The following is a 57478-nucleotide window of genomic DNA, read 5'->3' as shown; positions in this document are numbered from 1 at the left end:
GACCGGTGACGGCGCGGTCGAGCGGATCGGCCGGGGCATCGCCGCCTCGCCCGGCGCCGCCGTCGGCGCGGCCGTCTTCGACTCCGCCACCGCCGTGGCCCGCGCCCGCGCCGGGGAGAAGGTCATCCTGGTGCGCCGCGAGACCAACCCCGACGACCTCGACGGGATGATCGCCGCCGAGGGCATCCTCACCTCCCGCGGCGGCAAGACCTCGCACGCCGCCGTAGTCGCCCGCGGCATGGGCAAGACCTGCGTGTGCGGCGCCGAGGAACTCCAGGTCGACCTCAGGCAGCGCCGTATGACCGCCCCCGGCGGCCTGGTCGTCGAAGAGGGCGACATCATCTCCATCGACGGCTCCACCGGCAGCGTCCACCGCGGCGAGGTGCCCGTCGTGCCCTCCCCGGTCGTGGAGTACTTCGAGGGCCGCACCCGGCCCGACGAGCAGGCCGACGAGCTGGTCCGGGCCGTGCACCGGATCATGGCCCTGGCCGACGGCGAGCGCCGCCTGCGGGTGCGGGCCAACGCCGACAACGCCGAGGACGCCGCCCGCGCCCGCCGCTTCGGCGCCCAGGGCATCGGCCTGTGCCGCACCGAGCACATGTTCCTCGGTGAGCGCCGCGAACTGGTCGAGCGCCTGGTCCTGGCCGAGACCGACGAGGAGTGCGAGGCCGCGCTGGCCGCGCTGCTGCCGCTGCAGAGGGGCGACTTCACCGAGCTGTTCGAGGCCATGGACGGCCTGCCGGTGACGGTACGGCTGCTGGACCCGCCGCTCCACGAGTTCCTGCCCGACCTCACCGAGCTGTCGGTGCGGGTCGCGCTCGCCGAGGCCCGCGGCGAGGTCGACGAGGACGACCGGCGGCTGCTGGGGGCCGTCCGCCGGCTGCACGAGCAGAACCCGATGCTGGGCCTGCGCGGCGTGCGCCTGGGGCTGGTCATCCCCGGCCTGTTCACCATGCAGGTGCGGGCCATCGCCGAGGCCGCCGCCGACCGGGCCGCCGCCGGCGGCGACCCCCGCGCGGAGATCATGATCCCGCTGGTGGGCACCGTCCAGGAGCTGGAGTGCGTCCGCGAGGAGGCCGAGAAGGTCATCACCGAGGTCCAGCAGGCCCGCGGCGTGGATCTGAAGCTGCTGATCGGCACCATGATCGAGCTGCCGCGCGCGGCGGTGACGGCCGGCCAGATCGCCGAGTGCGCCGACTTCTTCTCCTTCGGCACCAACGACCTCACCCAGACCACCTGGGGCTTCAGCCGGGACGACGTGGAGGCGAGCTTCTTCACCGCCTACCTGGAGAAGGGCGTCTTCGGGGTCTCGCCGTTCGAGACCATCGACAGGGACGGCGTCGGCGCGCTGGTGCGAGGCGCGGCCGAGGCCGGCCGGGCCGCCCGCCCCGACCTCAAGCTGGGCGTGTGCGGAGAGCACGGCGGCGACCCGGAGTCGGTCCACTTCTTCCACGGGATCGGTCTGGACTACGTCTCCTGCTCCCCGTTCCGCATCCCCGTCGCCCGCCTGGAGGCGGGCCGCGCGGCGGCCATGGAGAGCGGGGAGGGCAGCGACAGCCGCTGACCCGCGAACAGAGACCACCTGACACCGGGACCGTCCCGCCGGCCGACCCTCACCGGCGGGAACGGCGGTCCCGGCGCACAAAGGGAAGGGCGGCGCCTGTGCGGAGGCGCCGCCCTTCCGCGTCCGCGCCGCGTGGCGGCTACTGCCGGACGAGTCCGGCCGGGTCGATCTCGACGGTGAAGGGGGCGTCCAAGCGGGTGGTCGTGCCCGCGAGAGCCGTGGTCCGCTCCGTGTACCGGCCGCCCTCCAGCTCGTGGACGACGAGCATCGGGGCCGGGTCGAACTCCAGGCGCCAGAAGTGCGGGATGGCGGCCTCGGCGTAGAGCATCGGCTTGAACTTGCGGTCCACGGTGCGGTTGCCGGGGGAGACCAGCTCGACCACGAGCTGCACGGCCTCGGCGTCCACGCTGACCCCGTCCTCGACGGTGGCACCGGCGTCCGCGACCACCAGATCGGGTACCACCAGGCCGGAGGGGAGGATGACGTTGACGGCCTCCAGGACCTCCACCGGAGCACCGACGGCCCGGGCGGCCGTGTCCAGCGCGACATGCAGGCGGAACGATGCCCGCTGGTGGCGGATACCGGGTGCGGGGGACATTACGAGGGACTCCCCCAGCAGCTCGTAACGGGTCCTGCGGTCTTCGGGCAAGGCCAGGACGTCGGCGATGGTCCAGGGCCCGGTGTGGTCGGTGGCAACGCTCATTCCCTCTCACCTCCTCGCCCGGCCGGCGGTCTCGGTGTGGCCCCGACGGACGGTATGTGGCCAGCATACGGCCCTCCCTCCCGCCGGCACCCGCTCTCACCCCCCGAGAGACTTCCCGCACATACGTACCCCGGTGCCGGGCCGGATCCGCGCGGACCCGGTGGACGTACCGGGGTCAAAGGCGTCAACACCTGAACGCTCACCGGTTGTTCAAGATTGTTTCTGTCGAACATCTTGACGCTCGGTCAGAGGAAACCTACGTTGCCGGGATCTGAGAGCGCTCTCAGAAATCTCCGAGCACACCCCCCCACAGGAGCCGTTCATGAGATTCCGCAGACGTCCCGCCGCGCTGCTGGCGGCGGTGGCGGCCACGGCGGCCGTCGCCACCGGCCTCGGCGCCGTCGGGGCGGACACCGCCACGGCCGCCACCGTCCCCGTCGGCCAGGGCGGCTACAGCGACACCCGCCCCGCCGGCGCCGCCGGACCGGAGAACAACGCCGGGGCACCGGTGAAGCCCAAGGTCACCGCGGCCGTGGCGGACAGGCCGGTGCCCACCAACGACTGGTGGTCCTCGCTGGCCTTCCAGCGCTACCCCGACAACCCGTACTCCGAGAACATGTACGGCCACCCCCTGACCTACCGGGCCGTCTCCGGCGGCCTGGAGGTCGGCCACCCCGCCTCGCACGCCGTCGTGGGCGAGGGCCGCCAGTACGAGTTCACGCACAAGCGCGACCTGACCCTCGGCATCGCCGGCCTGAACTCCCCCGACGCCAGGGCGGACGGGTGGAGCGACTGGACCGTCACCCCCTACTGGTCCGACGGCTCCCGCACCCTGCGCGCCACCATCGGCCACGGCCTGCCGTACGTCTACGCCCAGGGCAGCGGTGGCGCCGCGCGGATCTCCGCCGCGAGCACCCCGGAGGTCTTCGCCGACGACGGCAACGTGCTCGGCATCACCATCGGCGGCCGGCACTACGCGCTGTTCGCCCCCGGCGGCAGCGACTGGACCGTCTCGGGCACCGACGTCCGCGCGGACCTCGGCGGCAAGGACTACTTCTCGCTGGCCGTCCTGCCCAGCCGGGACGCGCTGGCCACCTTCCGCAAGTACGCCTTCAGCTTCGTCACCGGCTCCAAAGTGGCCTGGGACTACGACGAGGCCGCCGGCCGGATGAAGGCCACCTACACCCTGACCACGACGGCCAAGGAGGGCGGCGAGCGCGGCACCCTCCAGGCCCTCTACCGCCACCAGTGGCTGCACACCTCCGACGCCCTGACCGGCTGGACCTACGCCTCGCCACGCGGTGAGATGAAGGTCCGCGAGGGCGCCTCCTTCACCACCTCCCAGAAGGTCACCGGTGTACTGCCCGGCCTGCCGGTGCCGGACGCCGTGGACGAGGCCAGACTCAAGGGCTACATCGAGGAGGTCGTGAACGCCGCCGACCCGTTCGACGGCGCCACCGACACCTACTGGACGGGCAAGCAGCTCGGCAAGCTCGCCCAGCTGGTGCCGATCGCCGACCAGATCGGCGAGGCGGGCCTGCGCGACAGGCTGCTCGGCCTGATCAAGGGCCGGCTCCAGGAGTGGTTCACCGTCGGCGGGGCCTCGGAGTTCTCCTACGACCGCGACTGGCGCACCCTCATCGGCTACCCCGCCTCCTACGGCAGCGACAAGGAGCTCAACGACCACCACTTCCACTACTCGTACTACGTGATGGCAGCCGCCATCGTGGCCCAGTACGACCGGGCCTGGGCGGCGGACTCCGCCTGGGGCGGGATGGTGAAGACCCTGGTGAGGGACGCCGCCAACCCCAGCCGCACCGACGAGCTGTTCCCCTTCCTGCGCGGCTTCGACGTCTACGCCGGCCACAGCTGGGCCGCCGGGCACGCCGGCTTCGCCGCGGGCAACAACCAGGAATCGTCCTCGGAGTCGGTCAACCTCAGCGCCGCCCTGGTCCTGTGGGGCTCGGCCACCGGCGACGACTCCCTGCGCGACCTGGGCGTCTACCTGCTGACCACCGAGTCCGAGGCCATCGCCCAGTACTGGTTCGACGCCGATCAGGAGGTCTACCCCGAGGACTTCGGCCACGACGTGGTCGGCATGGTCTGGGGCAGCGGCGGCGCCTACTCCACCTGGTGGACGGCCAACCCCGAGGAGATCCACGGCATCAACGTCCTCCCCGTGACCGGCGGTTCGCTGCACCTGGCCCGCAACAAGGACGCCATCCGGCGCAGCATCGCCGAGATGGAGAAGGCCAACGGCGGCCCGGCCGTGGAGTGGCGCGACATCTTCTGGGAGTTCCAGGCACTGGCCGACCCGGCCAGGGGCAAGGCGGCCTGGGACGCGCAGCACAGCGGGTACGAGCCGGAGGCGGGCGAGACCAGGGCCCACACCTACCACTGGGTCACCACCCTGGACGCGATCGGCGCCCCCGACACCTCCGTCACCGCCGACAGCCCGACCGCCGCGGTCTTCGCCAAGGGCGGCACCCGCACCTACGTCGCCCACAACCACTCCGGCTCGGCGGTGACCGTGACGTTCTCCGACAGCGGGAAGCTGACCGTCCCGGCCCGCTCCACGGCCACCGGCACCGGCACGGCGGACCCGGGCGACCCCGGCGACCCGCAGGACCCGCCCGCCACCGGCGACACCTTCCACCTGCGCTCCGGCGGGGCGCTGAGCACCACCGAGGCCGCCACCGCGTCGGCCGACACCATCGCCTCGGCGGGCGGCGCCAACCGCGACGGCACCCCCCACCGGCCGCTGGTCTACGAGATCGGGAACGTCGACGGCACCTACGAGCCCGGCGGCACCACCGGCTTCCGCCTGAAGGTGGACGCGGGCACGGCCGTCGGACTCGGGCAGCAGGCGCGGGTCTCCTACGACCTGACCGGCGACGGCACCTTCGACCGGGTGGAGACCTACCGCTACTTCGCCACCGACCCGGTGGACGGCTGGGAGGAGTACGACGCCTCCCGCGCCGGTCTGAAGTCGGCCTCGGGCAGCCTGGGCGATCTGCGGGGCGGAACGATCCGCGTCGAGGTGTGGGGCGCGATCGGCGACGCGCCGGCGAAGCTCCGGGTCGGCTCCGGCTCGGTGCTGACCGTCCCCTTCGGCTGACCGGACCCGGCCGTGCGCGCGCCCCGCGACTTCGGGCGCGCGCACGGCGGTCCGGGCGGCATGGCGTACGGTCGGAGGGTGGCCCCGGCCGGTGAACTCCTGGGTTCGGCAAGACAGTTGACCACTGACCGCCCGACAGGAGACCACACCGTGCGTACCCGCCGTGCCAGAGCCGCCGTGCTCGCCGTCCCCCTCGCGTTGGCGCTGTCCGCCTGTTCCGGGGGTGCGGACCGGGAGGCGGGCGGCGGCCCCTCGCCCTCCCCGTCCGCGGCCTTGGAGCAGACGGCCGGGCCCGTGTCCGAGGAACTGCGCGCCATCGCCTCCGCCTCGGCGGAGGCCGAGGAGTCCGCCGCCTTCTCGCCGCGGAGGCCGAGCCCGGGGCCGAAGGCGGTCCGCGACGCGTTCGCCGGGCTCCAGGCCACGTTGAACGACTCCTGCGGCACCCCGGGGAACTGCGAGTACCTGCTCAACCGGGTCGTCGACGAACTCATCGGCCTCGACGGGGCGATGAAGGCCGACGGCAAGGGCCCCGGTCACTTCCCCGAGCCGATCGAGTGGATCGCGGCGATGCGGGAGCGGATCGGGGAGGACCGCTCCTACGAGCACCTCAAGTCCCACCAGGACCTGATCCTCGGCACCCGCGACCGGATCAACGTCTGGATGCAGGACCATCCCGACGACTACCGCTGACACCCCGCGGCCCCGCCGGGCGCGGCGGGGCCGCCGGAGGACCCCGCCGCGTCCGGCGCCCGCGCTTCAGGAGCGGAACGGACCGCGCACCTCGTAGGTGATGCCGCCCGAGCTGCTGCCGCTGGTGCCGCGCTGGCTGGAGAAGTACAGCCGGGAGCCGTCGGGGGAGAAGGCCGGGCCGGTGATCTCCGAGGAGGACTGGCCGCCGATCCGCAGGAAGGGCGCGACCACGTCGTCCGGGGTGATCACGCAGATCTCCATGTTGCCGCCGTCCTCGGCGACGAAGAGGTCGCCGGAGGACGAGGCGGTGACGTTGTCCACGCCCGTCAGCGGCGCGGTGCCGGAGACCAGGGAGTCGTCGTAGGCCAGCTCGATCGTGTCGCTCGCCGCGTTGAGCTGCCACACCCGGCCGTCGCCCTTGGTGGTGAACCAGCAGGTGCTGTCGGCGTAGTGGCAGCCCTCGCCGCCGTTGAAGTGCTTGGCGGCCGAGACCTGGTGGCGGGTGGCGGTGGAGGCGGCCGACGGGTCGGGGACGCGGGACCAGCCGATGGAGCCGGAGGTGCCCGAGCCGCCCGTCATCACCTCCAGCGTCCCCGAGGACAGGTCGCCCCAGGTGGTGGGGCGGAAGCGGTACAGGCAGCCGTCAGAGACGTCCTCGGTCAGGTAGATCACCTTGCGCACCGGGTCGGCGGCGGCGGCCTCGTGCTTGAAGCGGCCCATGGCGTCCCGGCGCACGGCGGGCTTCACGCCCCAGGGGTCGGTCTCGTAGACGTAGCCGCGGTCGACCTCCTCGCACGACAGCCAGGTGTTCCACGGGGTCTTCCCGCCCGCGCAGTTCTGCCGGGTGCCCGACAGGATGCGGTGGGCGCCGGTGATGTTCCCGGAGGAGTCGAAGCGGACGGCGCTCGCACCGCCGCCGGGGTTGATCTCGGAGTTGGAGACGTAGAGCCAGCCCCTGCCGTCCGTGTAGCAGGCGCCGCCGTCGGGGGCGTTGTGCCAGGTGTAGGAGGTGCCGGGCACCTTCTGCCCGGAGCGGGCGATCACCCGGCTGGTGAAACCCCGCGGCAGCCGGATGCCGTTGGCGTCGGCCGGCTGCAGGGCCCCGTAGGGCCCGGCGCCGGGCTGGGCGGGCGCGGCGTGGGAGGCTCCGCGCCACAGGGATCCGCCGAAGGCGGCCACCGATCCGGTGAGTACGGCTCCGCGCAGGAAGTTACGGCGTTCCATGGTCACTCCACCGAAGTCGTCTGGCCCCGCGGCCGGTCGGGCGCGGGGTCGAACGACGTGGAACGGTAGGGAGCCCAATTTGACGGAGCATGAACAAACGGTCGCGCGGGGCGGCCGGTTGCCCCAACACCGGCCGTCGCGCCGGACGCGTGGCTCAGCGCACGGCGAAGTCGTAGCGCACGCCGGTGAGCCGCTCGGAGGTCTCCCACAGCCGTGCGGAGGCGGCGTCGTCGCGGGTGCGGCGGGCGCGCGGCGACGGACCGGGCGCGCCGCGCACGCCCAGCAGGCGCGGGCCGGTGAAGGAGTCCGGGAGCACACCGGGGGCGGTGGCGGCGTACAGGGTGGGGGCCGCGCCCAGCTCCGGGGAGGAGGCGACCAGCCGGTTGAGCAGGTGCGCCCCGCGCTCCGCGACGCGGTTGCCGGCCAGCCGCGGCCCCCTGCCCTGGAGCTCGGTCGCCGAGTAACCGGGGTGGGCGGCGGCAGCCACCAGGCGGTGCTCGACGGTGCGGCGGGCCAGTTCGTGGGTGAACAGCAGGTTCGCGCTCTTGGAGCGGGCGTAGGCCGTCCACGGGTTGTACCGCACACCGCTCGCCGGGTCGTGCGGATCGACGTCCGACAGCAGGTGCATCAGGCTGGAGACGTTGACCACCCGGGCGGCGGGGGCGGCCAGCAGCCGCTCCAGCAGCAGTCCCGTCAGCGCGAAGTGGCCCAGGTGGTTCACGCCGAACTGGGTCTCGAAGCCGTCGGCGGTCCTGGAGAACGGGATCGCCATCAGCCCCGCGTTGTTGACCAGCAGGTCCAGCCGGTCGAGGGGGAGCGTCTCGGCGAAGGCGCGCACCGAGGCCAGATCGGCCAGGTCCAGCACCCGCACCTCGGCGCTCGCCCCGGGCGCCTCGGCCCGCAGCCGCTCCAGGGCCGCGTCCCCGCGCTCCCGGTCGCGGCAGGCGAGCACCACCCGAGCGCCGCGCCGGGCCAGCTCGCGCGCGGTCACGTAGCCCAGGCCGCTGTTGGCCCCGGTCACCACGGCCGTGCGCTCGTCCATGCGGGGGATGTCCCGTACCGTCCAGCCCATCGGTGTCACAGCTCCTCGCCTCGGCGCGCGCCCGGTCCCACGGTGACGGCGCGATCGTCTCCTTCGCGCGGCACAGCGTAGGCCGGACGGGACGCCGGGGCGAGGAGCGCGGCGCCCGCCGGGGGGCGGGGCGGGCGCCGGCCCGAAGGGCCCCGGAGCGGGTGCCCCGGCTCGGGGCCGGATCAGGGCTGCAGGACGCGGACCTTAGCCCCGCAGGTCATCCGGCGGTCGAAGCCGACGGTGCGCTCCGGCCCGGTCAGGGTCAGCGGCACGGTGTGGCGCACGTCGGCGCTGGAGGCGGCCAGCCGCAGCTCCACCGCCCCGGGCTCGACGACCCGCTGCCCGGGCCCCACGGTGTACGAGGCCAGGTCGGCGTGGAAGTCGAAGACGACCTCGGCCGCCTGCCCCGGCTCCAGCGTCACCCGGGCGTAGCCGACCAGCTGGACGACCGGCCGGGCCACCCGCGCCACGGGGTCGTGCAGATAGAGCTGGACGACCTCGGTGCCGGCCCGCTCGCCGGTGTTGCGCACGGTGACGCGCACCTCGGCGGAACCGTCGGTCGGCAGCGCTTCGGCGCCGGTGTCCGCGGCCTCCCAGTCGAAGGAGGTGTAGGACAGGCCGTGCCCGAAGGGGTACAGCGGAGTCGGGTCGATGTTGCTGGCGTCGCCCTTGAGGCCCAGCGGCGGCACGAGGTAGGTCCACGGCTGGCCGCCGGTGCCGCGCGGCACGCTGACCGGGAGCCGGCCGGAGGGGTTGACCCGTCCGGTGAGGACCCCGGCGACCGCCGGTCCGCCCTCCTCACCGGGGAAGAAGGCCTGCACGACTGCGGCCAGGCGGCCCTCCCACCGGCCGAGCGCGTACGGGCGGCCGGTGAGCAGCACCAGCACCACGGGCTTGTCGGTGCTCTCCAGCAGGGCGTCCAGGAACTCGGCCTGGCCGTCGGGGAGGGTCAGGTCGGCGGCGTCGCAGCCCTCACCCGAGGTACCGCGGCCGAAGAGGCCGGAGCGGTCGCCGAGCGCCGCGATGACGACGTCGGCCTCGGCGGGGGAGTCGGTCAGGACCGCTCCGGGCAGTTCGGCGCCCAGGGCGTCCAGCAGCGTGGGGATCTCCACGCCGAGGGGCAGCTCGGGATGCTCGACGCCCACGTGCCGGGGGAAGGTGTAGCAGCCCAGCATGGCGGCCTGCTCGTCCGCGTACGGGCCGACCACGGCGATGCGGGCGGTGGGGTGCAGGGGGAGGGCGCCGCCGGAGTTGTCCAGCAGGACGACGGACTCCTCGGCCAGGCGCCGGGCCAGCGCCCGCATCGCGGGCGGGTCCAGGTCCACGGTGTCCGCCGAGGCGGCGGGCGGGGCGGCCGACCAGTCGGGGTCGAGCAGGCCCAGCTCGCACTTCTGCCGCAGCACCCGCAGCGCCGCGCGGTCCACCAGCTCCTCGGGCACCTCGCCGGAGCGCACCGCCTTCAGCAGCGGCTCGCCGTAGCAGCGCAGGCCCGGCAGCTCCACGTCCACGCCCGCGGCCAGCGCCAGGGCGGCGGCGCGGGCGGGGGAGTCGGCGACGCGGTGGGCCATCTCCAGGAAGGAGACGCCGAAGTAGTCGGAGACCACCGTGCCGTCGAAACCCCACTCCTCGCGCAGCAGATCGGTGAGGAGCTCGGTGTGGGCCGCGGCCGGGACGCCGTCGAGGTCGTTGTAGGCGTGCATGACCGAGCGGGCCCCGCCCTCGCGCAGGGCCATCTCGAACGGCGGCAGGATCACGTCGGCCAGCTCGCGCGGGCCGATCGAGACGGGGCCGTGGTTGCGGGCGCCGCGGGAGGCGGAGTAGCCCGCGAAGTGCTTGAGGGTGGAGACGATGCCGGTGGACTCCAGGCCCGCCACATAGGCGGTGGCCACCGTCGCCACCAGGTAGGGGTCCTCGCCTATGGACTCCTCGGTGCGGCCCCAGCGCGGGTCGCGCACCACGTCCAGGACCGGTGAGAGCCCCTGGTGGATGCCGACCGAGCGCATGGAGTCGCCGATGGCCGCGGCCATCTCGCGCACCAGCGCCGGGTCGAAGGTGGCCCCCCAGGCCAGCGGGGTGGGGAAGACGGTGGCCTGCCAGGCGGTGAATCCGGTCAGGCACTCCTCGTGGGCGAGGGCGGGGATGCCGAAGCGGTTGGCTCCGGCGACCTTCGTCTGGAAGGCGGCCAGGGCCCGCGCGCCCTCGGCCGGCTCCACGGGGGCGGTGCCGAAGGGGCGGGTGAGCTGGCCCAGGCCGTGGGGCAGCAGGGCGTCCAGGTCGACGGTTTCGGAGACCTCGTGCTGGAGCGGGGCGACGTCCTCGCCGTCGGACTCGGAACCCGGCCAGACGCTGGAGAGCTGTGCGAGTTTCTCCTCCAGGGTCATCCGGGACAGCAGATCGGCGGCGCGCTCCTCGACGGGTCGGGAGGTGTCCTGCCAGGGGTGGTGATGCATGAGGCTCCTTGTCAGGCGTCAGCGTGTCTCGCGCGTCCCCGTGGGACTCAGCGCCCGCCGGCGCCCATGAGGCCGTTGATGAGCTGACGGCGCGCGAAGAGGTAAACGACGAAGATCGGCACGATCGACAGCACGACCGCGGCGAGCAGCGCGGGGATGTCCACCCGGAACTGGCCGACGTAGTCGTAGAGGCCGAGGGTGAGGACCCGGCTCTCGCGCGACTGGGTGAGGATCAGGGGGAAGAGGAAGTTGTTCCAGGCCTGCAGCGCCGCGTAGACGCCGACGGTGGAGATCCCGCCCCGGGACAGGGGCACGACGAGCTGGAGCAGGACGCGGGTCTGGCTCGCGCCTTCCAGGGCCATCGACTCGTACATCTCCTCCTCGATGTCGCGCATCGTGGAGGACAGGATCAGCACGCACACCGGCAGGCAGAACGCCGAGACGGGCAGGATGATCGCCAGCAGGCTGTCGTACAGCTGCATCTGGGTGATCAGCAGGTAGATGGGGATGATCACCGCCTGGGCGGGGATGGCCAGGCCCAGCAGGAAGAACTGGAAGATCCGCTGCGAGGTCCGGCTGAGGGTGCGCACCACGGTGTAGCCGATGCCAACCGAGAGCACGATGACGATCGCCGCGGTGGCGACCGTGACGACCGCGGTGTTGAACAGGTACGTGAGGAAGTCGCTCTCCAGCACCGTGCGGTAGTTGTCGAGCGTGAGGTTCGCCGGAAGGCTCAGCGCGCCCTCGTCGAAGTAGGAGTCGCGGTCCCGCAGCGTGGTGAGGACCAGGACGTACAGCGGCAGGCCGACGACGACCAGCCAGAGAACGGAGGCGACGCCCGCGGGCATGTTCCACTTGCGGAGGCGGCGCAGCCTGCCGAGCAGACCCCGGTCGTTGCGCTTCTGGGGCGCTTCGGCCCGTTCGGCGGCGGGGGAGGGCCGGTGCCCCGGCCTGGTGGCGGTCTTCACATCCCCTCCCGGGTGCTGCGCATCTTGCTGAAGCCGGTCACCCGGACCATCAGCAGGGAGATGGCGGTGGCGACGATCACCAAGGTGGTGGCGATGGCGCTGGCGTAGCCCATGTCGTACGCCTGGAAGCCGGTCTCGTACATCAGGTAGGGCACGATCGTGGTGTCCGTTCCCGGCCCGCCCTCGGTCAGGATGAGGACGGTGTCGAAGAAGGTCAGCGCGCCGACGACCATCAGCACCGAGGAGGTGATGATGGTGTTGCGCAGCTGCGGCAGGGTGATGGAGAAGAACTGCCGTACGGTGCTCGCCCCGTCGATGGAGGCGGCCTCGTAGAAGGACTTGGGGATCTGCCGGGCGCCGCCCTGGTAGAGCAGGGTGTGGAACGGGATGAACTGCCAGGCGGCGACGAAGGCGACGGCGGCGAAGGCGCCGTCACCGGTGCCGAGCAGGTTGCCGTCCTCGATCCCCAGCCACGGGCCGATGTCGGAGATCAGGCCGAAGTTGGGGTCCAGCAGCGACTTCCACAGCAGCGCCAGCGCCACCGAGGAGGCCAGCAGCGGAAGGAAGAAGATCGCGCTGAGGACGGCCCGGTTCTTCTGCCGGCCGGCCGACCACACGCCCAGCAGCAGGGCGACGGGCGTCTGGATCAGCCAGCTCACGCCGGTGAGCAGGATGCTCAGCCAGATGGCCTGCCGCATGGTGGGGTCGTCGAACAGCCGCTCCCAGTTGCCCGTTCCGCTGATCGAGGGGAAGTCGCCGAGGCCGTCCCAGTCGGTGAAGGACAGATAGCCGACCAGCACCATCGGGCCGACGGCGAACAGGACGAAGAACAGCACGCCGGGGACCGCCCAGGCAATGCCCGGGCGGCCCACGCGCGGCGACGCGGTTGGTGCTTGCTTCACTTCAGGGCCTTCATGGCGTCGACGAACTCTTCGGGGCTGATCTGCTTGTTGAAGAGCTTCTGGATGTTGGTGAGCATCGGCGAGGCCTGCTGCGCCGGCAGCGCCTGGTCCCAGGAGAGGGTGAAGTTCGGGGCGTCGCGCACCAGGTCGTACTGGAAGAGGGCGTAGTCGGGGGCGGGGTGCCCGGTGAGCATGTCCTCGGAACCGGAGTTGGTGGGCACGTCGCCGTTGTCCACCAGGGCCTTGGCGTACCAGTCCTCGGCGGCGGTCTTGACGAACTCCAGGGCCGCCTCGCGCTCGGCGCCCTTCAGCTTGGAGTTGACCGACCAGAAGTTGGTGGGGTTGCCCACCGCGTTCTTGGGGTCGCCCTTGCCCTTGGGGAGCGCGGGGAAGGTGGTCCAGCCCAGGCCCTTGTCGGCGAACTCCTTCTGGTTGGCCTGCTGGTTGGAGTACTCCCAGCTGCCCATCAGGTGCATGGCGGCCTTGCCCTTGGCGAAGAGCGTGGAGGCGCCGTCGGCGGTGTAGTTGACCGAGGCGTAGTTCTTGCCGAACGCCCCGCGGTCCACCAGGTCGCGGATGGTCTCGGCGGTCTTCAGCACGGCCGGGTCGCCCCAGGCGGAGGAGTCGCCGTCCTGGATGCGCTGGAAGACCTCGGCGCCGCCGATGCGGTCCAGCAGGTACTCGACCCACATCAGCTCGGTCCAGGCGTCGGTGCCGGCGAGCGCGAACGGGGTGACGCCCTCCTTCTTGAAGGTGTCGACCAGCTCCAGCAGGTCGTCCCAGGACTCGGGCGGCTGGACGCCGGCCTTCTCGAAGACGTCCTTGTTGTAGAAGAGGACCACCGGCTGCATGCCCCGCATCGGGACGCCGTAGATCTTGTCGTTGACCTTGCCCGCGTTGAGGATCGAGGGCAGGAACGCGTCCTTGAGCTTGTCGTCCTTCTGGATCTCGGGCGTGAGGTCGACCAGCATGTCCTTCTCGACGAAGTTGCTGATGCTGCCGCCGCCCCAGTTGAAGAAGACGTCCGGCGCGTTGGGCGTGCCCATCGCACTGCGCATCTTGTCCTGGTAGCCCTCGCCGGGCACCTCGACGAGCTCGGCCTTGACGTCGGAGGTCTTGTTGAACCGCTCGACGGCCTCGCGCTGCACCTTGGTCGAGGCGTCCTGGTAGACCCAGACCTTCAGGGTTCCGCCGGCCTTCTCCTCGCCCGGCCCACCGCTGCCGCAGGCGGTGAGTACGGAGGCGGCCAGCACCGCCGCCGTCAGCCCGGCGGCGTGGCGCCGCCCGAATCCCTTGCGGCCTCTTGCGGCCGAGCCCTGCACTGCTGTTCGCATCGCGTACCTTCCGGAAGGAATCCGAAAATTATCGGTAGTGGTGGTGGGAAAGTACGTACGCGCTCCAGCGGTGTCAACAGGTCTGACAAAAAAGAGGACCCGAGGCCCGGCAGCGTGATGCGCCCGTTATATGGAGTTGTCCGGTCCGCTGCCCGCGTCAGTCCCGCAGCGGCGCCGTGCTGGCGCGAACGACCAGCTCAGTGGCGAGTTCCACGCGCGGGGAGTCGATCTCCTCGCCCCTGGCCTGACGCAGTACGGTGCGGGCCGCGACCTTGCCCATCTCCACCAGCGGCTGACGCACCGTCGTCAGCGGCGGAGCGGACCAGCGCACTTCCGGAAGGTCGTCGAACCCGACGATGCTGACGTCCTCCGGCACCCGCATCCCGCGCCGCCGCAGCGCCTCGATCGCGCCCAGCGCCATCTGGTCGCTGGCGGCGAACAGGGCGGTGGGCGGCTCCTCCAGGTCCATCAGCCGGTTGCAGCCGGTGAAGCCGGCCTCGTGGTAGAAGTCGCCCGGCACCATCAGCCGGTCGTCCACTCCGACGCCGGCGGCCTCCAGCGCGGCGCGGTAGCCGTCCAGCCGGGCGCGGCTGCACAGCAGTCTGGGCGGCCCGGCGATGAAGCCGATGCGGCGGTGGCCCAGCTCCAGCAGGTGCTCGGTGGCGGACATGCCGCCGGCCCAGTTGGTGGCGCCCACCGTCGGCGCTTCCAGGGCCGGGGAGCCGGAGGGGTCCACCACCACCAGCGGCACGCCCAGGCGGTGCAGCTCCTCGTGGAGGACCGGTTCCAGGACCGAGGTCACCAGGATCACGCCGCCGGAGGCGCGGGCCCGCAGGTTGCGCATCCACTGCCGGGCCGAGCCCGCGCGGTCGTGGATGGCCGAGACCACCGTGCCGAAGCCGACCTCGTGCGTGGTCTCCTCCACGCCGCGGATGATCTCCACCGCCCAGGGGCTGTCGAGGTCGTTGAAGACCAGGTCGATCAGGGCCGGCCGGTCGCCGGAGGAGGCCGTGCGGCGGCGGTAGCCGTACTGCCGCAGCAGCTCCTCGACCCTGGCCCGGGTCGCGGGCGCGACGTCCGAGCGGCCGTTGACCACGCGTGAGACCGTGGGGACCGAGACCCCCGCCTCCTGGGCGATCGCCGTGATCGTGACCTTCTGCTCCACCTTGGGTGCCATCCTCTGCTCCGCGACTTTGCCGGCCGCGGCGACCGTGCCGTCCGTCATGCCGTCTCCCATGCTCTCTCCTTCACACGCGCACACCGTTGACGGGCGTTCCCATCGGCTCTACCGTTCCCGGCGCACCCTCGAAACCTTCCAACAGTCTTCCGGAAAGAGTTCCGGGGAGTCGAGAGAGGGACACCCCAGCATGAGGCAACACCGTGTAAGCACCGTACGCCGCTTAGCGCGGGCAACCGTAGCCGCCTCCGCCGCGGCCGCGGCCCTGACCTTCGGGTTCAGCGCCCCGAGCCAGGCGGCCGACCCCTCCCTGCGCGAGGTCGCCGAGTCCACCGGCCGCTTCATCGGCACGGCCGTCAACGACGGCCTGCTGAGCAACGGGACCTACAGCGACATCGTCAGCACCGAGTTCGACAGCGTCACCGCCGAGAACGCCATGAAGTGGGAGGCGGTCGAACCCCAGCGCGGCCAGTTCAACTGGGCCGGGGGCGACCGCCTGGTCCAGTTCGCCCAGGCCAACGACCAGCTCGTCTACGGCCACACCCTGGTCTGGCACAGCCAGATGCCGAGCTGGCTGCAGAACGGGTCGTTCTCCGACACCGAGCTGCGCACCATCGTGACCGACCACGTCACCACCCAGGCCGGCCGCTACAAGGGCAAGGTCCAGCGCTGGGACGTGGTCAACGAGGTGTTCAACGAGGACGGCTCGCTCCGGCAGAGCAAGTTCTACCAGCAGCTCGGCGCGTCCTACATCGCGGACTCCTTCCGGGCCGCCCGCGCCGCGGACCCGGACGCCAAGCTGTTCATCAACGACTACAACACCGAGACGGCCAACGCGAAGAGCGACGGCCTGTACCGGCTGGTCAGGGACCTGAAGGCGCAGGGCGTGCCGATCGACGGCGTCGGCTTCCAGAGCCACCTCATCGTCGGCAACGTCAACGGCCAGGCGATCCGGCAGAACCTCCAGCGCTTCGCCGACCTGGGCCTGGAGGTCGCGGTCACCGAGCTGGACATCCGGATGCGGATGCCGTCCGACAGCTCCAAGCTCCAGCAGCAGGCCCGCGACTACCGCGCGGTGGCCGACGCCTGCCTGGCGGTCTCCCGCTGCTCCGGCATCACCGTCTGGGGCGTCAGCGACCGGGACTCCTGGGTCCCGGACGTCTTCCCGGGAGAGGGCGCCGCCTGCCCCTGGGACGAGAACTACCGGCCCAAGCCGGCCTACGACGCGCTGCGCGACGCCTTCGTCGCGGCGGGCGGAGGCCCCGGCGACCCGGACGACCCGGGCGACCCCGATGACCCGGGCGACCCCGAGCCGCCCACGGGCGACTGCTCCGCCGTCTTCACCGTCTCCAACCGCTGGGACACCGGCTCGGTCGTCTCCGTGACCGTCCGCACCGGACAGGCCCTCAGCGGCTGGCGCGCGCAGTTCGACCTGCCGGCCGGGGTGAGCCTGGCCAACGGCTGGAACGGCTCCTTCTCGCAGAGCGGCCGCACCGTCACCGTCACCAACGCCGCCTACAACGGCACGGTCCCGGCCGGCGGGACGGTCTCCTTCGGCTTCCAGACCAGCGGGGGCGCCGCCCAGGACGGCACCCGCGTCAGCCTCGGCGGACAGGAGTGCGCCGCGGGCTGACACCGGCTCCCGTCCGGTGCGCCGGGCCGCCGGGGCAGGGCGGCCGGCGCGCCGGACGGGGCTGTTCGCCGGAGGGGCCCCAGAGCCGGGCCCCGGTCGCGGCCCGCCCCACACTGGCCGCGGCCGGGGTCCTTCGACGTTCCCCGGCGGTTCCCGCCGCCCCTTCGGGGCTCCTCACCGGGTGCGGACGGCGTACACCGGCACCGACACCGCCTCGTCGTCCAGGCACCGGCCCGTGGCCAGCTCGAAGCGCTGCTTGAGCAGCGGGGAGGCGACGAACGCCCGGCCGCCGGCCGAGCCCAGCAGCCCGCGCGAGAGCACCTGGGCGCCGGTGAACGGGTCGCGGTTGCCGACGGCGTACGTCCGGCCCGCCCGGTCCCGGAACACGGCGACCTGCCGGCCGTCGGGCAGCAGCGCCGCCACCCCCCGCCCCGGCACCAGATCGGACAGGCCGCACACCGCGGCCCAGCCGCCGCCGGCGCGCACCTCCACCCGCGCCCCGGCCGTGGTCGTGGCCGCGGCCGTCGTTTCGGTCGTCGCGGTGGTCACAGTGGTCACAGTGGTCATCGGGCCGTGCTCCCTTCGAGGGCTTCGAGCGTGCGGACGGGGATGTCGGGGCCGGACAGGAGCGTCAGATCGGGCCGGACCTGCTCGCGCTCGGCGACGAACCGCACCGACGGATCCGGCGCGTCGGGGGCGTTGACGAAGGACACGAAGCGCCGCAGCCGCTCGGGGTCCTCCAGCGTCGCGGCCCACTCGTCGCGGTAGTTCGCCACATGGCCGGCCATCAGCTCCTCCAGTTCGGCGCACAGCCCCAGCGAGTCGTGCACGACCACGTCGCGCACATGGTCCAGGCCGCCCTCGATCCGCTCCAGCCAGGCGGCGGTGCGCTCCAGCCGGTCGGCGGTGCGGATGTAGAACATCAGGAAGCGGTCGATCAGCCGGACCAGCTCGGCGTCCGACAGGTCCTTGGCCAGCAGGTCGGCGTGGCGCGGGGTCGCGCCGCCGTTGCCGCCCACGTACAGGTTCCAGCCGTTCGCCGTGGCGATCACCCCGAAGTCCTTGCCGCGGGCCTCGGCGCACTCGCGCTGACAGCCGGAGACCGCCCCCTTCAGCTTGTGCGGCGCGCGCAGGCCCCGGTAGCGCAGCTCCAGGTCGATGGCCATGCGCACCGAGTCCTGCACCCCGTAGCGGCACCAGGTCTGCCCCACGCACGACTTCACCGTGCGCAGCGCCTTGCCGTAGGCGTGGCCGGACTCGAAACCGGCTTCCACCAGCCGCGCCCAGATCGCCGGGAGCTGGTCCACGCGGGCGCCGAGCAGGTCGATCCGCTGAGCACCGGTGACCTTGGTGTAGAGACCGAAGTCACGGGCCACCTCGCCGATCACGATCAGCTTCTCGGGGGTGATCTCACCGCCGGGGATGCGCGGCACGACCGAGTAGGAGCCGTTGCGCTGGATGTTGGCCAGATGGTGGTCGTTGGTGTCCTGCAGCGCCGCCTGCTCGCCGTCCAGTACGTAGCCGCTGGCCCCCAGCACCGGGGCGAGCGAGGCGATGATCGAGGCGACGGCCGGCTTGCACACCTCGCAGCCCTCCCCGCCGCGGGCCTCCTCGCGGCCGTGGCCGTCCAGCAGCTCGGCGAAGGTGGACAGCCGCCGGGTGCGGACGATCTCGTACAGCTCGCCGCGGGTGTGGGCGAAGCAGCCGCACAGGCCCTTGTCGACGGTGACGCCGCCCGCCTCCAGCTCGTCGTTGACGAGAGCGGTGAGCACCTTCACACAGCTTCCGCAGCCGGTGCCCGCCTTCGTGCACTTCTTCACCTCGGGCACGGTGGTGCACGCGTGCTCGGTGACGGCCGCGCGGACGGCGCCCTTGGTGACGTTGTGGCAGCTGCACACCACCGCCTCGTCCGGCAGCGCGGACGGCCCCAGCGCCGCGGGCGCCCCGGCCCCGGCGGGAAGGACGAGCTGCTCGGGCGCCACCGGCGGGACGCTGCCGGTCAGCGGGCGCAGCGTGCCGTACGCCTCGGCGTCGCCGACCAGCACACCGCCCAGGAGGGTGCCGTCGGCGGCGACCACCAGCTTCTTGTAGACCCCCGCCCGGGAGTCGGAGTAGACGACGTCCAGACAGCCCTCGGTCTTTCCGTGCGCGTCGCCGAAGGAGGCCACGTCCACACCCAGCAGCTTGAGTTTGGTGGAGGTGTCGGCGCCGGTGAAGGACGCCCCCGCGTCCCCCGCGCCCTCCGTACCGCCCATCTCGCCGGCGATCGCGTCGGCCGCCACCCGCGCCATCTCGTAGCCCGGCGCCACCAGGCCGTACACCATGCCGTCCACGGTCCTGGCGCACTCGCCGACGGCGTACACCGCCGCGTCGGCGGTGCGGCAGCGCTCGTCCACGACGACCCCGCCGCGTTCGCCGACCGCCAGGCCGCAGTCGCGGGCCAGCTCGTCGCGGGGGCGTACGCCCGCCGAGAAGACCACCAGATCGGTGGCGATCCGCGAGCCGTCCGACAGCGCCATGCCCGTGACGGCCCCGTCCGGGCCGGCGGTGATCTCCTGACCGCCCACGCCGGTGTGGACGGTCAGGCCCATCCCCTCGACGGTGCGGCGCAGGGCGGCGCCGCCGCCCTCGTCGACCTGGAGGGCCATCAGACGCGGGTTGAACTCCACGATGTGGGTCTCAAGGCCCAGCCCGCCGAGCGCGCCGGCCGCCTCCAGGCCCAGCAGGCCGCCGCCGACGACCGTGCCCACCCGGCTCCTTCCCGCGTACTCCTCGATGGCGAGCAGATCCTCCACCGTGCGGTAGACGAAGCAGCCGGTGCTGTCGCTCCCCGGCACGGGCGGCACGAACGGGTAGGAGCCGGTGGCCAGCACCAGCGTGTCGTAACCGATCTCCAGCCCGGCGCGCGAGGTCACCGTGCGCGCCTCGCGGTCGATCGCGACCGCCGGGTCGCCCAGGCGCAGCTCGATGCCGTGCCGCTCCATGAAGCCCTCGTCCACCAGGGACAGCTCCTCGGGTGTGCGGCCGGAGAAGTACGAGGTGAGCCGCACGCGGTCGTAGGCGGGCCGGGGCTCCTCGCACAGCACGACCACCCGGGCCCGCCCGGTCACCTCCCGGCTCGCGAGCTCCTCCAGGAACCGCTGTCCGACCATCCCGTGCCCGACGAGCACGATCGTGGGGCGTGGCGTCCGTGGCATGTCTACAGGCCTCCATCGTTGGTGAGCAGGTGGAGCAGCGGGGCGGAGGGCAGCGGCTCGCCGCCCTCCCAGGCGCGGGCGAGGGCGCCGACGGTGCCGAGATCGCCCAGGAGGATCCCGCCCACCAGCCGGTCGCCGCGGACGACGACCTTGCGGTAGACGCTGCGGGTGGCGTCGGCGAGGCGGACGACGTCGTCGCCCGCACGGGGCACGGTCTCGCCGAACGCGGCGAGGTCCAGCGCGCTTCCGGGCCCGGAGGGGGGCGGGGCCAGCGTCAGCCGGGTCAGCGCCCGGGTGCCGGTGTAGGCGGGGGACCGTGCACCGGCGGCCGTCCTGTCCGCGGCCCTGTCCGCCACACGGTCCGCCAGCAGGACGCGGGCCAGCGCGTCGGCCTGCTCCTGGGCGGCGCCGGCCAGCCCGTAGACCGTCCCGGCGTGCTCGGCGCAGTCGCCGACGGCGTGGACGCGGGGATCGCCGGTGCGCAGCTCGTCGTCCACCACGATCCCCTCGCGGACCTCCAGCCCGGCCGCCCGGGCGAGCCCGGTCCGCGGGCGCACCCCGCAGGCGAGGACGACCAGTTCGGCCTCCAGCCGGTAGCCGTCGGCCAGTTCCACGCCGCGGGTCACGGCCCCCTCGCCGGCGCCCTCCCTCCCGCCGCTCCCCGCGGTCAGCAGGCCGCGGACGCGGCACTCGGTGTGGACCTCGACGCCCAGCCCCTCCAGATGCCCGCGCAGCAGCGCCGAGGCGCGGGCGTCCAGATGACGCTCCATGAGGTGCTCGCCCTGGTGGGCCAGGACGGTGCGCACCCCCCGCCCGGCCAGCGCGCGGGCGGCCGACACCCCGAGCAGGCCGCCGCCGACGACGACGGCCCGCGCCCCGGGCCGTACCTCCGCCTCCAGCGCCCGGCAGTCGGCCAGGGTGCGGAAGGGGCGTACGCCGCGGGGCGGTTCGTGCCCGCCGTCGGGGAAGAGCCCGCGCAGCGGCGGCAGCACCGGGTTGGAGCCGGTGGCCAGCACCAGGGTGTCGTACGGCAGGGAGGAGCCGTCGTCGCACCGCACCAGACGCTCGGCCCGGTCCAGCCGCACCGCCCGCACACCGCGCAGCCAGCGTGCGGCGGGCGGTGCGGGCAGACCGATCACCTCCGGCTCGTACCGCCCGGCCAGCACCCCGGCCAGCAGCACCCGGTTGTACGGCGCGTGGGGCTCCTCGCCGACGACCGTCAGATCCACGGCCGCGCCACCGGAGCCGGCGCCCCCGGAGCCGCCACCGCCGGCGGTACCGAGGGCGCCGGCGGCGGAGAGCTGCCCGGCGAGCCGGGCGGCGGCCATCCCGCCGCCGATCACCACCACACGCTTCGTCGAGGTCATGCGGAAAGCGTGCGGCGCGGCTGTTTCCCGCCCGGATCACCGCTGTTTCCCGGCGGCAACACCGCCCTCAGCGCACCCGGCCGGAGGCTGTGAGCCCCGGGCGCAGCCGTCCGTCTCCGGACGAGCCCTCAGGGCGCCAGCCGTACGGGCAGCGACGCAAGGCCCCTGGTCCACGGCGACGACGCCCAGGCCAGGCGTTCCTCGGGCACCGCCAGCCGCAGACCCGGCAGCCGCCGCCGCAGCACCTCCACGGCCGTACGCGCGATCAGCCGGGCCTGCGACTGGGCCGGGCAGGCGTGCGGTCCCGCGCCGAACGCCACATGCGCGCGGTTGCCCGTCACCGGCCGCCCGCACGCGGGCAGCACCCCGGGATCGCGGCCCGCGGCGGCCAGCCCCAGCACGAGCATGTCCCCGGCCCGCACCTCCTGCCGGCCCAGCCGGACGTCGCGCAGGGCGTAGCGGCCGGGGAGGTTCTGGGTGGGCGGGAACCGCCACAGCACCAGATCCAGCGCCTCGTCCAGGGTCAGGTGCCCGCCGTCCAGCGAGGAGCGCAGGGCCGGATCGGTCAGCAGCAGGCGCAGCGTGGTGGCGATCCAGTTCTTCGTCGTCTGGTGGGCCGCCACCACCGTCACGACCAGGTTGTGCAGCACCTCCTCCTCGCGCAGCGAGGCGGGGTGCGTCAGCAGCCAGGAGGTGATGTCGGGGCCCGGCGCGCACCGCTTCTCCCTCACCAGGGCCAGCAGGACGCGCTCCAGCCGGCGGCCGGCGTGGACGGAGTCGGCGTTGGCGGCGGCCGTGCCGGCGACGGCCTCCGCCAGCCGCCGTCCGTCCCGCTCGCCCGTGCCCAGCAGCCGGGCGACGACCCGCGCCGGCAGGCGGTGCGCGTAGTGCGGTACGAGGTCGGCCTCGTACCGCCCGGCGAAGGCGTCGATCAGCCGGTCGGCGGTGTCCCGCACCAGGCGGCCCAGCTCACCGCCGTCGACCCGGCCCAGCGCGTCGGCGACGGCCGACCGCATCCGCCGGTGCCGCCGCCCGTCGGCGAACATCAGCGCCGGACGCCAGCCGAGGAACGCCAGCAGCGGGGAGTCGGCCGGCACCCGCCCCTCGCGCAGCGGACGCCAGTGCCGCGGGTCGTGGCTGAAGTCCTGTTCGCGGCGCGCCACCCGCAGCAGCTCCTCGTAGCCCATGACCAGCCAGGCGTGCGCCCCCGGGGCCAGGGCGACGGGCGCGACCGGCCCGTGCTCCGCGCGCAGCCGCTCGTACAGGGCGGGCAGGCCGTCGCCGTCGAGGCCCGGACCGTACAGCGGGGTGTGGCGAGCGCGGCCGGGGCGGCCCGGACGGCCGGAGAGGTCAGGGCGGCCGGGGCGCTCCGGTGGCGTCTCGGCCCGGGGGCGGGGAGCAGCGGTCATGTGGTGGCTCCGGGAGAGGGGGGAGGACGGGAGGGGGAGCCGCCCGGGGTGGCCCGGGAGCGGCCCGTACCACCGGCAGACAACGCGCCGACGGCCGACGCGGTCAACCGCCTTATCCGAAAAGAGTCCTGGAATACCACTCAGGAGTGAGCCCCCGGGCGGCGGGAGGCGCGGACCGGGGGGCGCCGAGGGACCGGGTGGGCCGACCGGGCCGTGCCGCGGTTGCCGCGGCTACGGTGGGCGGGCAGGACCGCGAAGGCGGCGAGGAAGAGGAAGAGGAGCGGCGGCCATGGCGCAGACGGGCGTCCTGACGGTGCTGACCACCACCGACAGCCGGGAGAAGGCCGAGGCGCTGGCGCGCGGCGCGGTGGAGGCCCGCGTCGCCGCGTGCGCCCAGATCTCCGGCCCGGTGACCTCGGTCTACCGGTGGGAGGGCGAGGTGCGCGCCGAGCCCGAGTGGCAGGTGCTGCTGAAGACCGCGGCGGCCCGCTACGACGCCCTGGAGGCGCATCTGCGCGCGGCGCACGACTACGACACCCCCGAGATCATCGCCACCCCGGTCGTCCGCGGCGGCGCGGACTACCTGGCCTGGGTCGCCGAGGAGACGGACGGCTCCTGAGCAGGCGCGGGAGCCCTACAGGGCCAGATGCCGGCGCAGGGCGGTGTCGAGGTCGGTCAGGACGTGCGACGGCAGCACACCGACCCGGCGCAGCAGCCGCTCCACGGCCACGGAGCGCACCTGTTCGCACTGGGCTTTGGAGTCTTTGCGCAGTCCGCAGTCCGCCGCCTTGAGGAGCACCTGGAACGGGTAGACGCGTGAGGTGTTGGACGTCACGGGCACCACGGTCAGCACACCCCGGCCGGCGCGGTCCACTGAACGGTTGGCCGCGTCGTTGGAGACGACGACGGCGGGGCGTGCCTTGTTCGCCTCGCTGCCGCGGGTCGGGTCCAGATCGACCAGATAGATGTCACCGCGCCGCATCGCCGAGCCCGTCCGCAGCGGTCGCGTCCCACAGTTCCGCGTCCTCGTCCTCGTCCCACTCCTGCCAGGCGGCGGTGTAGTCCTGTTCGAGTTCCGAGGCGCGCAGCAACTCGATCGCTGCGTGTATCACGGCCGATCGCGACTCGATCTCGGCCCTGGCGGCGTATGCGTCGACGAAGGCGATGTCTTCCTGGGGGAGGCTCACACTTACCTTCATACCCCAGATGGTACAACGGTGGCTCCACTGATGCTACTCGAATTGCTACCTCAAATCCTCCGCGCGGTCCACCCGGACCGCGCAGACCTTGAACTCCGGCATGCGCGAGATCGGGTCCAGGGCCGGGTTGGTCAGGGTGTTGGCGCGCCCCTCGCCCGGCCAGTGGAACGGCATGAACACCGTGTCCGGGCGGATGTCCGGTGTGATCCGGGCCGGCGCCACCGCCCGCCCCCGCCGCGAGACCACCGCCACCGCCTCCCCCTCGGCCACCCCGATCCGCTCGGCCAGCCGCGGATGGAGCTCGACGAACGGTCCCGGGGCGGCGTCGTTCAGCTCCGCCACCCGCCGGGTCTGGGCGCCCGACTGGTACTGGGCCGGCACCCGGCCCGTGGTCAGCAGCAGCGGGTGGCCGGCGTCCGGTTCCTCCGCCGGGGGGCGGTGGGCGACGGGCGCGAAGCGGGCCCGGCCGTCGCCGGTGGCGAAACGGTCCAGGAACAGGCGCGGGGTGCCGGGGTGGGGGGCGGGGGAGCGGTCCACCGCCGGGTCGTCGGCCTCGTCCGTACCCGGAACCTCCGGGCACGGCCAGAAGACCCCGTCCTCCTCGGCGATACGGCGGTAGGTGATCCCCGAGTAGTCCGCCGGGCCCCCGGCCGAGGCCCGCCGCAGTTCCTCGAAGACCTCCTCCGGATCGGTGGGGAAGCCCTTCTCCCAGCCCAGCCGCGCCGCCAGCGCGTTCAGCACCTCCAGGTCGGTGCGCACCCCGGGCGGGGCGTCCACGGCCCTGCGGCGCAGCAGCACCCGGCCCTCCAGGCTGGTCATCGTCCCCGTCTCCTCCGCCCACTGCGCCACCGGCAGCACCACGTCCGCCAGCGCGGCCGTCTCCGACAGCACCACGTCGCACACCGCCAGGAAGTCCAGCGACCGCAGCCGCTGCTCCACATGGGCGGCACGCGGAGCGGAGACCACCGGGTTGGAGCCGGTCAGCAGCAGGGCGCGCACATCGCGGCCGAGCGCCTCCAGCAGCTCGTACGCGCTGCGCCCCGGCCCCGGCAGCACACCGGGGTCCACACCCCACACCCGCGCCACGTGCTCGCGTGCCGCCGGGTCGTCCAGCCTGCGGTAGCCGGGCAGCTGATCGGCCTTCTGGCCGTGCTCGCGCCCGCCCTGGCCGTTGCCCTGCCCGGTCAGGCAGCCGTAGCCGGACAGCGGGCGCCCCGCCCGGCCGGTGGCCAGGCACAGGTTGATCCAGGCGCCGACGGTGTCGGTGCCCTTGGACTGCTGCTCGGGCCCGCGCGCGGTGAGCACCATCGACGACTCCGCGTCGCAGAACAGCGCCACCGCCTCGCGCAGCGCGGGCACCGGCACCCCGGTGATCCGCTCCACCAGTTCCGGCCAGTGCGCCATCGCCGCCGCGCGCGCCTCCTCCCAGCCGCTGGTGCGCGCCGCCACGAAGTCGGAGTCCACCCGCCCCTCGGCCACCACCAGATGCAGCATGCCCAGCGCCAGGGCCAGGTCCGTGCCGGGGCGCGGGGCCAGGTGCAGGTCGGCGTGCTCGGCGGTACGGGTGCGGCGGGGGTCGATCACGATCAGCTTCCCGCCCCGCTCGCGCAGCTCGGTGAAGTAGCGCAGGGCGGGCGGCATGGTGTCGGCGGGGTTGGCGCCCACCAGGATCACGCAGCCGGTGCGCGCGACGTCCGCCAGCGGGAAGGGCAGCCCCCGGTCCAGCCCGAACGCCCTGTTCAGGGCGGCGGCCGCCGAGGACATGCAGAACCGGCCGTTGTAGTCGATCTGGGAGGTGCCCAGCACCAGCCGGGCGAACTTGCCCAGCGCGTACGCCTTCTCGTTCGTCAGCCCGCCCCCGCCGAACACCCCCACCGCGTCCGCCCCGTGGGCGGCCCGGGTGTCCGACAGCCCCGCCGCGACGCGGTCCAGCGCCTCGTCCCAGCCGGCCGGCTCCAGCGGCCCGCCGGCGCGGCGCCGCACCAGCGGCCCGGTCAGCCGCACCCGGGAGGAGAGCACGGCCGGTGCGGTGCGGCCCTTGCCGCACAGCGCGCCCCGGTTGACGTCGAACGCGGTGCGCTCGACCACCTCGACCCCCTTTCCGCCCCCGGTGGGGCGCAGCCCCATGCCGCACTGCAGGGCGCAGTACGGGCAGTGGGTGTCCACACTCTCCGCGGGCGCCTGGGAGGCCTGTCCGTCGGGCTGGGCAGTCGTCGCGCTCATGCCGCCCAGCGTGCGTCGCGCGTGTTACGCCGTGCGCCCTTGCGGGTTACGGGCCCGGCACACCGGCCTCAGCCCGCCCCGGCGGGCGCCGTGAGCCGTGCGCAACCGGGCGTCACGACGCCGCAACGGCGGGGCAACCGGGGCCCGCCACACTCGCCCCATGACCTCCCCCTTCCGCGTCCGCCCCCGCCCGTCGCCCCCGCTGGTCGCGGTCGCCCACGGCTCCCGCGACCCCGGAGCGCTGCGCACCGTCACCGCACTGCTCGGCCTCGTGCGGTCCCTGCGGCCCGGCCTGCGGGTGGAACTCGGGCACGTGGAGCTGAACGAGCCGCTGCTGCCGGACGCCCTCGACGCGCTCCCGGCCGGTCAGGCGGTCCTCGTCCCGCTGCTCCTGGGCCGCGGCCACCACGTCAAACACGACCTGCCCGAGGCCGCGGCCGCCGCCGGGCACCTGTCCGTGCGGACCGCCGCGCCACTGGGGCCCCATCCGCTGCTGGCCGAGGCGCTGGCCGGGCGGCTGGCCGAGACGGGCTGGAGCGCCGCCGGCGCGTACCGCACCGGCGGCGTGGTGCTGGCGGCGGCCGGCTCGCGCGATCCGGACTCGGCCCGGGACGCCGAACGGACGGCCGCCCTGCTCTCCGCACGCCTCGGCGGCGTCCCGGTGCTGCCCGCCTACGCCTCGGCCGCCCGGCCGACCGTGCCCGAAGCCGTGGCCGCCCTGCGCGCCGCCGGGCGCCACGATGCCGCCCTGGCCTCGTACTTCACCGCGCCGGGCCTCTTCGCCGCCCGGTGCGCGCGCGACGCCCCCGGCCTGCCGGCCGCCCCCGCGCTGGGCGCGCATCCGGCACTGGCCCGCCTCGTCCTGCACCGCTACGACGAGGCGCTCGCCCGGGCGCGTACGGTGGCCCGCGGGCCCGTCATCCGCCCGGTGCGGAGGACGCCGGTCCGCGCCCGCTGACCGACCGGACCCGCCCGCGCCGGCCCGCGCTGTCACCCGGGGCGGCTAGCGTCGGTGTATGAGCGGCGGGTATGGCGATGCGTACGCCATGGACGACACGACGTACAGCCCCTGGGGCGACGGACCGGTGGAGCACGTCGCCGGCTACGACGGCGCGGCGCTGGAACGCTGGGTGCCCGAGCCAGACAAACGGCCCGGACGCACCGCCTTCCAGCGCGACCGGGCGCGGGTGCTGCACTCCGCCGCGCTGCGGCGGCTCGCGGGCAAGACCCAGGTGGTCACCCCCGACGCCGCCGCCGGCGCCTGGGACGCCACCCCCCGCACCCGCCTGACGCACTCCCTGGAGTGCGCCCAGGTGGGCCGGGAGCTGGGCGCCGCGCTCGGCTGCGACCCGGACCTGGTGGAGACCGCCTGCCTCGCCCACGACCTGGGCCACCCGCCCTTCGGGCACAACGGCGAGCGCGTACTGGACGAGATCGCCGAGCCCTGCGGCGGCTTCGAGGGCAACGCGCAGTCGCTGCGGCTGCTGTCGCGGCTGGAGCCGAAACGGTTCGCCGGACCGGCGGACGGAGACGGCGGCCCGCCGGCCTGTGTGGGCCTCAACCTCACCCGCGCCGCGCTGGACGCCGCCACCAAGTACCCCTGGCCGCGCGGCGGCCACCCCGCCGACCCCGCGTCGCGGAAGTTCGGCGCCTACGAGGACGATCTGCCGGTCTTCGAGTGGTTCCGGCGAGGTGCGCCCGAACACGCACAGTGTTTTGAAGCGCAGGTCATGGACTGGTCCGACGACGTGGCCTACTCCGTCCACGATGTCGAGGACGGTCTCCACGCCGGCCACCTCGACCCCAACCTGCTGCTGGCCGAACCCGAGCGCCGCGAGGTCTTCGCCGTCGCCGCCGCCCGCTACGCGCCGCCCGGCACCGAGGAGGCCGAACTCGCCGAGGCCCTGGACCGGCTGCTGGACCAGGAGTGGTGGCCGCACGGCTACGACGGCACGGCCGTCGCCCAGGCCCGGCTGAAGGACGCCACCAGCCAGCTCATCGGACGGTTCTGCCTGGCCGCCGAGGGCACCACCCGGGCGGCATACGGCTCGGGCCGCCTGACCCGCTACGGCGCCCGCCTGGTGGTCCCGCGCGCCGCGCGTCTGGAGTGCGACGTGCTCAAGGCCGTCGCCGACCGGTACGTCATGCAGCGTCCCGATCAGGAGCGGCTGCGCGGCGAACAGCGCGACATCCTGGCCGGACTGGCCGAATCCCTGGTCGCCCGTGCCCCGGACGGCCTGGACCCGCAGTTCCGCGCGCTGTTCTCGCAGGCCGGCGACGACCGGGCCCGGCTGCGCGTGATCGTCGACCAGATCGCCTCCCTCACCGACGCCTCCGCCCGCCGCCTCCACGCCCGCCTCACGGGCCCGGCGGCGTGAGGACGGCATGACGGCGGGGCGACAACAGGGGGCGGCGGCGTGACGGAACGGGCCGGCCGCCGCCCGGCGCCGTCACCGGCTTCGCCTCCGACGAGGACGGCATGCGCAAGCTGTGCGGCGACCGCGTGGTGGTCGCAAGGCTCTGACCGCCCGCCCCGGAGCGTGGTACGAAGACCGGATGAGCCGCTTACCCGTCCACGGCCCCGAGGGCAGGCTCCGGCGGCCGCGGTCACCGAGCCGGGGTCACTTCCCAGGGGGCCCGCGCCGGTCCGGCCGGGTGAACGGTCCGAGCCAGCGGCGCCGGGCGCCGAGCCACTCCTCCCCCGCCGGTCCGGTGTCCATCTCCTCCCGCAGCGGCGCCCCGGCCCCGGCGGAGGCCGCCGTGTACCACCGGCCCAGGCGATCCGAGAGCACCGACGCGGAGACGCCGTGCAGGACGATGCTGAGGAAGACGGTGACCGCCATCACGCCGCTCAGCGGCTCAAGCCCGGGGCCGCCCTCCCGTACCGCCAGGAGCCCCAGGATGACGGAGGCCAGGCCGCGCGGCCCGAACCAGCCGACGAAGGCGACCGTGGGCGCGCGCAGGCCGCTGCCGAGCAGTGAGAGGGCCACCGGGACCATACGGACCACGGTGAGGCTGAGCAGCGCGTAGCAGACGGTCCGCCACTCCAGCCGTTCCAGGGTGGGACCGAGCAGCACCGCGCCGAACACCAGGAAGCTCAGTGCGGCCAGCAGCCCGCCGAGGTCCTCCGCCAGCGCGGCGGCGTTCTCGGAGCCCTCCGGGCCGGTCACGAACCGCAGCGCGGCGCCGAAGGCGAAACCCGCCGTCCACACGGCGATGAACCCGCTCCCCCCGGTCGCGTCCGCGAGGAGGTAGGAGCCGGCGGCAAGGGCCAGGGGGAGTGCCTGGCCCCACTCCGGGGTGACCCAGCCCCTGGCGTCCGACCACTTCAGCAGCCGTCCGCCGGCCCACCCGGCCAGCACGCCCAGGGCGGTGCTCAGCACCAGGGCGCGCCAGAACACCTGGGCCGCCCCGGCCTCCGCCGAGGCCGTCCCGGGCACGGCCGCGAGGAAGAGGACGAAGAAGGGCAGGACCATGCCGTCGTTCAGCCCGCTCTCGACGGTGAGGCCCTGGCGCACCAGCGCGGGGACCTGCGGGGAGGAGACCGTGGTCCTGCCCAGCGCCGCGTCGGTCGGGGCGAGGACGGCGCCGACCAGCGCCAGTTCCCAGACGCCGAGTTCCGGGAACAGCGGCCAGGCCAGCAGCCATCCCGTGCCGATGGTCAGCGGCAGTCCGATCCCCAGGAGGCGGCCGGGCAGGAAGCGGCTCCGGCGCAGCGTCCATCTGCGGATCGCCATCGCGTCGGTGAACAGCACCAGGGCCAGGGCGGTCTCCAGTAGCGGCAGCAGGAGGCCGGAGTCGGGTCCGGGCAGTGGGAGCCCCAGCCCGGCCGGGCCGATCAGGAGCCCGAAGGCGGCGAAGACCATGGCGGTGGAGACGGGGGTGCCGGCGAGTCTGCGCGACCCCAGGGCGTAGGCGGCGACGGCGGCCGCAACCGCCACCCCGGTCCACTCCCCGCCGGTCACCGGTGCCCGGTCCCCGTCCCGGCGCGTGGCCGCCGGTCCGCTCCGCGGGGAGCGGTGCCCCTCACGCCTGCCCGCATCCCGCTGCCCCTTCCCTGGTGCTTCGGTGGGCGACGCGGGCCATTGTGCTGCTCCGGCCGTCCTCCGCGTGGCCGCGACATGTGGGTGGGGCCGTGTGCGGCACCGATGGCGGGGGGCCCGGTGCCGCGAGCACACGATCGGGGGAGGGCCGGCGCGCCGCCGTCCGGACGGGTTCCGGCACGGCCCGGTGGCCGGCGTCCCGCGTCGGGGAGGCGCCGGCCACCGGGGACGCGGTTCAGCAGGGGCCCAGGTCCCGCCAGACCCCGGAGACACCCGGTTCCTCGCCGCGCGTCCACCAGGCGGCCCGCCAGGCGTGGCCGCGGTGGGTGACGGTCCGGCCGCCGGTGTAGGCGGTGGAACGGTCCCAGGCGGGGGAGGAGACGCACTCGGCCGGCGGGGTCGGCGTCCCGCCGTCGTCGCCGCCACCACCGTCTCCGCCGCCGCTGCCGACCTGGACGTCCACGCAGTTGTAGAACGCGTTGGCGGTGTCCGCGACGTTCCACACGGCGAGGATCTTGTGCTTGCCGGAGGGCAGGCCGCTCAGGGTGTGCGAGATGTTCGACGGCGGGCGGGTGCCGCCCTGGTCGAACCGCTTGAACAGGACGCCGTCGACGTAGTAGTCCCAGGTGCTGGTGCTGTGCGCGGCGGTCAGCCGCCACTGGAAGGTGACGGTGCTGGAGACCTGTGTCACCGGCCAGTTGCGGCTGTCGTCGTCCAGGAAGGTCCAGCGGGTGCCGCCGCTGCACAGGCGCGAGCCCTTGGGTGCCTCGACGCTCTGCGGCTCGTACTGCAGTCCGTCGCAGCCGGTGACCCGGCCGGTGGCGCAGTGGTCCTGGCGGCTGGGCGGGGAGGTGATCCAGCCGTGGGCGCCCGCCGAACTTGCTGAGGTCATGACAATCGTGAGAGGCAGTGCCAGTACGAAGGCGAAGAGCGAGGCCAGCAGCCTCGCGGGACTCCTCCGCGTCGTCCGCGCCGTCCGTGGCGCGTGTTCGTTCTGTCGCATGTGGGGGCTCCTCCTCACCTCCGCGCGCGGCCTCCTCGGCCGGCGTGCGGAGCGGTACGGGGGGTGGCGGCCTGCCGTGCGCAGGGCCTCGCCGGTGACGATAGATTGGTTCAGACCAATCGTTAAGGGCGACTTCCGGTCCGTTCCCGGACGGTGCGGCCGGGTGCGCGCGGCGCAACGGGGGTCGTCCGGCCGGGCGGAGGAGGCCGGTGGGTGGGCGAAAAAGGCGGAAAGGATACGTTCCGCCCGCTGACCGAATCCGGTCTGTACCAATGCCGTTTGCTTCTCCCCCCCGTCCCCCGCCTCTTCCCCGCCGTGCCACGGCGGGGAAGAGGCGAGGCGCCCTCAGGCCAGGGCGTGGCCGGTGGTGCTGTCCACGTGGCCGGGGATCTCCCCCTCGTGGCGGTCCCCGGTCGAGGCCGTCCCGGTGGGCTCGAACATCAGGATCGACCCGCCGGCCGAGGACGGCCTGTGCTCGGTGCCGCGCGGCACCACGAACACGTCGCCCTTGTGCAGCTCGACGGTCCTCTCGCCGCCGTCGGCGTCGCGCAGGGCGATGTCGAAGCGGCCGTCGAGGACGAGGAAGAACTCGTCGGTCTCCTCGTGCACGTGCCATACGTGCTCGCCCTCGGTGTGGGCGATCCGCACGTCGTAGTCGTTCACCCGGGCCACGATCCGGGGGCTGTAGACATCGGTGAAGGAGGCCAGGGCCTCGGTCAGGTTCACGGGCCGCGGCGCGGACTGGGGCGCGGGTACGGGTGTCTCGGTCATGGGATCGATTCTCGGCGGTTTCCGCACGCCGCTCCCGGTGTTTCGCGGGAGTGTACGGAAAACGCGGGTCCGGTCCGGCGGTTTCCCGGAGTTCCGCCGAACCGGCCCGAGGACCGGGTCCCGTCGCTAACCTGCCCGGATGTTCACGGATATGACGGACAGTCTGTGGGACGGGGAGCCCCAGCCGCTGCGCGACTGGCTGGTGGGCAGAGGGGTGGACGTCGACGGGCTCAAGGGCCTGCCGCACTGGAACGCCGAATCACCCGACGGCGAGCCCGTCGGGGAACCGGAGGGCGGACCGGAGGGGGAGCCGGGCGGCGGGCGGAGCGCCCGGCGGCCGCCGGAGGATCCGCGCTCCACCCTCAGACGCCCCGGGGACCGCTGGCGGAAGGCGTACGAGAGGACGTCGGCGGCCCTGGAGAGGCTCGGGAACGAGCCGCACGGCGTACCGCTGCTGCTGAGCTATCTGCTCCACGAGGTCGCGGAGGCGTGGGAGAGCTCCTACCACTTCGGTCTGCTGTGGGATGTGCTCGATGCCGTACGCGACTGCTTCCCCGGCCATCCGACGGCTGTGGACCCCCGCGCCAGGAGACCGGGCCTCCCGGCGGACTGGAGGCCCCCGCTCCCCGCCGGCTGGGCGCCCGGCCTCGCCGCCGACCGGACGGCCGCCGACGCGGTGCTCCGTCTGATGGACTCCCTGGACGCCATGATCCGGGCCGAGAACGCCATGGTCAGCGGACTGCCCCAGGTGCAGGCGCCGGCGGCGGAGGCCGCCGCGCGCCACGCCCGGCGAGCCGCTGAGCTGGTGGGCGGGCTGCCCGCCGAGTACGCGTGGCTGCGGGAGTACGTGCTGCGGGTGGCGGGCCGGAACGACGTCTACTGCACCTCCACGGCCCTCGCGGTGCGCGCGGCGGAGGCATTCCTGCGGACCGGCGCCGCGCTGGAGGAGGCGATCGCCGGGCTGAGGGCGGCGGAGAGCGACCCGCGCATCGACCCGCGGTACCGCAGCGAGGTGCGGGCGCACCGGTTCAGCCTCACCGCGCTCCGGGACAGCGCCCGGCGCGAGTGGCTCAGGCTCGACCAGGGCTCGGTGGTCTTCCTCTACCCGTTCGCCCTGCGCGGGATCAGGCCCGGCCGGGCCGCCGACCGGGTCGCGCGGGAGGCCGGGGGCTGGACCCTGGCGGGGGCCGGGGCGGTGCGGGTGGAGGAGACCCTGGACCTGGACGACGTGTGGGACGGCGCGGACTCGCTGGGACGCGGCTACGAGGGGGCGTGCATCGGGCTGCCGGACGTACTGCTCCACGGCCTCGACGGCACGGCGGTGCCCGAGGGCGTCGAGCCCGTCCGGCTGAGCGCCGAGATCCGGATCTCCAGGCTCGGCAACCACTGCGTCCGCTTCGAGGCGGAGTGCGAGGACCTCTCCCCGGCCGACCTGCACGCGCTGATGTTCCGGGCCGCCCCCGAGCACGGGGCCGGGCGGGTGGTCCTCGAGGAGGGGCGGCAGGGCTCCCCGCAGCAGTGGCCGCGCCTGTCCGACCTGGCGGTGCAGCTCGCGCTGGACACCGCCGCCCGGCTGAGCCCGGACGACGGTTCCGCGCAGGTGGGATCCGCCGCGCGGCCCGGCATGTTCCATGTGGTGGTCACCGTCGAGCGGGCGTCCGCGACCGCCGGCCCCTGGGCGCCGCCGTCCACCGTGCGGCGGGAGCTGACCGGCGCCGGGGAGGTCATGGCGACGGCCGGGGCGCAGGTGCTGGCCAACCCGGTCCCCAACGCGCTGGGCGCGGTGGCCGAGTGGAGCCGGTACGCGGTGGACGGCCCCTACTCGTCCCTCTCGTCGGCCGTCGCGGACATCACCGGCAACCCGGCGCTGTGCACCTGCAACACCACGGTGCTGGTGCGGCTGGGGACGGCCGACTTCGTCGTCCAGGGCGACAAGGCCGTGGCCGAGTTCGCCGCCTCCGTCGAAGGGCTCTTCGCGGGGTGGTTCGACGAACTGGCCGACCACTACAGAAGGGTGGAGAGGCTGCGGGAGGAGGTGGTCGCGGCCGGGAACGGGCGGTCCCCGGGCAGCGCCGACGTCCTGCGGGAACTGTCGCGGAGGATGGACGAGGAGAAGATCCTCCTGGACGAGTTCACCGTCCAGGTCAGGTCCACCCTGTCCCTCATACGCTCCCCGTCCCTGCTCTCCTCCCCGGTCATCGCCCGGTTCCTGGCCCTGCTCCTGAGGAATTCGGGCTATCCGGAGCGGGTGGAGGAGCTGATGAACCGCATCCAGGAGGTCGCGCACGAGCAGCTGGACGTGGTCGTGGATAAGATCACCGCACAGCGCGGAGCCCAGGAGGACCGGGACGAGGCCCGGCAGGAACGCCGCCGCAGGGCCAGGATGGACACCATGCTGGCGGTCGTCGCCGCGATCGGTGTCTCGGGCCTCGGCCAGATCCTCCAGTCCGGCTACGCGGCGGAGGGGCTGTGGTCGCTGCTGATCATCGCGGTGGTCGTGGTGGTTTCGGCCCTCTTCGGATGGGGATTCCGCCGGACCGGAGGAGAGGCCTAGGCGTGGGCGAGTGGAGGCAGTGATGCGGGTGGTCGACGTGGCGGACGGCGATCCGCTGCTGGAGACGCTCTACGGCGACCTCCTCGTCCCGTCCTTCCCCCCTGACGAACTGGAGACCCTCCAGTGGGTCCGCGACGGCCTGGCCGACGGCAGTGTCGTGGTCGGCGCCGTACTGGACGAAGCCGGCGTCCCCCAGGCGGTGGCCGTCGGCGAGTGGGACGCGGTGAGCCGGATCCTGCTGCTGTCCTACCTGACGGTGCGGCCCCGGGCCCGCTCCGGAGGGCTCGGCGGCCTGCTGATGGGGGTGGTCGAGGGAGCCTGGCAGGAGCGCTTCCGGCCGCTGCTGACACTCGCCGAGGTGGAGCACCCGCTGGCGCACGAGGCGGACGGCGAGCGCGGCGACCCGGCCGCCCGGCTGCGCTTCTACGCCCGGCGCGGCGCCCGGGCCCTGGACATCCCCTACTTCCAGCCCGCGCTGCGCCCCGGCGCGCAGCGGGTCCACGGAATGCTGCTGCTGGTGCTCGCCCGGTCCCTCGGCACCGACGGAGAGCGGCCGGACACGGTCGACCCCGGACCTGTCCGTGCCTTCCTGGAGGACTACCTGCTCCCGGACGAGGAGGGGGAGGCGGACGGGCCGCTGCTGCGGATGCGCGAGGCCCTGGCCCGCCCCGGTGGTGTCCGGCTGCTGCCGCTGGACGACTTCCGCGCGCTGCCGCTGTCCGTCCCGGACGGGGGCGCCCGCCCGTAGACGGGCGCGTCCCCTTCAGGGAGCCGGTTTCGGGGCCCGCGCCCGGGCCGGCTCACGGGCCGGCTCCAGGGCCAGGTCCGCCACGACGGCGGCGTGGTCGGAGGGCCAGACGCCGCCGACCGGGCCGTCGCCCGCCCGCCGCACGTCCGTGACGCGGCCGATCCCGCCCGGCCCGGGCGGCCCGACGCGGATGTAGTCGACGCGCGCGCTGGGCCGGAGGGTGGCCGCGACATAGGGGTTGGCCGCGTCCCGGGTCGCGGCCGGGGCGGCCGGATCGGCGTACTCCCAGGCGTCCGGCAGCACCTGGCCCTCGACGGCGGGGGCCGTACGGGAGCCGCCCAGCAGCCGGATCTCGTCGGAGTCGGGCGTCGCGTTGAAGTCCCCGGTGACCACGGGCGGGAAGCCGCCCCCGCCGCGGTGCGCCGCGACGAACTCCGTCAGGGCGGCGACCTGCCGGCAGCGCAGGGCCGAGGCGTGGGCGGCGGAGGTCAGGTGCGTGGTGAAGAACGGCACCGGGCGGCCGGGCGCGTCCAGCAGCGCGTACAGCGCCACCCGCTCGTCGCCGCCGCCGACAGGGGGCAGGGGGGCCACGGCCCGGTCCGCTATGGGCCAGCGGCTGAGCACGGCGTTGCCGACGCCGACCTCCGGGTCGTCCAGCCGCTCGCGCCACTGCGCGGGAGCCTCCCAGGGGGCCCAGGCCCAGTGCATGTCCAGTTCGCGGGCGAGCCGTCCGGCCAGGTTCTCCCCGCCGCGGGCCCACACCTCCTGCAGGCCGACCGCGTCGGGCCGCGTCTCGCGCAGCGTGGCGAGGATCGCCCCGTACCGCTCCCGCCACGGTCCGAACCGCCACCACACGTTCCACGTCATCACGCGCATCCGCCGTCCCGCTCCCTGCCTCGCCCCCGGTGGGCCATGGGTGTACCCCGTCCACCGCCCCGCTACCCGCCCGATGTGACGCGCGGCGGTACGCGGGGCGAACGGTTCGGGTACGGGCGCCGCGGCCTGCTCGCGGCGGCCGGTGTCGGCTCGCGCCGGCCCACGCCGGCCGGCGTCAGTCGGCGGACTCCAGGAAGTCCGCTATCGCCGGGGCGAAGGACGGGTCGCGCACGGCCGTCAGATGGTCGCCGCGCAGGGTCCGCAGCCGGGCACGGGGGAGTGCGTCGGCGAGCACCCCGGGGCGCGCGGCCAGCGGATCGTCCGCACCCGCGAGCACCAGGGTCGGCACGGTGACGTCCGCCAGCGCGGTCGGGCCCTGGTGCATCGACCTGCCCTGCGCGGCCAGGGCGCGGCGGTCGGCGCCCACCTCGTCCGCCCAGATCCGCAGGCCCGCCATCCGCAGCGGCACGTCGGCCGGGTCGTCCGCCAGCAGCGCCGCCACCACCAGTTCGGGGGGCAGTTCGCGGGTGTCCACCCCACCCAGCTCGACCACCCCGGCCCCCACCCCGCCGACGACCAGCCGGGTGACGCGTTCGTCCCGGGCGGCGGCCAGCAGCGCGGCGACCGCGCCCATCGAGTAGCCCACCAGATGTGCCCGCCTCTCGCCGAGGACGTCCAGCAGGTCCAGCAGATCGCGCGCCATGGCCTCCTCGCCGTAGTGGCGGGCGTCGTGCGGCTTGCCGGAGCGGCCGTGGCCGCGCGCGTCGATGCCGGCCACCCGCCGCCCCCGCCGGGTCAGCACCTCGACGACGCCGGGCCGGACCCAGTTGGTGTGGGTGTCGGCGATGAAGCCGTGGTGCAGCACCACGACCGGCAGTCCGCCGTCCGTGCTGGGCGCCGGGTCCCAGTGGTGGTAGCGGATGGTCACGCCGTCGAAGGAGGTGAACTCTCGTGTCATGGGCCGACCGTAGGACGGCCGGTCGCGGCCCGGCGGCTGCCGGGGGAGCCGTTGTGCGAGCGCACACGCCGCCCGGCCGGCCGCTGGGCGGTGGCCGCGACCTGGCCTTATTGTCATGGACACTATGCGGGCTCGGTGCTGTCGTGAAGGCAGACCCGGGCGACCTGGAAGTCCCTTCCGAGGAGGGATGCGCGGATGCACGGTGCGAACACCGCACGGAAGGCCGTTGCGGAACTGATCGGCGGCGCACGCGCGGGACGGGGCGGCGCGCTGCTGGTGCGGGCCGAACCGGGACTCGGCGCCGGCGCCCTGCTGGAGCACGCCGCGGACTCCTTCGAGAGGTCCGGACCGGGCGGCACCGTGCTGCGCGCGAGGGGCGCGGCGGCCGAGACCGCCGTCCCCTACAGCGGACTCCACGCCCTGCTGCGGCCGGTGGCCGACCGGGCGGCACCGGACGACCCGCGCACCGCCGCCCTCGCCCGCGCCCTGACACTGGGCGCCGCGCCCGCCGACGAGGGGCCGGTGCTGGCCGGACTGCCGGCGCTGCTGCACGACCTGGCGACCGAGGGGCCGCTGCTGCTGTGCGTCGACGACGCGCACCACCTCGACGCGCCCAGCCGCCGCGTCCTGGGCTTCGCGGCCCGGCGGCTGGGCCCGCCGCTGCCCGTCGCGATGCTGGTCGCGGCGGACTGCGACGGCGCCGAGGACCCGCTGCTGGCCGGGCTGCCGGTGACCGCGCTGGAGCCGCTGGACGCCGCGGCCGCCGGCGCGTTCCTGGACGAGCTGCTGCCCGCCGACGCCGACCCGGCCGTACGCGAGGCGCTGCTGCACAGCGGCGGCGGCAACCCCGGCCTCCTCGCCGACCTGGCCGCCTCCCTCACCCCCGCCCAGCTCACCGGCGCCGAACCGCTGCCCCATCCGCTCCCCGCCACCGGGCCGCGGCTGCGCTCGGCCGCCGCCGAACTGGCGGACCTGCCCGAACAGGCCCGCACCCTGCTGCTGCTGGCCGCCGCCGCGTACGAGCTGGGCGGCACGGCGGACTGCTCCACCCTGGCGCGCGCCGCGGCCCTGGCCGGACTCGGCCCGCACGGAGCGGACCCGGCCCGCGGCCGCGGCGCCCTGCGGCGCGAGGGCGACCGGCTGCGCTTCGCGAACTCGCTGCTGCGCCGCGCCGCCTACTGGGGCGAGCCGCCCGAGCGCCGGCGCACCGCCCACCGGCTGCTCGCCCGCGCGCTGGAGGGCGCCCGCGGGGAGGAGGGCGCCCGCGCCGGGGGCGGCCGGAGCGGCGAGGCCGTGAACGCGGGAGCGCCGCACCGGCTGCTCGCCCTGCGCCACCGTGCCGCGGCCGCCCTGCCGCCACAGGGCGCGGACCCGGAACTGGCCGACGCGCTGGCCGCCGCCGCCTCCGACACCACGGCCACCGACGAGCACACCCACGCCGAACTGGCCGACGCCCTGTGGCGGTCGGCCGAACTCACCGGAGCCGACGGCGGGTTCGGCGGATCCCAGGACACCGGTGTGCGCGCGGCCCGGCTGACCGCCGCGGCCGAACACGCCTGGTCGGCCGGACGCCCGTACCGGGCCCTGGCCCTGCTGGACCGGGCCCGCGCGCTGCCCGTGCACGACACCGTGCGCGGCCGGACCGAACTCGTGCGCGGGGTGCTGGAGTTGCGCAACGGCGTGGTCACCGACGCCCATGAACTGCTGTCGTACGCCGCCCGGCTGCTGGGCCCCTACGACCCGCACACCGCCCGCCGGGCGCTGCTGCACGCGACCGAGGCGGCCTGGGCGATCGGCGACATCGCCGGCTTCCGCGCCGACCTCGCCCGTATCGCCGGACTGGAGACGCCCGCCGGGGACCCGCTGCTCGACGACTACTGCGCGGGCCTGGACGCGGTGCTCCGCGGCGACATCGACCGCGGCGGCCCGCTGCTGCTGCGCGTCCTGGAGCACGCCGCCGGCGAGCGCCAGCCCTGGAGGCTGATACGGGCCGGGATCGTGGCCCTGGTCGTCGGCGACGTCGCGGCCGCCCACGACCTCAACACCCGCGCCCTGGCCGCCGCCCGGGCGTGCGGGCCGGCCGCCGTCGTGCCCCAGGCGCTGGAGCACCTGGCCTACAGCGAGCTGCGGGCCGGGCGGCACAGCCGGGCCCGCGCCCACGCCGAGGACGGGCTGCGCCGCGCCCGCCGCAGCGGCCAGCGCAACTGCGCCGCCCACCACCACGCGGTGCTGGCGATGGCCGCCGCCGTGGAGGGGGACGCGGCCGCCTGCGCCGGGCACGCCCGCGCGGCGGGCGAGGACGCCGGGCCGCACGGTCTGGGCGTGGCCGCCACCCTGGCCCAGTGGGCGCTGGCCCGCTGCGACATGGGGCACGGCAGGCCGCACGAGGCCGCGGCCCGGCTGGAGCCGCTGGTGGGCACCGGTTCGGGCGAACTGCCGGGAACCGGCGCCGGGCGCGGGCACTTCGCGCTCCAGGCGCTGGCCGCGCCGTGCCTGGTGGAGGCGGCAGCCCAGGCGGGCGACCGGCGCACCGCCCGCGCCGCGCTGGCGCACTTCGCCCAGTGGACCGCCGTCACCGCGGACCCGATGGCGCCCGTCCAGCTCGCCCGCTGCCGGGCCCTGCTCGCCGGGCCGCAGGAGGCGCCGGAGCTGTTCGCGGAGGCGCTGGAGGAGCACGCGCGGATCGACAGCGACTTCGAGTACGGCCGCACCCAGTTGCTGCACGGCAAGGCGCTGCGCCGCGGGCGCCGGCCGGGCGCGGCCCGCGGGGTGCTGCGCGACGCGCTCCTGGCCTTCGAGCGGTGCGGCGCCCGCAGCTGGGCCGACCAGGCCCGTGCCGAACTGCGGGCCACCGGCGAGACGGCGGGGCAGGGCGCGCCGCGGGTGCTGGGCGGACTGACCCCGCAGCAGCTGCGCATCGCGCGCTGCGTGGCCGAGGGGGCCACCAACCGGGAGGTCGCGCTGCGGCTGTCGGTCAGCCCCCGCACGGTCGACCACCACCTGCGCAACGTCTTCGCCGCGCTGGGCATCCGCTCCCGGGTGGAGCTCACCAGGGTCCTGGCGGCGGCCGGCGACGGCCGGCACGACGGCTGAGGGCGAGGCCGGCCCGCCCCGCGCCGGCCGCGTACGCCGGGCACACCGCGTACGCCGGGCACCTGGGAGACTGAGCGGTCGCTAAGCGATTGCCGCACGCCTCTGGATATCCCGGTCCGGGCCTGCTGACAATGCTGCATCGAGCCGCTCCCGACACCCGCCAGGTGGAGGACCGAGATGCATCCCGTCGTACGCGCCCCCGTGAACGCCGAGGCCGTGGCCGTGCTGCACCGGGCCGCCCGGCCGCTGATGGACGAGCTGCCCCGGCTCACCGACCGCGTGGTCGAGCTTCTGTGCAAGGAGGAGCCCGCCTACCGCGCCGCCTCCGTCGACCAGGACGAGCTGTGGCACGAGGTGTACCGCTCCCTGCGGCACAACGTGGGCTCCCTGCTGCGTCCCAAGGAACTGCGCGACGCCGCCCGCCGCTGCTCGTGGCGGATCGGCGCCGACCGTGCCGAGCAGGGGCTGCCGCTGGACGCCCTGATGCGGGCCTTCCGGCTCGGCGGCGCGGTGGTCTGGCAGTCCCTGGTGGACCGGGTCACCCGGCACGACCCCGACGGCGCGCGGCTGCTGGTCCACGTCGCGGCCGAGGTGTGGGACTTCGTCGACGAGCACTGCGCGGTGGTCGCCGAGGCGTACCGGCAGACCGAGCGCCGGCTGGCCTGGCGCCACGACAACCGCCAGCGGTTGATGGCCGACGCCCTGCTGGAGGGCACCATGCGCGTCGCCGACCTCGCGGAGACCTCCGAGGCGCTGGGGCTGCCCGAGCGGGGGCGGTACGCGGTGGTGGCCGTCGCGGGCCCCGGCCGGGAGGCCCACCGCGCCCTGATCCGCTCCCGTGTCCCAGCGGCCGTACGGATCCTGTGGCACCCCCGGTCCGACGCCGACCTGGGCATCGCCGTGCTCGGCGGCGATCCGGCCGGTCACGGCGGCCCGGGCGAACCGGGCGGCCCGGGCGACCCCGGTGGTCCGGACGGCCACGGCGCCGCCGACGGCCTGCTGGCGGAGCTGGCCGGAGCCCTTCCCGCGCTGCCGGGACTGCGCACCGGCATCAGCTTCGCGGTCGAGGGCCTGGCCCGGGTCGGCGAGGCCCGCCGGCTCGCCGGGACCGCACTGCGCTCGGCCGTCCCGGGCGGGGCGCCGGTCCTGCTCCACGAGCATCTGCCCGCCGCCCTGCTGGTCTCCTCGCCCGGCCTGGCCGCGGCACTGGCCGAGCGGGTGCTGGGTCCGGTGCTGAGACTGGAGGGCGCCGACCGGGATCTGCTGCTGGACACCCTCACCGCCTGGATGGAGTGCGACGGCTCGGCCCGGCGGGCCGGCAGCAGGCTGTTCTGCCACCGCAACACCGTCCTCAACCGGCTGCGCCGCTTCGAGCAGCTCACCGGCCGGTCCCTCGGCCGCCCCCACGAGGTGGCCGAGCTCTCCCTGGCCCTGACCGCCCGCCGGGTCCTCCAGGCCCCGGCGACGGAGCGGGCCGCTCCCGGCCGGGACCGCTCCGCGGTCTGAGCGCACGGACGCGCGGCGGCGGGTGCGCGTACCCGATGGTTCCAGACAAACGAGGACGGTGCGCGCGAAGAGGGATAGAGCGGCCCGGAGGATGGGGAGGATCTGTGGGAGACGTCCGCGGAGCCGACCGCGGGCCCTCCCCGGACATCCCCCGCGCGCCCGCCCCCGCCCCTTCCGGCGGCGCGGCCGGCGGGGCACACTCCCGGGGAATCCACCGCAGGGGGGCAGCGCAACGAGGAGGAAGCACGTGGTCGACGCACATCGCACGTTCGTCATCGTCGGCGGCGGCCTGGCCGGGGCGAAGGCGGCCGAGACCCTGCGGGCCGAGGGCTTCACCGGCCGCGTCATCCTGATCGGCGACGAACGCGACCACCCCTACGAGCGGCCTCCCCTCTCCAAGGGCTACCTCGGCGGCACCACCGGACGCGAGAGCGTCCTCGTCCACGAGCCCGCCTGGTACGCCGGGGCCGCCGTCGAACTCCACCTCGGCCAGCCCGCCGTCCGCCTCGACCGGGAGGCCAGGACGGTGGAGCTCGGCGACGGCGCCCGGATCCACTACGACAAACTGCTGCTGGCCACCGGCGCCGAGCCGCGCCGCCTGAACGTCCCCGGCACCGAGCTGGCCGGGGTGCACCACCTGCGCCGCCTGGCGCACGCCGACCGGCTGCGCGGCACCCTGGCCGGGCTCGGCCGCGACAACGGGCACCTGGTCGTCGCGGGCGCGGGCTGGATCGGCCTGGAGGTGGCCGCGACCGCCCGCTCCTGGGGCGCCGAGGTCACCGTCATCGAGCCGAACCCCACCCCGCTGCACCCCGTCCTCGGCCCCGAGCTGGGCGCCGTCCTGGCCGACCTGCACCGCGAGCACGGTGTGCGCCTGTACTTCGGCACCTCCCTCACCGAGATCGTCGGCCAGGACAGCCAGGTCCTGGCCGTCCGCACGGAGGACGGCGAGGAGCACCCGGCGCACGCCGTGCTCGCCGCCATCGGCGCCGCCCCCCGCACCTCCCTGGCCCGCGCCGCCGGGCTGGAACTGGCCGGGGAGCCCGTGGGCGGCGTCGCGGTGGACGCCTCGCTGCGCACCAGCGACCCCGACGTCCACGCGGCCGGCGACGTCGCCGCCCTCCACCATCCGCTGTTCGGTACCCGGCTGCGCGTCGAGCACTGGGCCAACGCCCTGAACGGCGGACCGGCCGCCGCCCGGGCGATGCTCGGGCAGGAGGTCTCCTACGACCGGGTGCCGTACTTCTTCTCCGACCAGTACGACATGAGCATGGAGTACTCCGGCTGGGCGCCGCCCGGCTCGTACGACCAGGTGGTCGTCCGGGGCGACCTCGGCAAGCGGGAGTTCACCGCGTTCTGGCTGAGCGAGGGACGGGTGCTGGCCGGGCTGGGCATGAACACCGAGGGCGTCACCGGGCCGGTCCAGCGGCTCGTCCGCTCCGGCCGGGAGACCGATCCGGAGAAGCTGGCCGACCCCTCGCTGCCGCTGGAGGTGCTGGCCGGGAACTGACCCGCCGGATCCCCTCCGTCCCCGTCCCCGTCCCCGCCCCGGCCGCGGACCGCCGGCCGCGGAGCCGTAGCGTGGCGGCATGACCGTCCCCGCCATCCGTACCGCGCTGGTGCCCGCATCGGAGATCCTCGGCCTGCGGTGGGAGGTGCTGCGCCCGGGGCTGCCGCGCGAGGCGGCGGTCTTCCCCGAGGACGGCGACCCCGCCGCGTTCCACATCGCCTCCTACGAGGGGGACGCGCCGGAGGTCCTCGGATGCGGCACGTTCTTCCCCGAGCCGTTCCCCGGACCCCTCCGCGGAGCCTCCCCGGGCCCGTCGGCGGACCTCGCCGCGACCGCCTACCGCTTCCGGGGCATGGCCAGCGCCCCCGCCGCCCGCGGCCGGGGCCACGGCGCCGCCGTACTGCGCGCGGGCACCGCCGAGGCCGCCGCCCGCGGCGCCGCGCTGCTGTGGTGCAACGGCCGCGCCCCGGCCCGCGGCTTCTACGAGCGCCAGGGCTTTCGGGCACACGGAGAGGAGTTCGTCATCGAGGGCGTCGGCCCGCACCTCGTCTTCGTCCGGGAGATCCGGCCCCGGACCCGCCGTGCCGGGGACGCCGCCGGGCGGCCGTAGACTTTCCGCCGTGGCGGGACGGATCAACGACGACGACGTGAAGGCGGTACGGGACGCGGTCCCGATCGACGCCGTCGTCTCCGAGTACCTCCAGCTCCGCCCGGCCGGCGGCGGCAACCTCAAGGGGCTGTGCCCCTTCCACGACGAGAAGTCCCCCTCCTTCCACGTCAGCCCGAGCAAGGGCCTGTACCACTGTTTCGGCTGCCAGGCCGGCGGGGACACCCTCGACTTCGTGATGAAGGTGGACCACCTGTCCTTCTCCGAGGCCGTCGAGCGGCTCGCCTCCCAGGCCGGGGTCACCCTGCGCTACGAGGAGGGCGGCTACGCCCCCGGCCGCCAGCAGGGCGAGCGCATCCGGCTGGTCCAGGCGCACAAGGCCGCCGCCGCCTTCTACACCGAGCGGCTCGACTCGCCCGAGGCCGAGACCGGCCGCCGCTTCCTGGCCGAGCGCGGCTTCGACCAGGAGGCCGCCGCGCACTTCGGCGTCGGCTACTCCCCGGCCGGCTGGGACCACCTGACCCGCTTCCTGCGCGGCAAGGGCTTCAGTGACAAGGAGCTGATCCTGGCCGGCCTCGCCCAGGAGAGCCGCAACGGCCGCCCCATCGACCGCTTCCGCGGCCGGCTGATGTGGCCCATCCGCGACATCACCGGCGAGGTCGTCGGCTTCGGCGCCCGCAAGCTGCGCGAGGACGACAACGGGCCGAAGTACCTCAACACCCCCGAGACGGCGATCTACCACAAGTCCCAGGTGCTCTACGGCATCGACCTGGCCAAGCGCGAGATCGCCAAGACCGGCCGGGCCGTGGTCGTCGAGGGCTACACGGACGTGATGGCCTGCCACCTGGCCGGGGTCACCGGCGCCATCGCCACCTGCGGCACCGCCTTCGGCGGCGAGCACATCAAGATCCTGCGCCGGCTGCTGATGGACAACTCCCGCTCGGAGGTCGTCTTCACCTTCGACGGCGACGCGGCCGGGCAGAAGGCCGCGCTGCGCGCCTTCGAGGACGACCAGAAGTTCGCCGCCCGCACCTCCATCGCCATCACCCCCGGCGGCATGGACCCGTGCGAACTGCGGCTGGCCGAGGGCGACGAGGCGGTGGCGGCCCTGGTCCAGGGGCGCTCGCCGCTGTTCGAGTTCGCCATCCGCTCGGTCACCGGGCAGCACAACCTGGACACCGCCGAAGGCCGGGCCGCCGCCCTGGAGGAGGCCGCGCCGATCGTCGCGCGGATCAAGGACGGCTCGATCCAGCACCAGTACGCCGTACGCCTGGCCGGGCTGCTGGGCATCCTCGACACCGAGTTCGTGGTGCGGCGGGTGGGGCAGCTGGCCCGCTGGGAGCGCGAGCGGCGGTCCGGCGGTCCGGGAGGCCAGGGGGGCCCGCAGCAGCGCCGCTCCGCCGCGCCCCCCGCACCGCAGGTGAGGCCCGGCCCCGCGCCCGGCGGCCCCCGGCTGGACCTGCGCAGCCCCCAGCGGCTGGCCGAGCGCGAACTGCTCAAGCTGGCACTGCAGTTCCCGGCGCTGGTCTCCCCGCTCTTCGACGCCTACGGGGCCGACGAGTTCACCGCCGAGCCCTACGCCGAGGTGCGCCGGGCCGTGGAGAAGGCCGGAGGAGTGGAGCGGGCCGACGGGGAGTACCTGGCGCGGGTGCGCGACGCCGCGCCGGACGACACCGTGCGGTCGATGATCACCGAGCTGAGCGTCGAGCCGCTGCGCACCCCGCGCGAGCCCGACGAGGCCTACGCCGGGGAGTTCCTGGTCAAGGTGCGGCTGGAGGCGGTCAACCGCCGGATCGCCGAACTGAGCAGCACCCTCGCGCGCATGGCGAACAGCGGGGACGAGGCCCAGACGGCCGTCGCCGAGCAGCTGTGGACGCTGGAGCGGTACGGCCGGTCGCTGCGCGACCGCGGCGCCGCCGCGCTCTGGTCGTGAGCCCCGCGCGGTCCGCGCGGACCTGATCGCGTACCGGCCGGACCCTGCCCGTCGGCGGTCGCCCCTCCGCCGCCGATGGACGTTCACCGGCCCGTTCACCGGCCCGTTCTGTCACCTTCCGTACGCGTTCGGTCACCCGGGAGTCCAGAAACCGTGCGCACGCCCCTCGTGACGGGAGTGTGTCGTACCCCACACTGAGGGAGGTGCCTGAGTCCCCGGAGCGCGTGCCCCCTCGGCGCCGCTCGTCCGCCGCGGTGCGGACAGCGGCGCGGCCGCGCCCGTCCTCGTCTCGCGTGTCGCCCCGAACCGGCAGCGATCAGCTTGGAGGCCGCCCTCGTGCAGACCCGGACCCCGGCCGGCGCGGCCCTCGCCGCACCCGCCGTTCCCGCCGCCCTCATCGCCCCCGACTCCCCGGGCACTCCCGGCCCGGCCGCCGTACCGCCCGGCGGCCCGCGGCCTCCCTCGCCCGGCCACCCGCGGGCCGTCCCCGGGCAGGAGACGGGGCCGGACGCCGAACGCCTCCGGGCGGAGCCCCCTCTCGCACCCCGGCTGGGCGGACCCGACGCGACCGGCCCCTCCGCCGACCTCTTCCGTCAGTACCTGCGCGAGATCGGCCGCGTCCCCCTGCTGACGGCCGCCGAGGAGGTCGAACTCGCCCGGCGCGTCGAGGCGGGCCTGTTCGCCGAGGAGAAGCTCACCCGCGCCTCCGGCCTCGACGAGAGCCTCGCCCTCGACCTCGACCGGCTGGTGGTCATGGGACGGGTGGCCAAGCGCCGCCTGATCGAGGCCAACCTCCGCCTGGTGGTCTCGGTGGCCAAACGGTACGCCGGCCGCGGGCTGACCATGCTCGACCTGGTCCAGGAGGGCAACCTGGGCCTCATCCGGGCCGTGGAGAAGTTCGACTACACCCGCGGCTACAAGTTCTCCACCTACGCCACCTGGTGGATACGCCAGGCCATGTCCCGGGCGCTGGCCGACCAGGCCCGCACCATCAGGGTCCCGGTGCACGTCGTGGAGCTGATCAACCGGGTCGTCCGCGTCCAGCGCCGCCTGCTCCAGGAGCGCGGCCACGAGCCGACGCCCGAGGAGGTCGCCGCCCAGCTCGGCCTGACCGGGGAACGGGTCGGCGAGGTACTGCGGCTGGCCCGGGAACCGGTGTCGCTGCACGCCCCGGTGGGTGAGGAGGACGACGTCAACCTCGGCGACCTCATCGAGGACGGCGACGCGCCCTCGCCTGTGGAGACCGCCGCCTTCCTGCTGCTGCGGCGGCACCTGGACGCGGTGCTGTCCACCCTCGGCGAGCGCGAGCGCAGGGTCGTCCAGCTGCGCTACGGGCTCGTCGACGGCCGGCCCCGCACGCTGGAGGAGATCGGCCGTCTCTTCGGCGTCACCCGCGAACGCATCCGCCAGATCGAGTCCAGGACGCTGGCCAGACTCCGCGACCACGCCTACGCGGACCAGTTGCGGGGCTATCTGGACTGAGCCCCGGCCCCGCCGACCCGGCGCCCGGCCGGTCCGGCACCCGGCGCCCGGCCGGGACCGCCGGCGCGGGCTCAGCCGAAGGCGCCCGGATGCGTCTGCTCCCGCACCGTCGCGTACTGCTGCCGCACCGCCTGACCCACCGCCAGCTCCTCGCCCGGCTCCAGGACCCGGCCGGCGGGGGCGGGCCACATCGGGGGCTGCTGCGGCGAGAGCGTGCCCTGGGACACCCCCAGGGCCCAGGCGGCCTGGCGGGCGGCGCCCAGAGCCGTGTAGTCGGCGGGCTCGGGGACCACCACCTGCGCTCCCAGCAGGGCCGGAGCGATCGCCTGTACGGCCGGCAGATCGGCCGCGGCCCCCAGCAGGAAGACCCGGCCGACCGACACGCCCCGGCCGCGCAGTACGTCGAGGGCGTCGGCGAGCCCGCACAGCATCCCCTCGAAGGCGGCGCGTGCCAGGTGCTCCGGCTTCATGCTCTCGCGCCGCAGCCCGGCCAGCGTGCCGGCGGTGTGCGGCAGGTCGGGGGTGCGCTCGCCCTCCAGATAGGGGAGCAGCACCAGCCCGTGGGAGCCCGGCGTGGAGGACAGCGCCAGCTCCGACAGCCCTTCCAGGGAGGTGCCGAGCAGTTCGGCGGCGCCGCGCAGTGCCCGTACGGCGTTGAGCGTGTGCACCACCGGCAGGTGCATGCCGGTGGCGTCGGCGAGAGAGGTGATAATGCCGGTCGGCTCGGCCAGCGCCTGGTGGTGCACGGAGAAGACCGAACCGGAGGCCCCCAGCGAGACCACCGCGTCGCCCGGGCCGACGCCCAGGCCGAAGGCGGCGGCCATCGTCTCGCCCGTGCCGGCCGAGATCAGCAGCCCCTCCGGGGTGTGCCCGGCGGGCTCCGCCGGACCCAGCACCTGAGGCAGCCTCACCGGGTGGCCGAGCGCCAGCTCGGCCAGATCCGCCCGCCAGGACTCGGCGGCGGCCGACCAGTAGCCGGTCCCCGAGGCGTCGCCGCGGTCGGTGGTGCGGCGCGCCGGACGGCCCAGCAGCTGCCACACCAGCCAGTCGTGCGGCTGGAGGACCTCTGCCACGCGCCGGGCGGTCTCCGGCTCGTGCCGGGCCAGCCAGCGCAGCTTCGCCACCGGCTGCGCCGCCTGCGGCACGGCGCCCACCGCCTGCGCCCACGCCTCGCGCCCGCCGAGCGCGTCGACGAGGTCGGCCGCGGCGGTCTGCGCGCGCCGGTCGTTGCCGACCAGCGCGGGCCGCACCGGGTCGCCGGCCTCGTCGAGCGCGACCAGCCCGTTCTGCTGCGCCGAGACACCGATGGCCTGGACACCCTCCAGCACCCCGCCCGCCGCGGCGTCGCCGAGCGAGAGCAGCCACGCCTGCGGGTCGGTCTCGGTGCGTCTGCCCGCGGCCGCTCCGGTCCCGTCCTCCCCGCCGCCTCCGGGCGCGGGATGCGGGGCGTATCCCTGTCTGACAACGGCACCGGTGTCGGTGTCGCAGACGACGATGCGGGTGTACTCGGACGAACTGTCCAGACCGGCGACTGTCCCCATGGGGGAGATGATGCCTCACCGGCCGCGGGTGTCTCCCTCCGCCCTACGGCTGGGTGGGGGAGTCCGCGCGGGCCGCGGTGTCGGAGGCGGCCCCGGACCCTTCCCGCATCCCGGTCGGCGGCCGCCCCGACGGGCCGGGGGAGACCGGCACCAGCCGGGGCATCAGGGCCCTGACGGCGGGCTCCGTCCAGCGGGCGGCCAGCGGGCCGATTATCACCATCAGCAGCACGTACGCGGTGGCCAGCGGACGGATCTCGGTGGCGACCCCGGCCGCCAGGCCGGCGATGACGATGGAGAACTCGCCGCGAGCCACCAGGGCCCCGCCCGCAGCCGGCCCCTGGGGCTGATGCCGGCGCGCTGCGCCGCGTACCAGCCGGTGGCGACCTTGGTCACCACCGTCACCACGGCCAGGATCAGCGCCGGGACGATCACCGGCGGGATGTTGCCCGGGTCGGTGGACAGACCGAAGAAGACGAAGAACACCGCCGCGAACAGATCCCGCAGCGGGGCGAACAGCCGGTGGGCGCTCTCGGCGACCTCACCGGACAGGGCGATGCCGACGAGGAACGCGCCGACGGCCGCCGAGACGTGCAGCTGCTGGGCGATACCGGCGATCAGAACGGTCAGGCCGAGCACCAGCAGCAGCTCGGGGTTGTCGGAGGAGACGGCCTTGCTGATCAGCCGGCCGTGGCGCAGCGCGACGTAGAGGACCAGGCCGACCGTGCCCAGGGCGACGATCAGGCTGATGCTGCCGCCCATCAGACCGACACCGGCCAGCAGGGTGGTCAGGATCGGCAGGTACACCGCCATCGCCAGGTCCTCCATGACCAGGACGCCGAGGACGACGGGTGTCTCGCGGTTGCCGAGCCGGCCCAGGTCGGTGAGGACCTTGGCGATGACGCCGGAGGAGGAGATCCAGGTGACACCGGCCAGTGCCACGGCGGCCACCGGCCCCCAGCCCAGGACGAGTGCGGCGACGGCCCCGGGCGTGGCGTTGAGGACGAAGTCCACCACGCCCGAGGGGTACTGCGTCTTGAGGTTGTCCACCAGCTCGGAGGCGCTGTACTCCAGGCCCAGCAGGAGCAGCAGCAGGATCACGCCGATCTCGGCGCCGATGGCGACGAACTCCTCGCCGGCGCTGAGCTCGAAGATGCCGCCGTGGCCGAAGGCGAGGCCGGCCAGCAGATAGAGGGGGATGGCGGACAGGCCGATCCGCCCGGCGAACCGCCCGATGATCCCCAGACCGAGGATGATGGCGCCCAGCTCGATGAGCAGCATGGTGGTGTCGTGCATACTCAGCCCCCCGTGATGATCTGGGCGAGTTCCTCGACGCCCTCGCGGGTGCCCACGACCACGAGGACGTCGCCCGCCTCCAGCCTGAAGTCCGGCCCCGGGGCCGGGTGCGGCGCGGTGCGCCGCAGGACCGCGACGATGGACGCCCCGGTGCGGGTACGGGCGCGGGTGTCGCCCAGCGGCCGCCCCCGGTACGGGGACTTGGCGGTCACCGGGATCCGCTCGGTGGCCAGGTCCAGCTCCCCGACGGCCAGGTCCGGCGCCTCGGGCTCGGGGGCGATCAGCGCGGCCAGGGAGGCGGCCTCGTCGGATTCGAGCTGGAAGGACGCCTGGCAGGTGTCGGGGTCCTCGGGGTCGTAGAAGCCCAGGAAGCGGCGGCCGTCCTGGTGGGCGACGACCGACAGGTGCCGCCCGGAGCGGGTGGTGACGTCGTACTGGTGCCGACGCCCGGAAGCGGTGTGCGTTTCATCGGCAAGGCTCTCCCCCCGCGGGACGGATCGGGCGGGCCCTGGACGTGCGGCGCCGCCGGAAGAGCCCGTTCGCGTGGAATTTCACGTGGAATGGAGCCAGGTTTCGCACAGGGGGGGTTCTACGGCAGTCGGACGCCGACGCGTATCCGCTGCTCAGGAAAGCGATCGCGGGCCGGTTCGGAACGGGCGGCGGAGAGAAGTGGTGGGCGCGGAGCGCCTTCGCCCGGGGAGCCGGAGCCGGCCCCCGGGCCCGAAGGGGCGTCTCCGCGTCCCGGAAGGAGCGTGAGTGGGGCGGGTGGGACTCGAACCCACGACCGACGGATTATGAGTCCGCTGCTCTAACCGGCTGAGCTACCGCCCCGGGACGGCGCGCCACGCACATCTGTGCGCGCCGTCTGCCGCAGCATAGCCGCTCATACGATCTCCCGCCCGTGCCGGGGTGAGGCAGGGACGGTGGGGCCCGTCACCACGGGCCAAAGGCCGGTCGCCGGAACGGAGCATGCCTCCCGGCGGCAGCCCGGCAGGGTACCGGGCACACGAAGAAGGGCCCCGCGCGGGGCCCTTCTCGTTCTGCTCCCCCGACTGGACTCGAACCAGTAACCTGCCGGTTAACAGCCGGCTGCTCTGCCAATTGAGCTACAGGGGACTGCTGCTCGGAGGCGCCCGTTCCGGTTTCCCGGGGGCGTTCCCCGCTGGCGAGGAATACAGTAGCGCATGCCGGGGGGTGCTCTGAAATCGGTATTCGCGGCGCGCCTCGGGGTACCCGGTGGAACGTCCGCCGCAGACCGACAGGGCGCACACCCGCGCGGCCGGGGTGCGCCGGGAGAGACCTGAGAAAGGGTGGAGCCATGCGCTACCGGCTCACGTTCGTCGTAGGAGTGGCCGTCGGGTACGTGTTCGGCACGCGGGCCGGGCGGGAGAAGTACGAGCAGCTGCGCGAGAGGGCCCGGAAGTTCGCCGAGAACCCCGCGGTGCGCAACGCCTACGAGTCCGCCGCGCACAACGGGCGGGAGATGGCCGGCAAGGCGCTGAACACGGTCTCCGACCGGATGGGCGACCGTGTGCCGGGACCGGTTTCCGACCGGGTCCGCATGCTGCGCGGCCGCCGTGTCGAGCAGCGCACGCCGTTCGACGACGGCTGGGGGACCGGCAACGCCTGAGGGGGCCGGTCCCCCGGGGCGCGTCCGGCGGCTCCGCGTCAGGAGCCGTCCGGCAGCCGCCCCGCGCGGGAGGGGTCCAGGAGGGGAGCGAGCGGATCGCCGTGCCTCTCCAGCCGGGAGGCCAGATCGCCGGCCGTGAAGACGAGGTCGCCGGGCTGTTCGCAGCCGGCGACCTCGTCCCATGTCACCGGGGTGGAGACGGTCGGCCTCGGCCGTACGCGCAGGGTGTACGGGGCGGCGGTCGTCCGCGTCCACAGGTTCTGGCCGTGGTCGATGAAGACCTTTCCCTTACGCAGCTGCCGGGGCACCTGGTCCACGACGAGGTCCGGCAGCGCCTCGGCCGCCTCGCGGGCCAGCCGCCCGGCGTAGCGGGCCACGGCCTCGGAGTCCGCGGGCCGCAGCGGGGCGAGCACGTGCAGCCCCTTGGAGCCGGAGGTCTTGGCGTACGAGGGCAGGCCGTCGCGCTCCAGCAGGTCGCGCAGCCGGCGTGCGACCGCGCAGCACTGGACGATCGTCGCCGGGGCGCCCGGGTCGAGGTCGAACACCAGCCGGTCGGCCATCCCCTCGGCGGGGAGCCGCCACTGGGGCGTGTGCAGTTCCAGCGCGGAGAGGTTGGCCGCCCACAGCAGGGTCGGCAGGTCCTGGACGACGACCTGGCGGTCGGTCTCCCCGCCGGCGCGGTGGACCTCGCGCACCGTCACCCACTGCGGTGTGCCGGGCGGTACGTGCTTGGCCATGAACGACTCGGCCTCCACGCCGCGGGGGGCGCGGACGAAGGACACCGGGCGGTCGCGCAGATGGGGCAGGAGCACCCCGGCGACGGAGGTGTAGTAGTCCACGACATCGCCCTTGGTGAAGCCCGAGGCGGGGTAGAGGACCCTGTCCAGACTGGTCAGCTCGATCGTGCGGCCTTCCACGACGGTGCTCGTCATGGGGGGCGGGTTCCACGGGCGGCGCCGTCCATGCGGGGTGCCGCACATCGTGGCGGGGCGGGCCGGGACCCGGCGGCGGAGAGGGTCGTTGCGGGGTGCTTCGGGCTGCGGCTAGCCTGTGTTCGTGATTCCGGTCGTTCTTCGGAATCTCGAACGACTGCGGGTGCCGGCGAGCCCGGAGCCCCCAGGGGAGAAGGGGAGGGCTGCCATGGGGCGCCTCGTGCCGGCCGTGACCAGGGCGCTCGACATCCTGGAACTCTTCCTCGACGGGGACGGGACCCTGTCGGCGCCGGAGATCACCCGGAGACTGGGCCTGCCCCGCACCACCGTCCACGAGCTGGTGACCACCCTGGCCGCGCGCTCGTATCTGGTGCCCGTGCCCGGGCAGCCCGGACGTTACCGGCTCGGGGTGCGCACCTACCAGCTCGGGAGCCGCTACGCCGAGCAGCTCGACCTGGCCGCCGAAGGGCAGCAGGTGGCCCGGAGCGTCGCCGAGACCTGCGACGAGACCGTGCACGTGGCCATCCTGGAGGGCGCGGACGTCATCTACATCGCCAAGGTGGACAGCACCCACGCGGTCCGCATGGTCTCCGCCGCCGGGCGGCGCCTGCCCGCGCACTGCACCTCGGTGGGGAAGATGCTGCTGGCCTCGCTGCCCCCGGACGAGCTGGACGCGCGCCTGCCCGGTCCCGGCGGCGAGCCGCTGCGGGCCATGACGGAGAACTCCATCACCTCGCAGGAGGAACTGCGAGAGGCGCTGGCCGGGATCCGCGAACGCGGCGTCGCCGTCGAGCGGCGCGAGTCCAATCCCGACGTGAGCTGTGTGGCCGCGCCCGTCCGGGACGGCACGGGGAAGGTGGTCGCGGCGCTCAGCATCTCGGTGCCCATGATCCGCTGGAGCGAGGAGCGGCGCGCCGAACTGGAGAACCTGGCGGTCGAGGGCGCGGCCGAGCTGTCGGCCCGGCTGGGGCACCGCGGCGCGGCGTAGCCGGGCGGGAACGGGCGGGCGGACGCGGGCGGCCCGCGAGGAGAGTCGACGAGAAGAGGGGCGGGACGGCATGGCCGGAACGGGGAAGACGGAGCGGCCCGAGGTCGTGGTGCGGCAGGGGGCGCTGCTGGGCGAGGGACCCACATGGGACGCGGAGCGCGAGTGCCTGGTGTGGGTGGACATCCTCGCGAGCCGGGTGCACACCTATGCCCCGGCCGACGGCCGCCGCACGGTGCTGGCGACCGAGCAGCACGTGGGCGCGGCCAAGCCGCGGGCCGGCGGCGGCCTGGTGGTCAACCTCCGCGACGGGGTGGGCCTGTACGACGGGGACGGCTCGTTCTCCTGGCTGCGCCGCGAGCCCGTGGCGGGCCGCCGGGGCAACGACGCCGCCGTCGCCCCCGACGGCGCGCTGTGGGCGGGCACGATGGCGTACGACGAGCGCCCGGGCGGGGGGACGCTCAGCCGCGTCGCCCCGGACGGCTCGGCCGTCACGGTCCTGGCGGACGTGAGCATCAGCAACGGCACGGGCTGGAGCCCGGACGGGCGGCTGATGTACTACATCGACACCCCCACCCGCCGGATCGACGTCTTCGACACCGACGGCCCCGAGGTGCTGGGCCGCCGGACGCTGGCGCTGATCGAGGAGGGCGCGGGCTTCCCCGACGGGCTGACGGTGGACGCGGAAGGCTGCGTCTGGGTCGCCCTGTGGGGAGGGGGCGCGGTCCGGCGCTACACCCCCGACGGCAGGCTGGACCGGACGGTCGCCGTCCCGGCCTCCAACACCACCTCGTGCGCCTTCGGCGGGCCGGGCCTGCGGGACCTCTACATCACCACGGCCAGGACGGGCACCGACCCCGGCGCGGAGCCGCTGGCCGGTTCGCTGATGGTGCTGCCGGACGCGGGGGAGGGGCTGGCGCAGCCGCCTTTCGCGGGTTGACACCGGATCTTCACGCGGAGCGCCTTCTCCTCTTCCCGCGAGCCTCGTACCCTGCGGACTCCATGACCTACTGCGTCACATGCCGTCGGCATCTCAACGGCGCCCTCTCCTGCCCGGGTTGCGGCATGCCCAGCCACGGCCTGGCGCCGGTGGACCCCTCGGCCGCGGCCTTCGCCGATCCGTACGGCCGGGAGTCCGGTCCGTACGGCCCGCACGGCGGCGGTAGCGAGTACGGCGGTGACGCGTACGGCGGATACGCCGCCGACCACGACGGCGGATACGGGCAGGGCGGCGGGGCAGGGCACCGGATCGGCCACGAGGACGCCCGCGACGCCTACGGCGATGCGTACGGCACGGAGGCGTACGGCGAACACGGCGGCCGCGCTGAGCGCGGCGGGCACGGCGACCGTGATGAGCACGCGGAACAGGGCGACGGCGGGGCCGGCGAGGGCCGCGCGGCCGCCCGGCGCGGCCGCCGGGCGCGCTCGCAGGCGGGGCGGCGGCGCCGTACCACCGTCGTGGGCCTGATACTCGGCGCCGGGATCGCCACCCTCGGCGTCACGGAGTTCACCACCGAGGGCGTGCTGAAGGAGCTGCCCATACCGGGCGTCTCCCCGGACGGCGGCGGGAACGAGCTCGGAGACGGTGCCAACGGCGAGGAGGAGACCGGATCCGCCGGCTCCGACGGTTCGGCCGAGCCGTCGCCCGGAGCGGAACGGCCGGGTGCCGGCCCGTCGGGCTCGCGGTCCGCCGCGCCCTCCGCGTCGGGCTCCTCCTCGGCCGAGCCGTCGGAGTCGGCGGACTCCTCGGCGGATCCCTCCGCCTCCGCCGGGCCCTCGACCACCGCGGTCGAGAGCGGCGGCATCACCACGGGACCCGAGCCCACCACCGAACCCACCCAGGCCCCCGAGCCGCCGCCCCAGGAGACGCGGCCCGCCGATCCGCCGCCGCCCCCGGCCGAGCCGGAACCCGAGCCGGAGCCGACGCCCACCTGCGAGCGCTTCCTGTGGTGGTGCACCTAGAGCGGGACCCATCCTCCGCCGCCGCCCCCGGCCCCGTTCCCGGCCCTGCCCCGCTCAGTTCGCGGGAGTGCCCGAGGAGGTGCCCGGGGAACCGTCGCCGGGTCCGTCGCCCAGCATGCGTCTGAGGAGGTCGCGCAGGAGTGCGCGTTCGGCCGGCGTCAGGTCGGCCAGGGGCTCGCTGGCGAAGTCCATCGAGGCGCGCAGCCGTTCGGCCGTCTCGTGGCCCGACTCGGTGGCGGCGGCGAGCTTGACACGGCGGTCGGCCGGATCGGGGCGCCGCTCGACCAGGCCGCGCGACTCCAGGCGGTCGACGATGCCCGTGACGTTGGACGGCTCGCACTTCAGCCGCCGGGCTATCTCCCGCATGGGCAGGCACTGGTGGTGGAGCAGGGCGAGCAGCCGCGCCTGCGCGCCGGTCAGGGAGTGCCTGGCGGCGGCCTCGTCGTACTCCTGGTGGAAGCGGACGACGACGGAGCCGATCAGTTCGACGACCTCGAGGGTGAGGGGGTCGACGGGGGCGGGACGGGAGGCCATGGCCCCAGGATACCGACTTGCTTGACAACATGAAACATCGAGGGGATGGTTGTTTCAGTGCCTGAAGCATATGGAGGCGTTCTCATGACGTTGCCCGCCACCGGACGTGAGTGGCATCTGACCGCCCGCCCGCGGGGATGGCCGGAGCCGGATGGATTCGCGCTGCGTGAGGCCCCCGTGCGGGCCCCGCGGGCCGGCCAGATCCTGGTGCGCAACCTCCACCTCTCGGTCGACCCCTACATGCGCGGCAGGATGGACGACGTCAAGTCCTACGTCCCGCCGTTCGAGTTGGACCGGCCGATGGACGGCGGCGCGGTCGGCGTCGTCGTCGCCTCCGAGGCCGAGGGGTTCGCCCCGGGCGAGCATGTGCTGCACGGCCTGGGCTGGCGCGAGTACGCCACGCTGGACGCGAAGCACGCGGCGAAGGTCTCCGCCGAGTCGGCCCCGCTGACGACCTATCTCGGGGTCCTCGGCATGCCCGGACTGACCGCCTACGCCGGGCTGCTGGAGGTGGCCTCCTTCAGGGAGGGCGACGCCGTCTTCGTCTCGGGCGCGGCGGGCGCGGTCGGCAGCCAGGTCGGCCAGATCGCCCGGCTCAAGGGGGCCTCCCGCGTCATCGGCAGCGCCGGCTCGGATGAGAAGGCCGCACTCCTCACCGGGGAGTACGGCTTCGACGCCGCCTTCAACTACAGGAACGGCCCGGTGGCGCGGCAGTTGAAGGAGGCCGCGCCCGACGGCGTCGACGTCTACTTCGACAACGTCGGCGGTGAGCATCTGGAGGCGGCGATCGGCTCACTCAGGACGCACGGCCGTGTCGCGGTCTGCGGGATGATCGCCCAGTACAACGCCACCGAGCCGCCCGCCGCCCCGCGCAACCTCGCGATGGTCATCGGCAAGCGGCTGAGGATCCAGGGCATGCTCGTGGGCGACCACTCGGATCTGCGGCCGCGGTTCGTCGAGGAGGTCTCGGCCTGGATCCGCTCCGGGGAGCTGAAGTACCACGAGACGGTCGTCCACGGCATCGAGAACGCGGTGGACGCCTTCCTCGGCATGCTCCGCGGCCGGAACGTCGGGAAGATGGTCGTCAGCCTGGACGGCTGACGGGCCGTCGAAGGAGCCGGGGCGCCCTGAGGCCGCGCGTCTCGGTCATCGGGGCTCTCCTTCGTGGATACCCCGTCCTTTAGAGCGGGGAGGAAACGAAGCTCCTGCGGAGCAGGGCAGGGAACGCCGGTTCGCCGCCAGGGCGGACCGGCGTCCACCCGCAACCGCCCACACCCTGTCACAAAC

At 74.5% G+C, this 57478-nt stretch carries 43 protein-coding genes, 2 tRNA genes and 2 pseudogenes (1 of these 47 cut by a window edge); 20 read left to right on the top strand and 27 right to left on the bottom strand.

The window, feature by feature from the left end; all coding sequences use genetic code 11:
* A protein-coding gene (gene ppdK, locus ACW69E_RS00235) for a pyruvate, phosphate dikinase (RefSeq protein WP_457496127.1) crosses the window boundary here: on the top strand, nt 1-1564 show its 3' portion. The gene continues 1175 nt to the left of window position 1, outside the view; 1564 of the gene's 2739 nt are visible here — the last part of the coding sequence; its start codon lies off the left edge, out of view; its stop codon occupies nt 1562-1564.
* 139 nt (nt 1565-1703) lie between these two features.
* Here ppdK and ACW69E_RS00230 read toward each other — a convergent pair whose 3' ends face one another.
* A complete protein-coding gene (locus ACW69E_RS00230; protein WP_457496126.1) occupies nt 1704-2267 on the bottom strand; it encodes a Uma2 family endonuclease in 564 nt (187 codons plus the stop codon).
* A 322-nt stretch (nt 2268-2589) separates the two neighbouring features.
* Here ACW69E_RS00230 and ACW69E_RS00225 point away from each other — a divergent pair, with 322 nt between their 5' ends.
* Nucleotides 2590-5385 (top strand): glycosyl hydrolase, encoded by a 2796-nt coding sequence (locus tag ACW69E_RS00225; RefSeq protein WP_457496125.1) that lies wholly within the window; start codon nt 2590-2592, stop codon nt 5383-5385.
* Between the two features lie 150 nt (nt 5386-5535).
* Nucleotides 5536-6075: a hypothetical protein gene (locus ACW69E_RS00220; protein ID WP_457496124.1), complete on the top strand. Its 540-nt coding sequence runs from the start codon at nt 5536-5538 to the stop codon at nt 6073-6075.
* A gap of 66 nt (nt 6076-6141) precedes the next feature.
* Here the strand turns inward: ACW69E_RS00220 and ACW69E_RS00215 are convergent, their stop codons facing one another.
* From ACW69E_RS00215 to ACW69E_RS00185, 7 genes are all read right to left on the bottom strand, one after another.
* On the bottom strand, nt 6142-7299 hold the full coding sequence (locus tag ACW69E_RS00215) for an alkaline phosphatase PhoX (RefSeq protein ID WP_457496123.1): 1158 nt from the start codon (nt 7297-7299) through the stop codon (nt 6142-6144).
* A 154-nt stretch (nt 7300-7453) separates the two neighbouring features.
* Entirely contained in the window at nt 7454-8371 is a 918-nt protein-coding gene (locus ACW69E_RS00210) for an oxidoreductase (protein WP_457496122.1), read from the bottom strand.
* A 182-nt stretch (nt 8372-8553) separates the two neighbouring features.
* On the bottom strand, nt 8554-10821 hold the full coding sequence (locus ACW69E_RS00205; RefSeq protein ID WP_457496121.1) for a beta-xylosidase/alpha-l-arabinosidase: 2268 nt from the start codon (nt 10819-10821) through the stop codon (nt 8554-8556).
* Nucleotides 10822-10868: 47 nt separating this feature from the next.
* On the bottom strand, nt 10869-11789 hold the full coding sequence (locus ACW69E_RS00200) for a carbohydrate ABC transporter permease (protein ID WP_457496120.1): 921 nt from the start codon (nt 11787-11789) through the stop codon (nt 10869-10871).
* The gene (locus tag ACW69E_RS00195; protein WP_237878531.1) at nt 11786-12691 is read right to left on the bottom strand and encodes a carbohydrate ABC transporter permease; all 906 of its coding nucleotides are present in this window, start codon (nt 12689-12691) and stop codon (nt 11786-11788) included. Before ACW69E_RS00195 ends, ACW69E_RS00200 begins: the two co-directional genes overlap by 4 nt.
* The gene (locus ACW69E_RS00190; protein ID WP_457496391.1) at nt 12688-13944 is read right to left on the bottom strand and encodes an ABC transporter substrate-binding protein; all 1257 of its coding nucleotides are present in this window, start codon (nt 13942-13944) and stop codon (nt 12688-12690) included. Before ACW69E_RS00190 ends, ACW69E_RS00195 begins: the two co-directional genes overlap by 4 nt.
* Nucleotides 13945-14182: 238 nt before the next feature.
* A complete protein-coding gene (locus tag ACW69E_RS00185; protein ID WP_457496390.1) occupies nt 14183-15202 on the bottom strand; it encodes a LacI family DNA-binding transcriptional regulator in 1020 nt (339 codons plus the stop codon).
* Between the two features lie 190 nt (nt 15203-15392).
* Here ACW69E_RS00185 and ACW69E_RS00180 point away from each other — a divergent pair, with 190 nt between their 5' ends.
* Complete coding sequence (locus tag ACW69E_RS00180) at nt 15393-16835, top strand: endo-1,4-beta-xylanase (RefSeq protein WP_457496119.1); 1443 nt, start codon at nt 15393-15395, stop codon at nt 16833-16835.
* A gap of 174 nt (nt 16836-17009) precedes the next feature.
* On the opposite strand, the gene nirD is transcribed toward ACW69E_RS00180, so the two are convergent.
* From nirD to ACW69E_RS00160, 4 genes are all read right to left on the bottom strand, one after another.
* On the bottom strand, nt 17010-17402 hold the full coding sequence (gene nirD / locus ACW69E_RS00175; protein ID WP_457496118.1) for a nitrite reductase small subunit NirD: 393 nt from the start codon (nt 17400-17402) through the stop codon (nt 17010-17012).
* Nucleotides 17399-20032, bottom strand: coding sequence for a nitrite reductase large subunit NirB (nirB, locus tag ACW69E_RS00170; RefSeq protein WP_457496117.1), 2634 nt, complete (start codon nt 20030-20032; stop codon nt 17399-17401). Before nirB ends, nirD begins: the two co-directional genes overlap by 4 nt.
* Before the next feature lie 2 nt (nt 20033-20034).
* A complete protein-coding gene (locus tag ACW69E_RS00165; RefSeq protein WP_457496116.1) occupies nt 20035-21399 on the bottom strand; it encodes an NAD(P)/FAD-dependent oxidoreductase in 1365 nt (454 codons plus the stop codon).
* A 128-nt stretch (nt 21400-21527) separates the two neighbouring features.
* The gene (locus tag ACW69E_RS00160) at nt 21528-22808 is read right to left on the bottom strand and encodes a cytochrome P450 (RefSeq protein WP_457496115.1); all 1281 of its coding nucleotides are present in this window, start codon (nt 22806-22808) and stop codon (nt 21528-21530) included.
* Between the two features lie 289 nt (nt 22809-23097).
* Here ACW69E_RS00160 and cutA point away from each other — a divergent pair, with 289 nt between their 5' ends.
* Nucleotides 23098-23427 (top strand): divalent-cation tolerance protein CutA, encoded by a 330-nt coding sequence (gene cutA, locus ACW69E_RS00155; protein ID WP_457496114.1) that lies wholly within the window; start codon nt 23098-23100, stop codon nt 23425-23427.
* A gap of 15 nt (nt 23428-23442) precedes the next feature.
* Here cutA and ACW69E_RS00150 read toward each other — a convergent pair whose 3' ends face one another.
* From ACW69E_RS00150 to ACW69E_RS00140, 3 genes are read right to left on the bottom strand one after another with little or no spacing between them, the layout of a single operon-like run.
* Nucleotides 23443-23790, bottom strand: coding sequence for a type II toxin-antitoxin system PemK/MazF family toxin (locus ACW69E_RS00150; RefSeq protein ID WP_457496113.1), 348 nt, complete (start codon nt 23788-23790; stop codon nt 23443-23445).
* A complete protein-coding gene (locus ACW69E_RS00145; protein WP_457496112.1) occupies nt 23777-24007 on the bottom strand; it encodes a ribbon-helix-helix domain-containing protein in 231 nt (76 codons plus the stop codon). Before ACW69E_RS00145 ends, ACW69E_RS00150 begins: the two co-directional genes overlap by 14 nt.
* A gap of 45 nt (nt 24008-24052) precedes the next feature.
* Nucleotides 24053-26230 carry a molybdopterin oxidoreductase family protein gene (locus tag ACW69E_RS00140; RefSeq protein WP_457496111.1) on the bottom strand — a complete coding sequence of 726 codons (2178 nt, stop codon included), beginning with the start codon at nt 26228-26230 and terminating at the stop codon, nt 24053-24055.
* A gap of 160 nt (nt 26231-26390) precedes the next feature.
* Here ACW69E_RS00140 and ACW69E_RS00135 point away from each other — a divergent pair, with 160 nt between their 5' ends.
* Both ACW69E_RS00135 and ACW69E_RS00130 read left to right on the top strand, forming a co-directional pair.
* A complete protein-coding gene (locus tag ACW69E_RS00135) occupies nt 26391-27188 on the top strand; it encodes a sirohydrochlorin chelatase (protein WP_457496110.1) in 798 nt (265 codons plus the stop codon).
* A gap of 88 nt (nt 27189-27276) precedes the next feature.
* Nucleotides 27277-28608, top strand: a complete 1332-nt coding sequence (locus ACW69E_RS00130) for a deoxyguanosinetriphosphate triphosphohydrolase (RefSeq protein WP_457496389.1) — start codon at nt 27277-27279, stop codon at nt 28606-28608.
* 243 nt (nt 28609-28851) lie between these two features.
* Here ACW69E_RS00130 and ACW69E_RS00125 read toward each other — a convergent pair whose 3' ends face one another.
* The 3 genes from ACW69E_RS00125 to ACW69E_RS00115 all read right to left on the bottom strand — a co-directional run bounded on the left by ACW69E_RS00125 (nt 28852) and on the right by ACW69E_RS00115 (nt 32047).
* The gene (locus tag ACW69E_RS00125; RefSeq protein WP_457496109.1) at nt 28852-30171 is read right to left on the bottom strand and encodes a cation:proton antiporter; all 1320 of its coding nucleotides are present in this window, start codon (nt 30169-30171) and stop codon (nt 28852-28854) included.
* Nucleotides 30172-30508: 337 nt separating this feature from the next.
* Nucleotides 30509-31276, bottom strand: a complete 768-nt coding sequence (locus ACW69E_RS00120) for a lytic polysaccharide monooxygenase (RefSeq protein ID WP_457496108.1) — start codon at nt 31274-31276, stop codon at nt 30509-30511.
* A 345-nt stretch (nt 31277-31621) separates the two neighbouring features.
* Nucleotides 31622-32047, bottom strand: a complete 426-nt coding sequence (locus ACW69E_RS00115) for a cupin domain-containing protein (protein ID WP_457496107.1) — start codon at nt 32045-32047, stop codon at nt 31622-31624.
* Nucleotides 32048-32198: 151 nt separating this feature from the next.
* Between ACW69E_RS00115 and ACW69E_RS00110 the strand changes: the two genes are divergently transcribed.
* Entirely contained in the window at nt 32199-34601 is a 2403-nt protein-coding gene (locus tag ACW69E_RS00110; protein ID WP_457496106.1) for a hypothetical protein, read from the top strand.
* Nucleotides 34602-34623: 22 nt separating this feature from the next.
* Complete coding sequence (locus ACW69E_RS00105) at nt 34624-35349, top strand: GNAT family N-acetyltransferase (protein WP_457496105.1); 726 nt, start codon at nt 34624-34626, stop codon at nt 35347-35349.
* Nucleotides 35350-35364: 15 nt separating this feature from the next.
* Here ACW69E_RS00105 and ACW69E_RS00100 read toward each other — a convergent pair whose 3' ends face one another.
* Nucleotides 35365-36225, bottom strand: a complete 861-nt coding sequence (locus tag ACW69E_RS00100) for an endonuclease/exonuclease/phosphatase family protein (RefSeq protein ID WP_457496104.1) — start codon at nt 36223-36225, stop codon at nt 35365-35367.
* 175 nt (nt 36226-36400) lie between these two features.
* The gene (locus tag ACW69E_RS00095; protein WP_457496103.1) at nt 36401-37183 is read right to left on the bottom strand and encodes an alpha/beta fold hydrolase; all 783 of its coding nucleotides are present in this window, start codon (nt 37181-37183) and stop codon (nt 36401-36403) included.
* Between the two features lie 195 nt (nt 37184-37378).
* On the opposite strand from ACW69E_RS00095, the gene ACW69E_RS00090 reads away from it, so the two are divergent.
* From ACW69E_RS00090 to ACW69E_RS00065, 6 genes are all read left to right on the top strand, one after another.
* On the top strand, nt 37379-40276 hold the full coding sequence (locus tag ACW69E_RS00090) for a LuxR C-terminal-related transcriptional regulator (protein WP_457496102.1): 2898 nt from the start codon (nt 37379-37381) through the stop codon (nt 40274-40276).
* A gap of 177 nt (nt 40277-40453) precedes the next feature.
* Entirely contained in the window at nt 40454-41782 is a 1329-nt protein-coding gene (locus ACW69E_RS00085; protein WP_457496101.1) for a PucR family transcriptional regulator, read from the top strand.
* Between the two features lie 247 nt (nt 41783-42029).
* Nucleotides 42030-43292: an NAD(P)/FAD-dependent oxidoreductase gene (locus ACW69E_RS00080; protein ID WP_457496100.1), complete on the top strand. Its 1263-nt coding sequence runs from the start codon at nt 42030-42032 to the stop codon at nt 43290-43292.
* A gap of 79 nt (nt 43293-43371) precedes the next feature.
* Nucleotides 43372-43902 carry a GNAT family N-acetyltransferase gene (locus ACW69E_RS00075; protein WP_457496099.1) on the top strand — a complete coding sequence of 177 codons (531 nt, stop codon included), beginning with the start codon at nt 43372-43374 and terminating at the stop codon, nt 43900-43902.
* Between the two features lie 10 nt (nt 43903-43912).
* Nucleotides 43913-45832, top strand: a complete 1920-nt coding sequence (gene dnaG / locus ACW69E_RS00070) for a DNA primase (protein WP_457496098.1) — start codon at nt 43913-43915, stop codon at nt 45830-45832.
* Between the two features lie 315 nt (nt 45833-46147).
* Nucleotides 46148-47314 (top strand): RNA polymerase sigma factor, encoded by a 1167-nt coding sequence (locus tag ACW69E_RS00065; RefSeq protein WP_457496388.1) that lies wholly within the window; start codon nt 46148-46150, stop codon nt 47312-47314.
* Between the two features lie 71 nt (nt 47315-47385).
* Here the strand turns inward: ACW69E_RS00065 and ACW69E_RS00060 are convergent, their stop codons facing one another.
* The 5 genes and pseudogenes from ACW69E_RS00060 to ACW69E_RS00040 form a co-directional block, all read right to left on the bottom strand.
* Nucleotides 47386-48855, bottom strand: a complete 1470-nt coding sequence (locus ACW69E_RS00060; protein WP_457496097.1) for an FGGY family carbohydrate kinase — start codon at nt 48853-48855, stop codon at nt 47386-47388.
* A gap of 43 nt (nt 48856-48898) precedes the next feature.
* A pseudogene (locus tag ACW69E_RS00055) lies at nt 48899-50148 on the bottom strand (cation:proton antiporter).
* 2 nt (nt 50149-50150) lie between these two features.
* Nucleotides 50151-50617, bottom strand: a pseudogene (locus ACW69E_RS00050) (cation:proton antiporter regulatory subunit).
* Nucleotides 50618-50905: 288 nt separating this feature from the next.
* A tRNA-Ile gene (locus tag ACW69E_RS00045) sits at nt 50906-50979 on the bottom strand.
* Nucleotides 50980-51191: 212 nt separating this feature from the next.
* Nucleotides 51192-51264: transfer RNA gene (locus tag ACW69E_RS00040), tRNA-Asn, on the bottom strand.
* A 202-nt stretch (nt 51265-51466) separates the two neighbouring features.
* On the opposite strand from ACW69E_RS00040, the gene ACW69E_RS00035 reads away from it, so the two are divergent.
* The gene (locus ACW69E_RS00035) at nt 51467-51778 is read left to right on the top strand and encodes a YtxH domain-containing protein (RefSeq protein ID WP_093849012.1); all 312 of its coding nucleotides are present in this window, start codon (nt 51467-51469) and stop codon (nt 51776-51778) included.
* Between the two features lie 38 nt (nt 51779-51816).
* Here the strand turns inward: ACW69E_RS00035 and ligD are convergent, their stop codons facing one another.
* A complete protein-coding gene (gene ligD, locus ACW69E_RS00030) occupies nt 51817-52710 on the bottom strand; it encodes a non-homologous end-joining DNA ligase (protein ID WP_457496096.1) in 894 nt (297 codons plus the stop codon).
* Nucleotides 52711-52918: 208 nt separating this feature from the next.
* Between ligD and ACW69E_RS00025 the strand changes: the two genes are divergently transcribed.
* The 3 genes from ACW69E_RS00025 (at nt 52919) to ACW69E_RS00015 (ending at nt 55657) form a co-directional block, all read left to right on the top strand.
* Entirely contained in the window at nt 52919-53698 is a 780-nt protein-coding gene (locus ACW69E_RS00025) for an IclR family transcriptional regulator (protein WP_457496095.1), read from the top strand.
* A 70-nt stretch (nt 53699-53768) separates the two neighbouring features.
* The gene (locus ACW69E_RS00020; RefSeq protein WP_457496094.1) at nt 53769-54635 is read left to right on the top strand and encodes an SMP-30/gluconolactonase/LRE family protein; all 867 of its coding nucleotides are present in this window, start codon (nt 53769-53771) and stop codon (nt 54633-54635) included.
* Between the two features lie 62 nt (nt 54636-54697).
* Nucleotides 54698-55657 (top strand): SCO2400 family protein, encoded by a 960-nt coding sequence (locus ACW69E_RS00015; protein ID WP_457496093.1) that lies wholly within the window; start codon nt 54698-54700, stop codon nt 55655-55657.
* A gap of 54 nt (nt 55658-55711) precedes the next feature.
* Here ACW69E_RS00015 and ACW69E_RS00010 read toward each other — a convergent pair whose 3' ends face one another.
* Nucleotides 55712-56191, bottom strand: coding sequence for a MarR family winged helix-turn-helix transcriptional regulator (locus tag ACW69E_RS00010; protein WP_457496092.1), 480 nt, complete (start codon nt 56189-56191; stop codon nt 55712-55714).
* 84 nt (nt 56192-56275) lie between these two features.
* Between ACW69E_RS00010 and ACW69E_RS00005 the strand changes: the two genes are divergently transcribed.
* Nucleotides 56276-57292 (top strand): NADP-dependent oxidoreductase, encoded by a 1017-nt coding sequence (locus tag ACW69E_RS00005; protein WP_457496091.1) that lies wholly within the window; start codon nt 56276-56278, stop codon nt 57290-57292.
* Nucleotides 57293-57478: the final 186 nt, after the last annotated feature.

The sequence above is a fragment of the Streptomyces sp. SS8 genome, from assembly GCF_054072955.1.
This window is presented reverse-complemented; position numbering and strand designations above follow the sequence as displayed.

Bases quoted from the DNA above. Each gene is read 5' to 3' on its own strand.
- ACW69E_RS00230 (WP_457496126.1), bottom strand. From the start codon at position 2,267: ATGAGCGTTGCCACCGACCACACCGGGCCCTGGACCATCGCCGACGTC.
- ACW69E_RS00225 (WP_457496125.1), top strand. From the start codon at position 2,590: ATGAGATTCCGCAGACGTCCCGCCGCGCTGCTGGCGGCGGTGGCGGCC.
- ACW69E_RS00215 (WP_457496123.1), bottom strand. From the start codon at position 7,299: ATGGAACGCCGTAACTTCCTGCGCGGAGCCGTACTCACCGGATCGGTG.
- ACW69E_RS00210 (WP_457496122.1), bottom strand. From the start codon at position 8,371: ATGGGCTGGACGGTACGGGACATCCCCCGCATGGACGAGCGCACGGCC.
- ACW69E_RS00205 (WP_457496121.1), bottom strand. From the start codon at position 10,821: ATGCATCACCACCCCTGGCAGGACACCTCCCGACCCGTCGAGGAGCGC.
- ACW69E_RS00185 (WP_457496390.1), bottom strand. From the start codon at position 15,202: ATGGCACCCAAGGTGGAGCAGAAGGTCACGATCACGGCGATCGCCCAG.
- ACW69E_RS00180 (WP_457496119.1), top strand. From the start codon at position 15,393: ATGAGGCAACACCGTGTAAGCACCGTACGCCGCTTAGCGCGGGCAACC.
- nirD (WP_457496118.1), bottom strand. From the start codon at position 17,402: ATGACCACTGTGACCACTGTGACCACCGCGACGACCGAAACGACGGCC.
- nirB (WP_457496117.1), bottom strand. From the start codon at position 20,032: ATGCCACGGACGCCACGCCCCACGATCGTGCTCGTCGGGCACGGGATG.
- ACW69E_RS00165 (WP_457496116.1), bottom strand. From the start codon at position 21,399: ATGACCTCGACGAAGCGTGTGGTGGTGATCGGCGGCGGGATGGCCGCC.
- ACW69E_RS00160 (WP_457496115.1), bottom strand. From the start codon at position 22,808: ATGACCGCTGCTCCCCGCCCCCGGGCCGAGACGCCACCGGAGCGCCCC.
- cutA (WP_457496114.1), top strand. From the start codon at position 23,098: ATGGCGCAGACGGGCGTCCTGACGGTGCTGACCACCACCGACAGCCGG.
- ACW69E_RS00150 (WP_457496113.1), bottom strand. From the start codon at position 23,790: ATGCGGCGCGGTGACATCTATCTGGTCGATCTGGACCCGACCCGCGGC.
- ACW69E_RS00145 (WP_457496112.1), bottom strand. From the start codon at position 24,007: ATGAAGGTAAGTGTGAGCCTCCCCCAGGAAGACATCGCCTTCGTCGAC.
- ACW69E_RS00140 (WP_457496111.1), bottom strand. From the start codon at position 26,230: ATGAGCGCGACGACTGCCCAGCCCGACGGACAGGCCTCCCAGGCGCCC.
- ACW69E_RS00135 (WP_457496110.1), top strand. From the start codon at position 26,391: ATGACCTCCCCCTTCCGCGTCCGCCCCCGCCCGTCGCCCCCGCTGGTC.
- ACW69E_RS00130 (WP_457496389.1), top strand. From the start codon at position 27,277: ATGGACGACACGACGTACAGCCCCTGGGGCGACGGACCGGTGGAGCAC.
- ACW69E_RS00120 (WP_457496108.1), bottom strand. From the start codon at position 31,276: ATGCGACAGAACGAACACGCGCCACGGACGGCGCGGACGACGCGGAGG.
- ACW69E_RS00115 (WP_457496107.1), bottom strand. From the start codon at position 32,047: ATGACCGAGACACCCGTACCCGCGCCCCAGTCCGCGCCGCGGCCCGTG.
- ACW69E_RS00110 (WP_457496106.1), top strand. From the start codon at position 32,199: ATGACGGACAGTCTGTGGGACGGGGAGCCCCAGCCGCTGCGCGACTGG.
- ACW69E_RS00105 (WP_457496105.1), top strand. From the start codon at position 34,624: ATGCGGGTGGTCGACGTGGCGGACGGCGATCCGCTGCTGGAGACGCTC.
- ACW69E_RS00100 (WP_457496104.1), bottom strand. From the start codon at position 36,225: ATGCGCGTGATGACGTGGAACGTGTGGTGGCGGTTCGGACCGTGGCGG.
- ACW69E_RS00095 (WP_457496103.1), bottom strand. From the start codon at position 37,183: ATGACACGAGAGTTCACCTCCTTCGACGGCGTGACCATCCGCTACCAC.
- ACW69E_RS00090 (WP_457496102.1), top strand. From the start codon at position 37,379: ATGCACGGTGCGAACACCGCACGGAAGGCCGTTGCGGAACTGATCGGC.
- ACW69E_RS00085 (WP_457496101.1), top strand. From the start codon at position 40,454: ATGCATCCCGTCGTACGCGCCCCCGTGAACGCCGAGGCCGTGGCCGTG.
- ACW69E_RS00075 (WP_457496099.1), top strand. From the start codon at position 43,372: ATGACCGTCCCCGCCATCCGTACCGCGCTGGTGCCCGCATCGGAGATC.
- ACW69E_RS00060 (WP_457496097.1), bottom strand. From the start codon at position 48,855: ATGGGGACAGTCGCCGGTCTGGACAGTTCGTCCGAGTACACCCGCATC.
- ACW69E_RS00035 (WP_093849012.1), top strand. From the start codon at position 51,467: ATGCGCTACCGGCTCACGTTCGTCGTAGGAGTGGCCGTCGGGTACGTG.
- ligD (WP_457496096.1), bottom strand. From the start codon at position 52,710: ATGACGAGCACCGTCGTGGAAGGCCGCACGATCGAGCTGACCAGTCTG.
- ACW69E_RS00025 (WP_457496095.1), top strand. From the start codon at position 52,919: ATGGGGCGCCTCGTGCCGGCCGTGACCAGGGCGCTCGACATCCTGGAA.
- ACW69E_RS00020 (WP_457496094.1), top strand. From the start codon at position 53,769: ATGGCCGGAACGGGGAAGACGGAGCGGCCCGAGGTCGTGGTGCGGCAG.
- ACW69E_RS00015 (WP_457496093.1), top strand. From the start codon at position 54,698: ATGACCTACTGCGTCACATGCCGTCGGCATCTCAACGGCGCCCTCTCC.
- ACW69E_RS00010 (WP_457496092.1), bottom strand. From the start codon at position 56,191: ATGGCCTCCCGTCCCGCCCCCGTCGACCCCCTCACCCTCGAGGTCGTC.
- ACW69E_RS00005 (WP_457496091.1), top strand. From the start codon at position 56,276: ATGACGTTGCCCGCCACCGGACGTGAGTGGCATCTGACCGCCCGCCCG.